General features: G+C 25.1%; 51 protein-coding genes and 4 pseudogenes (1 of these 55 running past the window's edge). 35 read left to right on the top strand and 20 right to left on the bottom strand.

Going from position 1 to position 57,671, the window contains the following annotated elements; genetic code table 11:
• The 3 genes in view from IGS63_RS00275 to IGS63_RS00265 are tightly spaced (at most 13 nt apart) and all read right to left on the bottom strand, a layout consistent with a single transcriptional unit that may run on beyond the window.
• A protein-coding gene (locus tag IGS63_RS00275; protein WP_190615061.1) for a diguanylate cyclase domain-containing protein crosses the window boundary here: on the bottom strand, positions 1 to 62 show its 5' portion. The gene continues 520 nt to the left of window position 1, outside the view; the window shows 62 of its 582 coding nt (coding positions 1-62); the start codon lies at positions 60 to 62; its stop codon lies off the left edge, out of view.
• A 13-nt stretch (positions 63 to 75) separates the two neighbouring features.
• Positions 76 to 861, bottom strand: a complete 786-nt coding sequence (locus tag IGS63_RS00270) for a hypothetical protein (protein WP_190615060.1) — start codon at positions 859 to 861, stop codon at positions 76 to 78.
• On the bottom strand, positions 818 to 1,645 hold the full coding sequence (locus IGS63_RS00265; protein WP_190615059.1) for an HAD family hydrolase: 828 nt from the start codon (positions 1,643 to 1,645) through the stop codon (positions 818 to 820). The genes IGS63_RS00270 and IGS63_RS00265 overlap by 44 nt, the downstream gene beginning before the upstream one ends.
• 190 nt (positions 1,646 to 1,835) lie before the next feature.
• Here IGS63_RS00265 and IGS63_RS00260 point away from each other — a divergent pair, with 190 nt between their 5' ends.
• From IGS63_RS00260 to IGS63_RS00155, 23 genes and pseudogenes are all read left to right on the top strand, one after another.
• Positions 1,836 to 2,597 carry a TatD family hydrolase gene (locus IGS63_RS00260; protein WP_190615058.1) on the top strand — a complete coding sequence of 254 codons (762 nt, stop codon included), beginning with the start codon at positions 1,836 to 1,838 and terminating at the stop codon, positions 2,595 to 2,597.
• A 165-nt stretch (positions 2,598 to 2,762) separates the two neighbouring features.
• A complete protein-coding gene (gene iorA, locus IGS63_RS00255; protein ID WP_190615057.1) occupies positions 2,763 to 4,535 on the top strand; it encodes an indolepyruvate ferredoxin oxidoreductase subunit alpha in 1,773 nt (590 codons plus the stop codon).
• A gap of 1 nt (position 4,536) precedes the next feature.
• Positions 4,537 to 5,106 (top strand): indolepyruvate oxidoreductase subunit beta, encoded by a 570-nt coding sequence (locus tag IGS63_RS00250; protein WP_190615056.1) that lies wholly within the window; start codon positions 4,537 to 4,539, stop codon positions 5,104 to 5,106.
• Between the two features lie 116 nt (positions 5,107 to 5,222).
• A complete protein-coding gene (locus IGS63_RS00245) occupies positions 5,223 to 6,758 on the top strand; it encodes an ATP-binding protein (protein WP_190615055.1) in 1,536 nt (511 codons plus the stop codon).
• A 485-nt stretch (positions 6,759 to 7,243) separates the two neighbouring features.
• Positions 7,244 to 7,414 (top strand): hypothetical protein, encoded by a 171-nt coding sequence (locus tag IGS63_RS00240; protein WP_190615054.1) that lies wholly within the window; start codon positions 7,244 to 7,246, stop codon positions 7,412 to 7,414.
• A gap of 47 nt (positions 7,415 to 7,461) precedes the next feature.
• Positions 7,462 to 7,812, top strand: a pseudogene (locus tag IGS63_RS11705) (hypothetical protein); the annotation flags it as partial.
• Positions 7,807 to 8,847: an apolipoprotein N-acyltransferase gene (locus IGS63_RS00235; protein WP_232521378.1), complete on the top strand. Its 1,041-nt coding sequence runs from the start codon at positions 7,807 to 7,809 to the stop codon at positions 8,845 to 8,847. The pseudogene IGS63_RS11705 and the gene IGS63_RS00235, both read left to right, overlap by 6 nt.
• Positions 8,844 to 9,593 (top strand): hypothetical protein, encoded by a 750-nt coding sequence (locus IGS63_RS00230; protein WP_190615052.1) that lies wholly within the window; start codon positions 8,844 to 8,846, stop codon positions 9,591 to 9,593. Before IGS63_RS00235 ends, IGS63_RS00230 begins: the two co-directional genes overlap by 4 nt.
• Positions 9,594 to 9,769: 176 nt before the next feature.
• Positions 9,770 to 10,879 (top strand): hypothetical protein, encoded by a 1,110-nt coding sequence (locus IGS63_RS00225; RefSeq protein ID WP_190615051.1) that lies wholly within the window; start codon positions 9,770 to 9,772, stop codon positions 10,877 to 10,879.
• An 18-nt stretch (positions 10,880 to 10,897) separates the two neighbouring features.
• Positions 10,898 to 12,106, top strand: a complete 1,209-nt coding sequence (locus IGS63_RS00220; protein ID WP_190615050.1) for a hypothetical protein — start codon at positions 10,898 to 10,900, stop codon at positions 12,104 to 12,106.
• A 155-nt stretch (positions 12,107 to 12,261) separates the two neighbouring features.
• Positions 12,262 to 13,794 (top strand): ATP-binding protein, encoded by a 1,533-nt coding sequence (locus tag IGS63_RS00215; RefSeq protein WP_190615049.1) that lies wholly within the window; start codon positions 12,262 to 12,264, stop codon positions 13,792 to 13,794.
• Between the two features lie 491 nt (positions 13,795 to 14,285).
• The gene (locus IGS63_RS00210) at positions 14,286 to 14,870 is read left to right on the top strand and encodes a cysteine peptidase family C39 domain-containing protein (protein ID WP_190615048.1); all 585 of its coding nucleotides are present in this window, start codon (positions 14,286 to 14,288) and stop codon (positions 14,868 to 14,870) included.
• Entirely contained in the window at positions 14,867 to 16,327 is a 1,461-nt protein-coding gene (locus tag IGS63_RS00205; RefSeq protein ID WP_190615047.1) for an apolipoprotein N-acyltransferase, read from the top strand. Before IGS63_RS00210 ends, IGS63_RS00205 begins: the two co-directional genes overlap by 4 nt.
• Positions 16,324 to 16,932 (top strand): hypothetical protein, encoded by a 609-nt coding sequence (locus IGS63_RS00200; RefSeq protein WP_190615046.1) that lies wholly within the window; start codon positions 16,324 to 16,326, stop codon positions 16,930 to 16,932. Before IGS63_RS00205 ends, IGS63_RS00200 begins: the two co-directional genes overlap by 4 nt.
• A 10-nt stretch (positions 16,933 to 16,942) precedes the next feature.
• The gene (locus IGS63_RS00195) at positions 16,943 to 17,926 is read left to right on the top strand and encodes a hypothetical protein (RefSeq protein ID WP_190615045.1); all 984 of its coding nucleotides are present in this window, start codon (positions 16,943 to 16,945) and stop codon (positions 17,924 to 17,926) included.
• A gap of 68 nt (positions 17,927 to 17,994) precedes the next feature.
• Positions 17,995 to 19,137, top strand: a complete 1,143-nt coding sequence (locus IGS63_RS00190) for a hypothetical protein (protein WP_190615044.1) — start codon at positions 17,995 to 17,997, stop codon at positions 19,135 to 19,137.
• A 276-nt stretch (positions 19,138 to 19,413) separates the two neighbouring features.
• Complete coding sequence (locus tag IGS63_RS00185) at positions 19,414 to 20,451, top strand: hypothetical protein (protein ID WP_190615043.1); 1,038 nt, start codon at positions 19,414 to 19,416, stop codon at positions 20,449 to 20,451.
• Positions 20,452 to 20,474: 23 nt separating this feature from the next.
• On the top strand, positions 20,475 to 21,677 hold the full coding sequence (locus tag IGS63_RS00180; protein ID WP_190615042.1) for a hypothetical protein: 1,203 nt from the start codon (positions 20,475 to 20,477) through the stop codon (positions 21,675 to 21,677).
• Positions 21,678 to 21,836: 159 nt separating this feature from the next.
• Positions 21,837 to 23,372 carry an ATP-binding protein gene (locus IGS63_RS00175; RefSeq protein ID WP_190615041.1) on the top strand — a complete coding sequence of 512 codons (1,536 nt, stop codon included), beginning with the start codon at positions 21,837 to 21,839 and terminating at the stop codon, positions 23,370 to 23,372.
• 601 nt (positions 23,373 to 23,973) lie between these two features.
• Positions 23,974 to 25,239, top strand: coding sequence for a radical SAM/SPASM domain-containing protein (locus IGS63_RS00170; RefSeq protein WP_190615040.1), 1,266 nt, complete (start codon positions 23,974 to 23,976; stop codon positions 25,237 to 25,239).
• A gap of 135 nt (positions 25,240 to 25,374) precedes the next feature.
• Entirely contained in the window at positions 25,375 to 26,664 is a 1,290-nt protein-coding gene (locus IGS63_RS00165) for an IS110 family RNA-guided transposase (RefSeq protein WP_190615039.1), read from the top strand.
• A 408-nt stretch (positions 26,665 to 27,072) separates the two neighbouring features.
• On the top strand, positions 27,073 to 28,305 hold the full coding sequence (locus IGS63_RS00160) for an MFS transporter (RefSeq protein ID WP_190615038.1): 1,233 nt from the start codon (positions 27,073 to 27,075) through the stop codon (positions 28,303 to 28,305).
• A gap of 16 nt (positions 28,306 to 28,321) precedes the next feature.
• Positions 28,322 to 28,666 carry a helix-turn-helix domain-containing protein gene (locus IGS63_RS00155; protein ID WP_190615037.1) on the top strand — a complete coding sequence of 115 codons (345 nt, stop codon included), beginning with the start codon at positions 28,322 to 28,324 and terminating at the stop codon, positions 28,664 to 28,666.
• Between the two features lie 446 nt (positions 28,667 to 29,112).
• Here the strand turns inward: IGS63_RS00155 and IGS63_RS00150 are convergent.
• Both IGS63_RS00150 and IGS63_RS00145 read right to left on the bottom strand, forming a co-directional pair.
• A pseudogene (locus tag IGS63_RS00150) lies at positions 29,113 to 30,362 on the bottom strand (IS256 family transposase).
• Positions 30,363 to 30,628: 266 nt separating this feature from the next.
• The gene (locus tag IGS63_RS00145; RefSeq protein WP_190615036.1) at positions 30,629 to 31,855 is read right to left on the bottom strand and encodes an IS256 family transposase; all 1,227 of its coding nucleotides are present in this window, start codon (positions 31,853 to 31,855) and stop codon (positions 30,629 to 30,631) included.
• 69 nt (positions 31,856 to 31,924) lie between these two features.
• Here IGS63_RS00145 and IGS63_RS00140 point away from each other — a divergent pair.
• Positions 31,925 to 32,701: pseudogene (locus IGS63_RS00140) on the top strand (IS256 family transposase); the annotation flags it as partial.
• 37 nt (positions 32,702 to 32,738) lie between these two features.
• Here the strand turns inward: IGS63_RS00140 and IGS63_RS11810 are convergent.
• Positions 32,739 to 33,357 (bottom strand): annotated as a pseudogene (locus IGS63_RS11810) (transposase); the annotation flags it as partial.
• A gap of 221 nt (positions 33,358 to 33,578) precedes the next feature.
• Between IGS63_RS11810 and IGS63_RS00125 the strand changes: the two are divergent.
• The 5 genes from IGS63_RS00125 to IGS63_RS11700 all read left to right on the top strand — a co-directional run bounded on the left by IGS63_RS00125 (position 33,579) and on the right by IGS63_RS11700 (position 37,514).
• Positions 33,579 to 34,040: a CPBP family glutamic-type intramembrane protease gene (locus tag IGS63_RS00125; RefSeq protein WP_190615033.1), complete on the top strand. Its 462-nt coding sequence runs from the start codon at positions 33,579 to 33,581 to the stop codon at positions 34,038 to 34,040.
• Between the two features lie 73 nt (positions 34,041 to 34,113).
• Positions 34,114 to 34,323, top strand: a complete 210-nt coding sequence (locus IGS63_RS00120; RefSeq protein WP_190615032.1) for a hypothetical protein — start codon at positions 34,114 to 34,116, stop codon at positions 34,321 to 34,323.
• 233 nt (positions 34,324 to 34,556) lie between these two features.
• Entirely contained in the window at positions 34,557 to 35,696 is a 1,140-nt protein-coding gene (locus IGS63_RS00115; RefSeq protein WP_190615031.1) for an acyl-CoA dehydrogenase, read from the top strand.
• 11 nt (positions 35,697 to 35,707) lie between these two features.
• Positions 35,708 to 36,493 (top strand): electron transfer flavoprotein subunit beta/FixA family protein, encoded by a 786-nt coding sequence (locus tag IGS63_RS00110; protein ID WP_190615030.1) that lies wholly within the window; start codon positions 35,708 to 35,710, stop codon positions 36,491 to 36,493.
• A gap of 13 nt (positions 36,494 to 36,506) precedes the next feature.
• A complete protein-coding gene (locus IGS63_RS11700; protein ID WP_190615029.1) occupies positions 36,507 to 37,514 on the top strand; it encodes an electron transfer flavoprotein subunit alpha/FixB family protein in 1,008 nt (335 codons plus the stop codon).
• A gap of 31 nt (positions 37,515 to 37,545) precedes the next feature.
• Here the strand turns inward: IGS63_RS11700 and IGS63_RS00100 are convergent, their stop codons facing one another.
• The 8 genes from IGS63_RS00100 to IGS63_RS00065 all read right to left on the bottom strand — a co-directional run bounded on the left by IGS63_RS00100 (position 37,546) and on the right by IGS63_RS00065 (position 44,505).
• The gene (locus IGS63_RS00100; protein WP_190615028.1) at positions 37,546 to 38,763 is read right to left on the bottom strand and encodes a hypothetical protein; all 1,218 of its coding nucleotides are present in this window, start codon (positions 38,761 to 38,763) and stop codon (positions 37,546 to 37,548) included.
• Positions 38,764 to 38,892: 129 nt separating this feature from the next.
• A complete protein-coding gene (locus IGS63_RS00095; RefSeq protein WP_232521245.1) occupies positions 38,893 to 40,056 on the bottom strand; it encodes a CD0519/CD1768 family membrane protein in 1,164 nt (387 codons plus the stop codon).
• 116 nt (positions 40,057 to 40,172) lie between these two features.
• Positions 40,173 to 40,973, bottom strand: coding sequence for an ATP-binding cassette domain-containing protein (locus IGS63_RS00090; RefSeq protein ID WP_190615027.1), 801 nt, complete (start codon positions 40,971 to 40,973; stop codon positions 40,173 to 40,175).
• Complete coding sequence (locus IGS63_RS00085; RefSeq protein WP_190615026.1) at positions 40,957 to 41,715, bottom strand: energy-coupling factor ABC transporter ATP-binding protein; 759 nt, start codon at positions 41,713 to 41,715, stop codon at positions 40,957 to 40,959. The genes IGS63_RS00090 and IGS63_RS00085 overlap by 17 nt, the downstream gene beginning before the upstream one ends.
• A gap of 1 nt (position 41,716) precedes the next feature.
• On the bottom strand, positions 41,717 to 42,463 hold the full coding sequence (locus IGS63_RS00080; RefSeq protein WP_190615025.1) for a class I SAM-dependent methyltransferase: 747 nt from the start codon (positions 42,461 to 42,463) through the stop codon (positions 41,717 to 41,719).
• Between the two features lie 2 nt (positions 42,464 to 42,465).
• On the bottom strand, positions 42,466 to 43,113 hold the full coding sequence (locus IGS63_RS00075) for a hypothetical protein (RefSeq protein ID WP_190615024.1): 648 nt from the start codon (positions 43,111 to 43,113) through the stop codon (positions 42,466 to 42,468).
• A 155-nt stretch (positions 43,114 to 43,268) separates the two neighbouring features.
• A complete protein-coding gene (locus IGS63_RS00070; protein ID WP_190615023.1) occupies positions 43,269 to 44,081 on the bottom strand; it encodes an Mrp/NBP35 family ATP-binding protein in 813 nt (270 codons plus the stop codon).
• Between the two features lies 1 nt (position 44,082).
• Entirely contained in the window at positions 44,083 to 44,505 is a 423-nt protein-coding gene (locus IGS63_RS00065) for an OsmC family protein (protein ID WP_190615022.1), read from the bottom strand.
• 231 nt (positions 44,506 to 44,736) lie between these two features.
• On the opposite strand from IGS63_RS00065, the gene surE reads away from it, so the two are divergent.
• From surE to IGS63_RS00045, 4 genes are all read left to right on the top strand, one after another.
• The gene (gene surE / locus IGS63_RS00060; RefSeq protein ID WP_190615021.1) at positions 44,737 to 45,507 is read left to right on the top strand and encodes a 5'/3'-nucleotidase SurE; all 771 of its coding nucleotides are present in this window, start codon (positions 44,737 to 44,739) and stop codon (positions 45,505 to 45,507) included.
• Positions 45,497 to 46,030 (top strand): peptide deformylase, encoded by a 534-nt coding sequence (def, locus tag IGS63_RS00055; RefSeq protein WP_190615020.1) that lies wholly within the window; start codon positions 45,497 to 45,499, stop codon positions 46,028 to 46,030. Before surE ends, def begins: the two co-directional genes overlap by 11 nt.
• Positions 46,027 to 46,959: a methionyl-tRNA formyltransferase gene (gene fmt / locus IGS63_RS00050; RefSeq protein ID WP_190615019.1), complete on the top strand. Its 933-nt coding sequence runs from the start codon at positions 46,027 to 46,029 to the stop codon at positions 46,957 to 46,959. The genes def and fmt overlap by 4 nt, the downstream gene beginning before the upstream one ends.
• A 146-nt stretch (positions 46,960 to 47,105) precedes the next feature.
• Positions 47,106 to 47,477, top strand: a complete 372-nt coding sequence (locus IGS63_RS00045; protein WP_190615018.1) for a hypothetical protein — start codon at positions 47,106 to 47,108, stop codon at positions 47,475 to 47,477.
• Positions 47,478 to 47,493: 16 nt separating this feature from the next.
• Here the strand turns inward: IGS63_RS00045 and IGS63_RS00040 are convergent, their stop codons facing one another.
• The 3 genes from IGS63_RS00040 to IGS63_RS00030 are packed head-to-tail and all read right to left on the bottom strand — an operon-like array spanning position 47,494 to position 51,407.
• On the bottom strand, positions 47,494 to 49,656 hold the full coding sequence (locus IGS63_RS00040; RefSeq protein ID WP_190615017.1) for an efflux RND transporter permease subunit: 2,163 nt from the start codon (positions 49,654 to 49,656) through the stop codon (positions 47,494 to 47,496).
• The gene (locus IGS63_RS00035; protein ID WP_190615016.1) at positions 49,653 to 50,249 is read right to left on the bottom strand and encodes a TetR/AcrR family transcriptional regulator; all 597 of its coding nucleotides are present in this window, start codon (positions 50,247 to 50,249) and stop codon (positions 49,653 to 49,655) included. The genes IGS63_RS00040 and IGS63_RS00035 overlap by 4 nt, the downstream gene beginning before the upstream one ends.
• A gap of 39 nt (positions 50,250 to 50,288) precedes the next feature.
• The gene (locus IGS63_RS00030; RefSeq protein WP_190615015.1) at positions 50,289 to 51,407 is read right to left on the bottom strand and encodes an alpha/beta hydrolase family protein; all 1,119 of its coding nucleotides are present in this window, start codon (positions 51,405 to 51,407) and stop codon (positions 50,289 to 50,291) included.
• A gap of 125 nt (positions 51,408 to 51,532) precedes the next feature.
• On the opposite strand from IGS63_RS00030, the gene IGS63_RS00025 reads away from it, so the two are divergent.
• Positions 51,533 to 52,096, top strand: coding sequence for an MBL fold metallo-hydrolase (locus tag IGS63_RS00025; RefSeq protein WP_190615014.1), 564 nt, complete (start codon positions 51,533 to 51,535; stop codon positions 52,094 to 52,096).
• 1 nt (position 52,097) lies between these two features.
• Positions 52,098 to 53,414 (top strand): 23S rRNA (uracil(1939)-C(5))-methyltransferase RlmD, encoded by a 1,317-nt coding sequence (rlmD, locus tag IGS63_RS00020; RefSeq protein WP_190615013.1) that lies wholly within the window; start codon positions 52,098 to 52,100, stop codon positions 53,412 to 53,414.
• Between the two features lie 15 nt (positions 53,415 to 53,429).
• On the opposite strand, the gene IGS63_RS00015 is transcribed toward rlmD, so the two are convergent.
• The 3 genes from IGS63_RS00015 to dnaA all read right to left on the bottom strand — a co-directional run bounded on the left by IGS63_RS00015 (position 53,430) and on the right by dnaA (position 57,221).
• The gene (locus IGS63_RS00015; protein WP_190615012.1) at positions 53,430 to 54,614 is read right to left on the bottom strand and encodes a glycine C-acetyltransferase; all 1,185 of its coding nucleotides are present in this window, start codon (positions 54,612 to 54,614) and stop codon (positions 53,430 to 53,432) included.
• Positions 54,615 to 54,639: 25 nt separating this feature from the next.
• Positions 54,640 to 55,677 (bottom strand): L-threonine 3-dehydrogenase, encoded by a 1,038-nt coding sequence (gene tdh, locus IGS63_RS00010; RefSeq protein ID WP_190615011.1) that lies wholly within the window; start codon positions 55,675 to 55,677, stop codon positions 54,640 to 54,642.
• A gap of 179 nt (positions 55,678 to 55,856) precedes the next feature.
• Positions 55,857 to 57,221: a chromosomal replication initiator protein DnaA gene (gene dnaA / locus IGS63_RS00005; RefSeq protein WP_190615010.1), complete on the bottom strand. Its 1,365-nt coding sequence runs from the start codon at positions 57,219 to 57,221 to the stop codon at positions 55,857 to 55,859.
• Positions 57,222 to 57,671 lie beyond the last annotated feature (450 nt).

Raw genomic sequence — 57,671 nt, 5'->3', positions numbered from 1 at the left:
CCAATAATTTCTTCTTCTAATTTTTTTATTTTTTCTTCTAATTCCTCTATTTTTTTTTCCACTAAAATTCCCCCTTTACCATGTTATTTTTCCAGTTGCAAGTTTTTTTCCGTCTAAAACTTCTTTAGCTAAACTTTCTACCGAATGAGAAAAATAAGTAATCATTTTAGTTTCTGTAAAATTTATTTTTCTATACAATAACTTTGAATTATCTTTTCTCCAACCAGATAATATGATACTGTTTTCATATATAGATTTTATTGAATCTTTTAAAAAAGAAGTTTCTGTTTTCCATGGTAATCTTAAAATTCTATCTTTTTTTAAATATACATTATTATTTTTTAAGTACATATCAAGATTATTTATTTCTTCAGAGTAAGTATATATGGCACCAGCTCTATTTTTTAAAGAATTTTTTACTTTTGTATCATCATCAGAAGTTATTTTTAAAACTGGAACAATTCCAGCTGTTTCAAAACCTCTAATCATTCTATATAAAACTTCAGAAATGAGATAAGGAGATTTTCCTATGTAATTTAAATAATCAGTTGTTTCTTTGTTTAATGTTTTTAAGTTTCCAAAAATAACAAAATCAAAGTTTTTATTTTTTAATTCTGTTCCTATATCTAAAAATAAATTTTCTATTAATTCAAAATTATTAACGGATCCTATTGCAAGATAACATAATTCGGGATCTATTTGATTTAAAGACAGTATGTATCCGTTTAATTCATTTTTATTTATATTAGCTTTAAGATCTGTATAGATATGACCAATTATTTTATTCTCGCTTAAAATAGGGTATGATGAAAATTCATTAATTACTATAAGTAAAACTATTAGAAGAAAGAATTTTTTCAATTGCAAAAGAAACACCATCCTCATCATTTGAAGGAATAACATATTTTGCATGTTTTTTTACTTCATTAGACGCATTATTTAAAACAAAACTATTTTTAGTAAGATTAAGCATAGAAATATCATTTTGTGAATCTCCAAAGATATACGTATTATCAAAGCTTAAATTATAGTATTCAAATACTTTTTTTAATGCTGCCCCTTTTGAAGTGTTTTTATGAACTAAATCAAGATATGTTTTAAAAGATTGTATTATATTTAAGTCTTTTTCAAAGTTTTTCTTCAATTTTTTTTGAAGTTCTAAAATTATATTTTCTTTTCCTATTGCTAATAATTTTATTACATTGTTTCTTTTGTTTATTTCGTCTATTAAATCTTTAACAACAACATACTTAATAGAGGCATGTTTTGAGTATGATTTAATCTCATTGTTATCTTCTTCAACAATTAAAACATCATTTATATAAGCTTGTCTATGAATATTTTCATTTCTTAAAAATTTAATACATTTACAAGCTATTTTATTTTCTATTGTACTTTCATATAAGATATTTTTATTTTTGTCTAAAACATAAGCTCCATTATATGCAATTAGTGGAGAGTAACCCTTTAAAAAAGGTAGATATTTTTCTATAATATACATCATAGAACTGTACATTCTTCCAGTTGCTATAATTATAGAAGTTCCTTGTTCTTTTAGTTTTTTTAAAGAATTTATAGTATTTTGAGTTATTTCTATATTAGAATTTAATAATGTTCCATCTAAATCAAAAACAAAAGATTTCATACTTCACTCTCCTATTATTATTTTATCATAAAAAAACTAAAATAATTCATTAACAAAAGATTTTATCAAAAAAACTTGTTTTTAATATTAAAAAATTGTCAAAATATTAATATTGATTAAAAATCTTAATGATTTATGTGAATATGGTATAATACTAGTAAATATAAAAAGATATTATTGGAGGTGTACTTTGAAGCTTATAGATACACATTGTCATTTAACCTTAGAACATTTTGATAATGAAAGAGAAGAATTAATAAAAGAATTGTCTGAAAAGTTTGAGTTTTTATTTGAAGTAGGTATAGATTTAAAATCTTCAAAAAAAACTATTGAATTATCTAAAAAAGTAAAAAATATTTATTGTTCTGTTGGAATACATCCAACAGAAACTGAAAACTTAAAACATGATGATTATGATGAAATTGAAAAATTAATAGAAAATAAAAAAGTTATAGCAATTGGAGAAATAGGATTAGACTTTCATTGGGATACTGATAAAAAAGATCAATATATAGGATTTGAAAAACAATTATATATTGCAAATAAAAATAATATACCAATAATAATGCATATTAGAGATGCTTACACTGAAGCAATTGATTTTTTAAAAACACATAATATACCAGAAATGGGAGGCGTAGTTCATTGCTATTCTTCTGATAGAAAAAATGCAAAAAAATTTTTAGATATGGGATTATATTTAGGTTTTGATGGTCCAATAACTTATCCAAAAAATCAAGAATTGAGAGAAGTATTAAAATACACTCCAATAGATAAAATTTTACCAGAAACTGATTCACCATTTTTACCACCGGTTCCATATAGAGGAAAGAGAAATAATCCGTTATATATACAGTATGTTTATGAAAAAATTTCAGAAATTAAACAAATAGATATTGAACCATTAAAAGAAATATTATTCTTAAATGCAAAAAAATTATTTAAAGTATGAAAAAAAATTCACTGAATTTTTTTTCATTTAAAAATTAGTTATATTATTTAATTTTTAGCAATTATATCTATTTAAACAAAAAAATATCTGCTTTAAGCAGATGTTTTTTTAATGTTAAATAAGCTATAATAAAATTGAATATTAAAAAAGAAAGGAGATAAGAAAATGAAAAAGCTTTTAACTGGTAATGAAGCTGTTGCTCGAGGAGCATATGAAGCAGGAGTACATGTTGCTGCAGCATATCCAGGTACTCCAAGTACGGAAATACTTGAAAATATTGCAAAATATAAAGAAATATATTCAGAATGGACACCTAATGAAAAAGTTGCTGTAGAAGTAGCAGTTGGTGCTTCAATGGCTGGAGCAAGAAGTTTATCTGCTATGAAACACGTTGGAATGAACGTTGCTGCTGATCCAATGTTTACTTATGCTTACTTAGGTGTAAATGGAGGATGTGTAATAGTAACTGCAGATGATCCGGGAATGCATTCTTCTCAAAATGAACAAGATAATAGGTATTATGCAAGACATGCCAAGATGCCTTTAATAGAACCATCAGATAGTCAGGAAGCAAAAGATTTTACAATGGAAGCATATGAAATAAGTGAAAAATATGATGTGCCAGTTTTGTTTAGACTTACAACAAGAGTTTGTCATAGTAAAAGCTTAGTTGAACTTGGAGAAAGAAAAAATGTTGAAATAAAACCATATTCAAGAAATATTCCAAAATTTGTTGCAACCCCAGCAAGAGCAAGAGTTCATCATATAGAACTTGAAGAAAAATTAAAGAAATTAGAAGAATATGCTAACAATACATTTTTAAATAAAGAAGAATGGAATACAGAAGAAATTGGTATAATTACTTCAGGTATTTCTTATCAATATGCAAAAGAAGTATTTGGAGATAAGGCATCTTATTTGAAATTGGGATTTACATATCCTTTACCTAAAAAAATGATAAAAGAATTTTCAAGTAAGGTAAAAAAATTATATGTAATTGAAGAAAATGAACCGTTTTTAGAAACAGAAATAAAAGCCATGGGAATTAATGTAATTGGTAAAGAAAAAATTCCTATTACACTTGAATTAAATCCAGATATAATAAGAGAAGCATTACTTGGTGAAAAATCAAAAATAGTAGAACAAAATAAAGAAAAAGTAGTTTCAAGACCACCAACACTTTGTTCTGGATGTCCTCATAGAGGTTTATTTTATGAATTAGGTAAAAAGAAAGATGTTGTAATAACAGGAGATATAGGATGTTATACACTTGGATCTGCAGAACCTTTAAATGCTATGGATTCAGTTGTTTGTATGGGAGCTGGAGTTTCAGCAGCTCACGGTTTTATAAAAGCTTTTGAACAAGCAGGAACCAAGAAAAAAGTATTTGGTGTAGTTGGAGATTCAACGTTCTTCCATTCTGGAATAACTGGATTAATAGATATAGTATACAACAAGAGTAATGCAACAATAATAATTTTAGACAATAGAATAACTGCTATGACAGGTCATCAAGAAAACCCAGGTACTGGATATACTTTAATGGGAGAAAAAGCAGAAATAATAGATATAGAAGCTATTTGTAAAGCAGTTGGAATAAAACATATAAGAACGATAAATCCAAACAACTTAAAGGAAGTAAAAGATTCTATAAATGAAGCAATGGAATTAACAGAACCATCTGTAATAATAACAAAATGGCCATGTGCTCTAAAAAAATTCACAGAAATAGATATGCAACAGTTTGAACTAAAACCACAAAAGTATTATGTTGATTCTGATAAATGTAAAAAATGTAAGATGTGTTTAAATATAGGCTGTCCTTCAATATCATTTGATGAAAAAATAGGATCTATAATAGATCAAGATACATGTGTAGGATGTTCTGTTTGTGCTCAAGTTTGTCCATTTGATGCAATAAAAAAGGTGGGTGAATAATATGACAAAAAATATACTTTTAGTTGGAGTAGGTGGACAAGGAATAATTTTAACTTCAAAAATTTTATCAACAGCACTTATAAATGATGGTTATGACGTTAAAATGTCTGAAGTTCATGGGATGGCTCAAAGAGGTGGATCAGTTACAACTCAAGTTAGATATGGCGAAAAAGTTTATTCACCAATAATAGGGAAAGGTGAAGCGGATATATTAATTTCATTTGAAAAAATGGAAGCAATGAGATGGATAGAGTATTTAAAACCAGAAGGAAAGTTAGTAGTTAATGATTATGCAATAGGTTCAGCACCTATTTTAGCTGGAACTGCAAAGTATCCAAAAAATATTATAGAAGAATTAAAAGAAAAAGTAGACACTTTGGTTTTAAATGCACATGAAGTTGCCTTAGAACTTGGAAATGTAAAGGTTCAAAATATAGTGATGCTTGGAGCACTTGTAAAAGAAATGAATTTAAGTAATATTGATTGGGAAAATGCTATAAAAAATCTTGTGAAACCTAAATTTGTAGAAATAAATATAAAAGCTTTTAATAAAGGATTAAAATTAAGATAAAAAAACCTCCTGATAATATCAGGAGGTTTTTTTATCTTATAATAGCTTTTTATTTTTAAATAACTTAAAAAGTAGTATAAAAAATTATGGTATAATAAAAATTAGAGGTGATAAAGATGAAAAAGCTACCAATAGGAGTACAAGACTATAAAAAAATAAAAGAAGGAAATTATACATATATAGATAAAACAAAGTATATATTAGAATTAATAAGTTCAGAAGCACCAATCTTTTTATCACGTCCAAGAAGATTTGGAAAAAGTTTAACGATATCAACACTTTACTATCTTTTTAAAGGAGAAAAAGACTTATTTAAAGGAACGTATATATACGATAAATGGGAGTTCAAAGAGTATCCAGTGATAAGAATAAGTTTATTGGATGTCTCAACAGAAAATGAACAAAGTTTTAAGTATGGCTTATTAGAAATAATAAAAACAGAAGCGGAAAGATATGGAATAACAATAGAAAATACAAACTATAAATATGCATTTAATGAACTAATAATAAAACTATCCCAAAAAGAAAGAGTAGTAATATTAGTAGATGAATATGAAAAACCAATATTAGACAATATAAACAACAAAGAAAAAGCAGAAAAGTATAGAGAAATATTGAGAGACTTTTATGTGAGTATAAAATCAAAAGATGAATACATAAAGTTTGTATTCATGACAGGAATAACAAAGTTTACAAAAACAGGAGTGTTTTCAGCATTGAACAACTTAAATGATATATCATTAGATAAAACATACGCACAGATGTTGGGATACACACAAGAAGAATTAGAAAAAAACTTTAAAGAACACATAAAAGAAACAGCAAGTGAGATGAAAATGGAAGAAAAAGAGTTATTAAAAAACTTAAAGATGTACTACAATGGATTTTCATTTGATGGAGAGAATTCTGTATACAATCCATTTTCAATACTACAATTTTTCAAAAAAAGAAAGTTTCAAAACTATTGGTTTGAAAGTGGATCACCATCATTCTTGTATGAATACATAAAAGGAAAAAAGATAAGATATGAAGACTTAGTGAAGTATCCAGTAAGCGAGTTAGACTTTTCAACCCGAGAAATAGAAGAAGCAAATGCAAGCATATTCTTTACACAAGCAGGATACTTAACCTTTAAAGGAAAAGAACAGTATGGAATGGAATATGAATATTTATTAGACTATCCAAACATAGAAGTAAAGAACAGTTTTTCAAAGATGATATTAGAAGCAAACTATGAACTTGAAAGAGGAAAAATAAAAGAAATAAATAAAACGATATGGAAAGCAATAAAAGAAAAAGACATAGAAGGAATAATAAAAGAAATAAAAAGAATAATAAGTGCAATACCATACAACTTGCACAAAAAAGAAGAAAGTTACTATCATTCATTGATATACACAATACTAGCATCAGCAGGACTGAACGTAACAGCAGAAGAATTAACGAACTTAGGAAGAAGCGATATAGTAATAGAGGAAGACATCATATACATAATGGAAATAAAGATAGATAAAAGTGCAGAAAAAGCCTTAACCCAAATAAAAGAAATGAAGTACTATGAAAAATACAAAGGGAAAGAAATTTATATAGTAGGAATAAACATAAACTCAGAAAAGAGAAACATAGACGAATACAAAATAGAAAAGATATAATCCCAGCGGGTGCTGGGATATTTTTTTATAAAAACTCATAAAAAGCGTGAAAGTAACGATGGAAAATAGTGAAAAAATAAAACATTCGCCATTCAAATTTTTGAAGTTGATATTGTGTTAATAATGAAATGTTAAATTAAAATATTTATAAAAAATAAATATTTAATAAAGTTTCACAAACTTTTATAATAAAAATGATTAATAATAACATTATAAAAAATATAAAATTTAAATTCACAAATATTAATATTTAATATAAAATTAATAAAATAAAAAAATAAAATAAATGATATAAATTAATCAAAAAAACATTATATTTAGGTAAAAATGTTTATTTGTTTAGTAAAAATAGTTGATTTTTTTTTTTTTGATATAATGTTTATGACATAAATAAAAAAATAATTTGTTTTAATTTATTTAATGAACTATCATTTAATTATTATTTAATATTTTTTTATAAATATAAAACATATGAGGAGAGAGTTATGAAGAATAAATTATATTATAAGATTAAAAAAATTTTTTTGAGTTTAACTTTATTGTTTGCTTTTGTTGTGTTTGCAAATATAATGACTGTGTTGTATGTGTCAAAGATAAATAATAAAAATTTAAAATCAGAAATTCTTAATTATTATATAGAAAAAGCGGATTATTAGTATTCTTAAGTTACCCACCATTTGATTTTGGATTTTTAGGATACTTTGCGTTAATTCCATATTTTTATGTAGTGAAGAAAAATGAAAAAAGTTTAAGGTATGGATTTTTTGAAGGAACATTAATTGGAACAATTATTTTTTTATCAATATTACATATTCAAAGTGAAAGTATTTTAATTAATATTTTAATCTTTCTTTTATTAGTTAATATAATGGGAATTACTTTTATGATTTATACAATTATTGTAAAGATGATTTATAATAGTTTAAAAGTAAAAATACAAAAAATATGTATGATTTCTTTAGGATGGATGGTCATAGAATTTATTACCAATAAAATGTTAGTAGGATTTACATTTTATGTAGGAATAACTCAACACAACAATGACTTAATGTTGTATTTATCTAAATATATAGGATTGTATGGAATATCTTTTGTTGTTGTTTTAATAAATGTAATAATATTAGAAAGTATTTTGAAATTAAAGGAAAATAAAAAACTCAAAAAAAATGATATTAAATACATAATCTTTATATTGGGATTTTTTCTTGCATATTTTGTATTTAATAGTTCGAATGATATAAAAAATATAAATGGAATAAACATAAAAAAGAAAGAAACATTAAAAGTAAGACTAATACAAGGAAACATTACAGCAAAAGAATACAAAAAAGCAGAAGAAAAAAATAAAATGAAAAACATTTTTGAAAAATATATGAATCTAAGTATAAAAGAGAATTCATCAGAATTAATAGTATGGCCAGAAACAGCAGTGCATAGATGGATAATGAGAATACCAGAATACAAAAATAAAATAATAAACATAGCAAAAACAAATAAAATTAATATATTATTTGGAACACCAGACCTTGAACCAAACGATGAAGAATACAACAGTGCATTTTTAATTTCAAAAACAGGAAAAATATTAGGAAAGTACAATAAAAACTATACAGTACCATTTTATGAAAGCTATTTTAAAAAAGGAAAGGAAATAAGACCATTTGAAATAAACAATATAAAAATAGGAGTAGAAATATGTTTTGAAGCATTTTTTCAAAATGTTTCAACTGAATTAAAACAAAAAGGAGCAGGAATAATATTTTTATTATCAAACAATGGACTTTTTGGATATTCAAATATACCATACATAACATCAGCATTCATGCAGTTTAGAGCAGCAGAAAATAACGTATATGTAGCACAATTAATGAATACTGGAATAACCCAAATAATAAACAACAATGGAAAAGTTTTAAAAAAGACAAAACTATTTGAAACAAAAATAATTAATTATGAAATACCAGTAATATACAAACAAACAATTTATTCTAAGTATGGAGAAACAACCTATTATATTATAACTATATTATTTTTAGTGATTATAATAGCTATGCTATTAAAAATACAAATGAGGAGGAGAAAAAAGTGAAAAAAACAAAAAGAGGAATATCATGGTTAATATTATTTACCTTTATATTGACCATGATGCCAATGAACGCCTTTGCAACAATTAAAAAAGATGTATCAGTAAAAAGTATGTCGGATTCACAAATGTCTGCCGTTGTTGGAACCGGTGGTGGCGGTGGCGGTTCTAAGCCAAATTACATCATAGAAAAATCAGCGATAAAATGGCAAAAAAATTATACTACATACCAGCTTGAAACAATTAAAAAGGTTGCTGATGCGGAGGTTATTTCAACAGGACCTGAGAAGGCAACTTTATCCATTTATCATACAACTTCTTATGCTTTCACGAGTGGTATAACTGGAAATTTATCAATGGATTTTACTTATGGAAAGCTTGGCTTAGGAGTTAATGCTGCAATGCAAAAAACAAAAACAGTAAGATGTGGTGAAACTTTCACTATACCACCGTATTCTACAGGAACAGCCTATTATAAATCACGATATAATTGTGAAGATGGTAATGTTTCTGTTTGGTTTTTACACCAAAAATTAGATGAATCTGGAACAAAAGTTATTGATTCTTGGCATACTATTGAATCAGCAGGAAGTTATAAGAAACGTGAATTAGATGGTATAATAGATAGTGTAGTAGTTACTATATTATATACAAAAGCTCCTTTTTTAAGTATACACCCAGAATTTTCAGTTTCCTATTATCCACATAAAATAAATGTTAACTCCTTTAGTACAGCTTGGACAAGATTTTAAAATTAAATAATTAAATAATATTTTGTATTTATCTTTATTTAAATATAATTTGGTATAAAAATTCATTTAATTTATAATATATTTTTTAAAGATAAATACATTTTTTAAATTTAATTTATTTGTGGTTAAATTAATTTAATAAAAAATATAAAAATTCAATAGAAGGAGTTGATAAAGTGAAAAATAAACAAATATTCTTGATAATTTTAGTAGTTTTAATAACAGGAATTTTATTTTCTGAAAAATTAAAATTAAACTTAGTGAATGAATATCATTCTGACAATTATAGAACAAATTATTTTGATGTTAGTGATAGTGGAACTATAACTTTTTATTGTTATTATAATTATATTGAAAAATATAAAGGAAATAAAAAAATAGTCACTTCAAGTAAAAGAGGATTAGTGACCATAGATATTTTCAATGATATTACAACGTTTATTAAAGAAGATTTACAACCATATTTTTATGTTCCAATGTATTTTAGTGGAATAAATTATGATAAAAAGGAAAATATATACATTGCTACAAGCAATGGTTTATCTAAATTTTCATTAAATTTAGGTGTTGATTCTTTCACATTATATTATAAAACAGTTGATCCAAGTTTGGCTACAGCCTATAAATTAAAAACATTTTATGATTTATATAATAATCTTTATAGTAAAGAGCCAAAATCTAAATGGGAAAATTTTGATTTATCTAAAAATAGAATTTCTGATATGGAGCCTTTAATAGAAAAAATATATTTTTTTCAAAATGATTCATTAAAAGATGTTTATGGATTAGCTGATTCTAAAATAAATAAAATTACGTATTATGAAAAAAATAAGTTAGGATACGATACTTTAAAATTAGAAGAAATAAAAATATTAGAAGGAGAATATAAAGTAATCCAATTAAGAACAGATTATAAATATTTATATGCATTAATAGAAAAAAATAAAGCTTTTTATTTATATAAAATAAATAAATTTGGAAAAGCTGAATTAATTACAAATTTAACAGAAAAGTACAAAGAATATGAAATTTTAGATTTTGATATGTTAGATAAAAATAATTTTTATTTTTTAACGGGAAAAAAAGAATTACATGATTATGCTAAAATTTTTGTTAATTATATATTTAAATGGAATTCAAAGACCAATATTACAAAATCTTATAAATCACTTAAAAGTACTTCTTATGATAATGCTACAAAGGGTTTTAGAGTTAAAAAATTAAAAAATAATAATTATGTGTTTTTGAGTTATACTTCTGAAGTAGATGTATTCAAAGAGAATTAAAAAAGGAGAATGAGTTTAATGAATAAAACAAAAAAGATAATGATAGTATTATTTATTATTTTAATAAATGCTTTTCTATTTGGAGAAAATTTAAATTATGAAAAATTTGACAAAGCAATTAAGTCTATGTATCTAAAAGAATTTAAAAGAACGGAAGACATATTGAACAAGTATAAAATGTTTTTTCCAAATGTTTCGTATAATTTTGGAATAGATGGAGATTTTAGTAAACTTGATTTTACTACATCACAAATCAATTTGAATTGGAATATTTTTTCAAGTGGTAAGAATATAACAGAAATGAAGATAAATGAAGTTGTTAATAGAATAGAAGAATTATTAGATAAAAATAAGTATTTTAATAAATACATATCATTGAGATATGAGTTTTTTAATATGTATCAAATGCAAGAAAATTTAAAGATATTAAATAAGTATTATGATAAATTAATAAAGATAACACCACCACAAAATGAAATAGAAAAACTAAAATTAGAAAGAGAAAAAATAAGTACAAAAATTCAAAAAAATGATTTAAAAGAATCTTTTGATAATCAAAATTTGAATGGTTTCATATTTTTAATTTTAAATAAGATGCAGGATGTTACTTTTACATATCCAAAAGAATATTATGAAATGAAAAAATTAAATGAATTATTGAATAGTTACAAATTAAAAGACTTTAAAGAGAACTATGAGTACTTAATAGCAAAGAAAGAAAAAGAACAAAATAAATATAGTAAAATATTAACAAATAACAATGAAATAAACTTTAACTTAGGAGCAAATTATGATTTTAAAACAAATAATTATTCTCTATCATTTATGATGGATTATAATTATGATGTACCTTTTATAAACTTTTCAGGAAATGGTAATTATTCAAATGGACATTATAACATTTCCAGTACAATAAATCCAGTTATAAAAGAACAAAAAAAAGAAGAAAATGAAAAAACTTTAGGTGAAATTTTAGCTAAAGTACGAGATGATTACAATAAACTTCTCAACCAAATAGAAGCAACAGAAAATAATTTATACATAATAAATTTAGACATAAAAATATCTGAATTAGAATATGAAAAAAATAAAGAAAAAAAGACAGATTTAGAAAAAATTTTGAATGAAAGAAATATAGAAAGTACAAAATTGAATTATATTTTAAATGTTGTTAAATACAATTTATTGGTAAAAACACTGATAGATACTTACTATGAAAAAAAGTAATGAAATAATAAAAAAGATAGTAATATTAGTGTGTGAATATAGACAAATGAAATATGTATTCAAAAAATATCCCAGCGGGTGCTGGGATATTTTTTATATAAAAAAATCAATTTAAAAAAATACATATGGTATAATAAAAATTAGAGGTGATAAAAATGAAAAAGCTACCAATAGGAGTACAAGACTTTAAAGAATTAATAACAGATTATATATACATAGACAAAACAAAATATTTACATGAATTAATAACAAGTGGAAAATTTTATTTTTTATCTCGTCCGAGAAGATTTGGAAAAAGTTTAACGATATCAACACTGTACTATCTGTTTAAAGGAGAAAAAGATTTATTTAAAGGAACGTATATATACGATAAATGGGAGTTCAAAGAATATCCAGTAATAAGGATAAACCTTTTAGACGTAGCAACAGATAATGTGGAAAGAATGAAAGAAAGTCTAACAAAAATAATAAAGTTAGAAGGAAAAAGAAATGGAATAGAAATAACAGAAACAGACTACAAGTTTGCATTCAATGAAATGATAATAAAACTATCAAAAAAAGAAAGAGTAGTAATATTAGTAGATGAATATGAAAAACCAATATTAGACAATATAAACAACAAAGAAAAAGCAGAAAAGTATAGAGAAATATTGAGAGACTTTTATGTGAGTATAAAATCAAAAGACGAATACATAAAGTTTGTATTCATGACAGGAATAACAAAGTTTACAAAAACAGGAGTGTTTTCAGCATTGAACAACTTAAATGATATATCATTAGATAAAACATACGCACAGATGTTGGGATACACACAAGAAGAATTAGAAAAAAACTTTAAAGAACACATAAAAGAAACAGCAAGTGAGATGAAAATGGAAGAAAAAGAGTTATTAAAAAACTTAAAGATGTACTACAATGGATTTTCATTTGATGGAGAGAATTCTGTATACAATCCATTTTCAATACTACAATTTTTCAAAAAAAGAAAGTTTCAAAACTATTGGTTTGAAAGTGGATCACCATCATTCTTGTATGAATACATAAAAGGAAAAAAGATAAGATATGAAGACTTAGTGAAGTATCCAGTAAGCGAGTTAGACTTTTCAACCCGAGAAATAGAAGAAGCAAATGCAAGCATATTCTTTACACAAGCAGGATACTTAACCTTTAAAGGAAAAGAACAGTATGGAATGGAATATGAATATTTATTAGACTATCCAAACATAGAAGTAAAGAACAGTTTTTCAAAGATGATATTAGAAGCAAACTATGAACTTGAAAGAGGAAAAATAAAAGAAATAAATAAAACGATATGGAAAGCAATAAAAGAAAAAGACATAGAAGGAATAATAAAAGAAATAAAAAGAATAATAAGTGCAATACCATACAACTTGCACAAAAAAGAAGAAAGTTACTATCATTCATTGATATACACAATACTAGCATCAGCAGGACTGAACGTAACAGCAGAAGAATTAACGAACTTAGGAAGAAGCGATATAGTAATAGAGGAAGACATCATATACATAATGGAAATAAAGATAGATAAAAGTGCAGAAAAAGCCTTAACCCAAATAAAAGAAATGAAGTACTATGAAAAATACAAAGGGAAAGAAATTTATATAGTAGGAATAAACATAAACTCAGAAAAGAGAAACATAGACGAATACAAAATAGAAAAGATATAATCCCAGCGGGTGCTGGGATATTTTTTTATAAAAACTCATAAAAAGCGTGAAAGTAACGATGGAAAATAGTGAAAAAATAAAACATTCGCCATTCAAATTTTTGAAGTTGATATTGTGTTAATAATGAAATGTTAAATTAAAATATTTATAAAAAATAAATATTTAATAAAGTTTCACAAACTTTTATAATAAAAATGATTAATAATAACATTATAAAAAATATAAAATTTAAATTCACAAATATTAATATTTAATATAAAATTAATAAAATAAAAAAATAAAATAAATGATATAAATTAATCAAAAAAGCATTATATTTAGGTAAAAATGTTTATTTGTTTAGTAAAAATAGTTGATTTTTTTTTTTTTTTTTTTGATATAATGTTTATGACATAAATAAAAAAATAATTTGTTTTAATTTATTTAATGAACTATCATTTAATTATTATTTAATATTTTTTTATAAATATAAAACATATGAGGAGAGAGTTATGAAGAATAAATTATATTATAAGATTAAAAAATTTTTTTTGAGTTTAACTTTATTGTTTGCTTTTGTTGTGTTTGCAAATATAATGACTATGTTGTATGTGTCTAAAATAAATAATAAAAATTTAAAATCAGAAGTTCTTAATTATTATATAGAAAAAAATGTTAGTTATGATGATACAAGTGAATATTTACAAAAAACATATTATACCTGTGGACCAGCTGCATTGAACTATTTATTGTACTTATATGGAGTGAATACTACAGAAGAAAAATTAGCTACATTATCTAAAACAAATGAAAAAGGAACTACACTACTTAATTTAAAGTATGCAGCTGAAAGATGTGGTTTTAAAGCAAGAGGGCTCAAAGCTAACTTTGAATACTTAAAAGAAATAAGAAAACCAGTTATTACATATGTAAAAGGAAACCACTACGTTGTAGTTGAAGACATAACAAATAAATATGTTAGTTTATTTGATCCAGACCCAGAGTATGGTGAAATACGAATTCCAATAAAAATCTTTAAAGAAGCTTGGAACAATATAGTGTTAAAAATAAACACAAAACCTTTGGTGATGAGATGAATATAATATTATTAGCATTAAGCGGATTATTAGTATTCTTAAGTTACCCACCATTTGATTTTGGATTTTTAGGATACTTTGCGTTAATTCCATATTTTTATGTAGTGAAGAAAAATGAAAAAAGTTTAAGGTATGGATTTTTTGAAGGAACATTAATTGGAACAATTATTTTTTTATCAATATTACATATTCAAAGTGAAAGTATTTTAATTAATATTTTAATCTTTCTTTTATTAGTTAATATAATGGGAATTACTTTTATGATTTATACAATTATTGTAAAGATGATTTATAATAGTTTAAAAGTAAAAATACAAAAAATATGTATGATTTCTTTAGGATGGATGGTCATAGAATTTATTACCAATAAAATGTTAGTAGGATTTACATTTTATGCAGGAATAACTCAACACAACAATGACTTAATGTTGTATTTATCTAAATATATAGGATTGTATGGAATATCTTTTGTTGTTGTTTTAATAAATGTAATATTATTAGAAAGTATTTTGAAATTAAAGGAAAATAAAAAACTCAAAAAAAATGATATTAAATACATAATCTTTATATTGGGATTTTTTCTTGCATATTTTGTATTTAATAGTTTGAATGATATAAAAAATATAAATGGAATAAATATAAAAAAGAAAGAAACATTAAAAGTAAGACTAATACAAGGAAACATTACAGCAAAAGAATACAAAAAAGCAGAAGAAAAAAATAAAATGAAAAACATTTTTGAAAAATATATGAATCTAAGTATAAAAAACAATTCATCAGAATTAATAGTATGGCCAGAAACAGCAGTGCATAGATGGATAATGAGAATACCAGAATACAAAAATAAAATAATAAACATAGCAAAAACAAATAAAATTAATATATTATTTGGAACACCAGACCTTGAACCAAACGATGAAGAATACAACAGTGCATTTTTAATTTCAAAAACAGGAAAAATATTAGGAAAGTACAATAAAAACTATACAGTACCATTTTATGAAAACTATTTTAAAAAAGGAAAGGAAATAAACCCATTTGAAATAAACAATATAAAAATAGGAGTAGAAATATGTTTTGAAGCATTTTTTCAAAATGTTTCAACTGAATTAAAACAAAAAGGTGCAGGAATAATATTTTTATTATCAAACAATGGACTTTTTGGATATTCAAATATACCATACATAACATCAGCATTCATGCAGTTTAGAGCAGCAGAAAATAACGTATATGTAGCACAATTAATGAATACTGGAATAACCCAAATAATAAACAACAATGGAAAAGTTTTAAAAAAGACAAAACTATTTGAAACAAAAATAATTAATTATGAAATACCAGTAATATACAAACAATTTATTCTAAGTATGGAGAAACAACATATTATAACTATATTATTTTTAGTGATCATAATAGCTATGCTATTAAAAATACAAATGAGGAGGAGAAAAAAGTGAAAAAAACAAAAAGAGGAATATCATGGTTAATATTATTCACCTTTATATTGACCATGATGCCAATGAACGCCTTTGCAACAAAGAATGTATCAGTAAATAGCATGTCAGATTCACAAATGTCTGCCGTTGTTGGGGGGGTGAGTCCAAAAAAACCTTCTAAACCAAAACCAAAAATAGAAACAAGGTATTTTCATGGAGTTACTGCTGGAAGTGCAAAAATAATTTATAAAGGACCAGAAAAAATTGTTTCTGCAGCAGTAGATAATATGGATTATAAAAATTTTTTGGATTATTCATTTGAAGTCAATGAATCTACTACCAATGAATTTACAGTTTCAGGAGAAGCTGAGTTCCTTGATTTTTGGAAGGCCAGTGGAGGATATACTCACCATAAAACTAAAAGTTATATTGGAAGTTTTGTAGCAAAAATCCCACCACGTCATCAAGGATTTATTGTTAAATATAAAGAAAAAATTGAATGGAGCGCCTATTCTAAAAAGATAATTTACAAAGATGGAGTGCCTGATAGTGAAGATAATCGAAAGGGAACTAAAATAAATATTTTAGATGTATATAGAGCTAAATATATAAAGATTAGTTATTAGAGGAGATAAAATGAAAAAACTTTTATTTGGATTAATAATATTTTATAACATTGTCATTTTTTCACAGAATTTGGTTTTAGTAAATAAATTTTATATAGATTCATCAAAAGTTGATTTGAATAAATATGCAGGAGTTATTGATGGAAATATTTATTCAATAGAAAAAATTAATCCATTGATAATAAAATCTTATAATATTTATAATGGACTTACAAAAGAATTTTTAAAATATTCTAAAAAAGTAGATATTTCAATAATAAAATATGACTACTTAAAAAAACCTTACTATACAGAAATTTTTAAAATAATTGATGATAAAATTTATATAATAAGTATTGGTGAAAAATTATATAGTTTAGACACAAAAACACATGAAATAAAAGAGTTTGAATTAGAAAATAAAGAGCAAATTCTTGATTATTACGTATCTTTAGATACAACTAAAGATAAAAAAGATATATTTTTTATTAGTCCTAATAAAAATTTAGATATGATCCTATCACATTATAATACTAATTCAGGTTTTATAAAAAATATTTCAACTGGTTTTGGTGTAAAAAAAATTTTAGTTATAAAAAATAATGTATTTGTAATAAATTATGATGAGTTTTTGAAACGCCTAAGTATATCAAAATTTGATATGGATTTAAATAAAAGAACTTTCATCAATAAGAAATATGATACTGGAAATTGTTTTGAATTACCTATAAAAATTAAACAAAAAAAATTATATAGCAATTATATTGATGATGAAGTAAAAGTTATAAAATCAAAAGAATATATAGTAGTTATGAATGAAGAAAATTTCTATATTATAAGTACAAAAGTAGATGAGAATGGTTTTTCAAAAGTATTAAAGATAATTCCGATAGAAAAAATTATTGATAAAAAATTAAGTGATTTAAACAATTTAATATTAAGTTCTGATAATGAATATATATATTTATTTAACAAAGAAAGTTATATTCTTTATACAATTAAATTAAAACTATAAAATAGGGAGTTATCCCTATTTTGTAGTTTGAAAAACAAAATATAAATACAGAATTATTGGAGGGTTTTATGAAAAAATCAATTATTATTTTTTTAGTCCTTTTGTCTATTAGTATGTTTTCTAATACAGTTTCTTTTTTTAAAGAATATTTTCTGAATTATTTTCAAAGTAATGATAAATTTTCAACAACTTTTGCAAAAAAAAAGACAAAAAATTATGAAAATTTAAATTTTTCTACATATTTTGATTATCCATATGATGGCACATATTCAATAAATTTAAATTCTGGTATAAAAATTAATCTTTTCGATTATCAACAGTATTTAAAAAAAGAAATTTTTAATTACGAAAAAAATATATCTTTAGCTAATATTGAAGCAAGAAAAATGAATTATATTTTTAATTATTTTTTAGATTATCTTGAATATTTAAAAACAAAAAATATAAACGAAGAATTAAAAAGAGTATTAAACTTTATAAATAAGAATAATCTCTTAAACAAGAATAAAATATTTTATGTTAGATTAAAAAACGAAATACTTGAAAATGAATATTATTGCAAAAAAATAAAAAGAGAAAAATATAACAATATTAAGAATTTATTTGGTTATCATATTTTAAAAGATAGTTTTATAAAAAATAGTTCAAATCTTAATTACATAAAAAAAAATATCATTAATAATCCAGATTATTCTTATAATAAAAATAATGAAGAAATAATTAAACTTAAAAATAATAAAGAAGATTTTTCTGTATATTTTGATTTGAATTATAATTATAATAATTCCTGGGATTCTGAGAACACATTTAATAAAAATTTTTCATGCTCTTTGAATTTTGAAAAATCTTTTGAAATATTTGGAATATCCTTAAAAAATCATATTTCTATTTATCCAAATAAAATCTCAGCAAATATTTTTTTTATAGATTATGCAAATAAATTTTTATTAAACTCAAATAAGTTGAATAATGTTTTAAATGAAAAAATAAAAGATTATTATTCATATTTTCAAAGACTAAATATTTTACTCACAAAATTAAAAAATTATAATGAAGTAATTAATATCCAAGAATTAAATACTATTAAAAATTTTTCTGAATATATAAAATTAATTAATGAATATTATAGTACATATTCTGAAATTTATAGGATATATTTAGGAATTTTAATGCTTGGAAATTCAGATTTTATTTTAGATAATTTAAAATAAATAAAAGAAAATAATAGATACTGGTAAATCATTCACTTATATGGATTTTGGATATGGTGGACTTGATTGTATGTTAGAAAGTGTGTATAGAGCAAAATACTTTTTAAAAGGTCCTTACCACGAAAAGAGTTATAGTATTTCTGTTGAGAAACCAACGAGAACAAATAAATATGTTAAAATTTATTATAAGAAAGGATGGTAAATAATGAAGGTGCTTTATAATAAAGCGCCTTTATGTTGAATCATATTAATATAAAAAAAGAGGTGAGAAATTAGATGAAAAAAATTTTAGTATTTTTTATTATTTCAATAATTACTATAATTACACAAGGAGAATTTGTTAAATATGAATCCATATCTCTTAATAATAAAATAGATAAAGAATACAAATTTAATTTAAGAATAAATAAAAAAAAGGTTATTAAAAGAAAAGATGTAGATTTTATTTCATGTAAATTTGATGTAAATAGCAAAGGTGAAATTTATTTAGGGCTGTATAGTGAACCAAGTATTTTAAAGTTCTTACCTGAAAAAAAAGAGTATATAAAGATAGAAAATGAAATAATACCTGATTATTATAGTGGTGGTGTTACTGTTGTATATTTAAGGGTTCTACCAAATGATAAGGTTATAGTTAAATCTTTAGATGGTATAGCAATATTAAATAATGATAAGTTAGAAAAGTTTTATGAATTTCCTGGAACCTCAGTAGATGATTGGGCATATGATATTGTCAAAAAGAAAAAAAGGTCTGAAATTTATTTTAATCCACCTATAACAAATGATCTTCATACAGATGTTGTGTATATTGAAAAAACAAAAGATGGATTGATAGAATTTAATCAAAAGACGGTTTATTATTATAAAATAATTGGAAATAATTTTTATGGAGATTATAAAACTATTTATGAAAAAAAAGAAAAATGTAAATATTCATCGGATATAATTTTAAAAAGTAATTCAAATAAATTATATAAAGTTATTTGGGACAACAAAGAAAGACTTTTGAAAATATTAGATGTAGAGAAAGGAACTATTAAAATATTGGATAATTATAAGTATACAGCTACATATGATATTGATATGATAGATGATAATTTTTATATATTATATGAAAATTATGATAGTGAGGATTCAAATCGTAAGGATTTGAAAATATTAAAAATGGATAAGAATTTTAACATAATTTATGATTTTAGTGTAATGAAACAAAAATATTTTTATATTCCTGAGCTTAAAGTAAAAAAGATTAATGGAAAAATATTTATATACATAAAAACTAAAGAAAGCATAAAAATTCTTTATGAAAATTAGAAATTTAAAAAGGGAGAACTTTAATGAGTAAAATACGAATAATAATAGTCTTGTTTATTTTTTTGAATAGTATTATATTTGGAGAAAATTTAAATTATGAAAAATTTGACAAAGCAATTAAGTCTATGTATCTAAAAGAAGTTAAAAAGACTGAAGACATATTGAACAAGTATAAAATGTTTTTTCAAAATGTTTCGTATAATTTTGGAATAGATGGAGATTTTAGTAAACTTGATTTTACTACATCACAAATCAATTTGAATTGGAATATTTTTTCAAGTGGTAAGAATATAGCAGAAATGAAGATAAATGAAGTTGTTAATAGAATAGAAGAATTATTAGATGAAAATAAGTATTTTAATAAATACATATCCTTGAGATATGAGTTTTTTAATAGGTATCAGATGCAAGAAAACTTAAAGTTATTAAATAAGTATTATGATGAATTATTAAAGATAACACTACCACAAAATGAAATAGAAAAACTAAAATTAGAAAGAGAAAAAATAAGTACACAAATTCAAAAAAATGATTTAAAAGAATCTTTTGATAATCAAAATTTGAATGGTTTCATATTTTTAATTTTAAATAAGATGCAGGATGTTACTTTTACATATCCAAAAGAATATTATGAAATGAAAAAATTAAATGAATTATTGAATAGTTACAAATTAAAAGACTTTAAAGAGAACTATGAGTACTTAATAGCAAAGAAAGAAAAAGAACAAAATAAATATAGTAAAATATTAACAAATAACAATGAAATAAACTTTAACTTAGGAGCAAATTATGATTTTAAAACAAATAATTATTCTCTATCATTTATGATGGATTATAATTATGATGTACCTTTTATAAACTTTTCAGGAAATGGTAATTATTCAAATGGACATTATAACATTTCCAGTACAATAAATCCAGTTATAAAAGAACAAAAAAAAGAAGAAAATGAAAAAACTTTAGGTGAAATTTTAGCTAAAGTACGAGATGATTACAATAAACTTCTCAACCAAATAGAAGCAACAGAAAATAATTTATACATAATAAATTTAGACATAAAAATATCTGAATTAGAATATGAAAAAAATAAAGAAAAAAAGACAGATTTAGAAAAAATTTTGAATGAAAGAAATATAGAAAGTACAAAATTGAATTATATTTTAAATGTTGTTAAATACAATTTATTGGTAAAAACACTGATAGATACTTACTATGAAAAAAAGTAATGAAATAATAAAAAAGATAGTAATATTAGTGTGTGAATATAGACAAATGAAATATGTATTCAAAAAATATAATCCCAGCGAGTGCTGGGATATTTTTTATATAAAAAAAATCAATTTAAAAAAATACATATGGTATAATAAAAATTAGAGGTGATAAAAATGAAAAAGCTACCAATAGGAGTACAAGACTATAAAAAAATAAAAGAAGGAAATTATACATATATAGATAAAACAAAGTATATATTAGATTTAATAAGTTCAGAAGCACCAATCTTTTTATCACGCCCAAGAAGATTTGGTAAGAGTTTAACAGTATCAACACTGTACTATCTATTTAAAGGAAAGAAAGATTTATTTAAAGGAACATACATATATGATAAATGGGAGTTTAAAGAGTATCCAGTAATAAAAATAGATATGTCAGATAATACATTAACAACATATGAAGAATTTATAAAATCATTGTATAATAAAATAAACGAATTATATAAAGAAGAAAGTTTGAAACCAACAACAGATGATTTACCAACAATGTTTGGAAATTTAATAAAGAAATTAAGCCAAAAGTATGAAGAAAGAACGGTAATACTAGTAGATGAATATGAATCACCAATATTAGAACATATGAATAACAAAGAAGAAGCAGAAAAAGTAAGAAGATTTTTAAGAGAGTTCTATAAAAAAATAAAATCAAAAGATGAATACATAAAGTTTGTATTCATGACAGGAATAACAAAGTTCACAAAAACAGGAGTATTTTCTGCATTGAACAACTTAAATGATATATCGTTGAATAAAAAATATGCACAGATGTTGGGATACACACAAGAAGAGTTAGAAAGTAACTTTAAAGAGCATATAAAAGAAACAGCGGTTGAGATGAAGATGGAAGAAAAAGAGTTATTAAAAAACTTAAAGATGTACTACAATGGATTTTCATTTGATGGAGAAAGTTCTGTATACAATCCATTTTCAATATTAAGGTTTTTTAATGAAAGAAAGTTTCAAAACTATTGGTTTGAAAGTGGATCACCATCATTTTTGTACGAATACATAAAAGGGAAGAAGATAAGATATGAAGACTTAGTGAAGTATCCAGTGAGCGAACTCGATTTTTCAACCCGAGAAATAGAAGAAGCAAATGCAAGTATATTCTTTACACAAGCAGGATACTTGACCTTTAAAGGAATAAAAAGATTAGGATTGAGGGAAAAGTACATATTAGACTATCCAAATATAGAAGTAAAGAACAGCTTTTCAAAGATAATATTAGAAGCAAACTATGGAATAAGAGAAATAGAACAAATAGAAACCACAATATATGAAAGAATATATGAAAAAGACATAGAAGGAATAATAAAAGAAATAAAAAGAATAATAAGTGCAATACCATACAACTTGCATAAAAAAGAAGAAAGTTACTATCATTCATTGATATACACAATACTTGCATCAGCGGGACTGAACGTAACAGCAGAAGAATTAACGAACTTAGGAAGAAGCGATATAGTAATAGAGGAAGACACTATATACATAATGGAAATAAAGATAGACAAAAGTGCAGAAAAAGCCTTAAATCAAATAAAAGAAATGAAGTACTATGAAAAGTACAAAGGGAAAGAAATTTATATAATAGGAATAAACATAAACTCAGAAAAAAGAAACATAGACGAATACAAAATAGAAAAAATATAATCCCAGCATTGCTGGGATATTTTTTTATAAAAAAACTCATAACTTTTAAAAATACTATCCATAAAAAGTGTAAAAGTAACGATGGAAAATAGTGAAAAAATAAAACACCGAAATTTTTGATATTAATATTTCATTAATAATGAAAAGTTAAATTAAAATATTTATAAAAAATTAATATTTAATAAAGTTTCATAAATTTTTATCATGAAAATAATTAATAATAACATTATAAAAAATATAAAATTCAAATTCACAAATATTAATAGTTAATATAAATTTAATAACATAAAAAAATAAAATAAATGATATAAATTAATCAAAAAACATTATATTTAGGTAAAAATATTAATTAGTATACTAAAAATAGTTGATTTTTTTTTTTTTTTTTTGCTATAATATTTGTGTTAATTTACAAAAAACAAACACAAAGATATATTGATTACATATAAAGTTTTTTCTTGTAATATTAAAAATATAAGTAGAACAACTTAAAAATATTACTTTAAAAATATTGAAGATTATTTTCACAAAATATTTTTCATAATAAAGGTAAAAAAAACAAAAGCCGGCTTTGTTTTAAAAAAATAATAAAGGAGTAAGTATGAAAAAATATAAATTATCTATGTTTAATATTACAAAAGAAATTGAAAATGATTTATTAATATTTAATTCATTGAATAGAGGTATAGTTTTAATAGAAAATAGATTTATTAATGATTTTAATAATATAAAACTAACTGGAACTACAGATAATATTGAATTACTAAATGGATTAATTAAACAAGAGATGGTCATTGAAAATTCTATTAATGAAATTAATAGAATAAAGGCTCTCGATAAATTAGAAAGATATTCTACAGATAATTTATCTTTAGTAATAGCAACTACTTTTTCATGTAACTTTGATTGTTGGTATTGTTATGAAAAAGGATTAAATAATTCATTTATGACTGAAAATATTCAAAATTCTATTTCTGATTTTATATTATCTAAATCAAAAACATTGAATAAAATAAAAATTGATTGGTATGGTGGAGAACCATTATTAAATATAAAAGCTATTGAACAAATTTCTGAAAATATATTATCTAATATATCTAAAGATATAACCTTTGAAGCCTCCATTATTTCTAATGGGTATTTATTAAATAAAGAAGTAGCAAAAAAATTAGCTAAGTATCATGTTAAAAAAGCACAAATAACATTAGATGGAACTAAGAAAATTCATGATAAAAATAGACCGCATATAAATGGAAAAGGTAGTTTTGATAAAATAATTCAAAATATTAAAGAAATAAATGATATTATTAATGTTATTGTTAGAGTTAATTTAGATAAAAATAATGTTAATTATTTTGATAACCTTCTAGATTATTTAGAAGAAGAAGGTTTAAAAGATAAGATATTCATATATTTTAGTATTATTAAAGATCCAAACCCTATTAATGAACAATTGTGTTATAAAACAACAGAAGTTTCTGATTTAGAGATTAATTTGATGAGAAAGATTATGAAAAGAAAGTTTAAATTAGCAACATCTTTATTAGAAGGAAATGGATACTGTACTGGAATGAATAATAATTTTTATATTATAGATCCTGCTGGAGATTTATATAAATGTCCAATGCAAATAGGAAAAAAAGAAGATTCTATTGGTAATATAATAAAAGGTATTGATTTTGATAAAAATGCTAAATGGTTAGCGTATGATTATTTTTTAGATAGTAAATGTAAAGAATGTAACTTATTACCCCTTTGCCGAGGAGGATGCCCTTCTGAAAAAATGAAAAACAATTCTAATGATTGTTTTACTTTTAAATATAATATTAAAGAAAGACTTAATCTGTTTTTTGAAAGTTTAAGTTGATCTATTAACTAATATACTGAAAGGAGCATTCCTGTAAGTAAAAAAAATAGGAGTTGAAAAAAAAGGAACCTCCCCGTAAAATATAAAATGTAGAGACAAAACTACAAATATTTTACAAAAAGGGAGGAACCTCAAATGAATTATACACAAAATGAAAAAATAAAGCAAGTGGATGAAAAAACATTAGTAGTAGGAGTAGACATAGCAAAAGAAACGCATTATGCAAGGACATTTGACAATAGAGGGATAGAATACGGAAAAGTAATAAAGTTCAAATCAAATAGAGACGGATTTGAAGCGTTTAAAAAACAAATAAAAGAAATAGCCGAAATAACAGGAAGAGAGAAAATAATAATAGGGATAGAACCAACAGGACACTACTGGTATACCCTAGCGAATTATGTAAATAAAAGAGGAATGAAATTAGTACAAGTAAACCCATACCATGTAAAAAGAGCAAAGGAACTGGATGATAATACGCCAAGTAAAAGCGACCGAAAGGATCCAAAAACAATAGCAATGTTAGTGAAAGATGGAAGATATGCGATACCATATATGCCAGAAGGAATATATGCAGAGATAAGAAAAGCATATGATATAAGAGAAACAATAAACAAAAAACTATTAGTAGTAAAAAACAGGATACAAAGATGGGTGGCAATATATTTTCCAGAATATAAAACAGTATTTAAAGGAATATATGGAAAAGCATCAATAATAACGCTGGAAGAACTTAGTATACCGATAGAAATAATAAAATTAAGCGCTGAAGAAATAGTAGAAATATGGCAAAAAGAAATAAAAAGAGCGGTAGGGATAAAAAGAGCAAAAAGTTTAATAGAAGCAGCAAAAGAAACAACTGGATTAACCAATGGACTTGAAATGGCAAAGTATGAGATAAAAAAGCTAATACAAGAATATAAAATGTTAGAAGAAGAAAAAGCAGAGCTAGAAGAAAAACTAAAAAGAAAAGTATACAAAATATCTGGAGTAGAAAAAGCTTTAAGTATAAAAGGTATAGGAATAATAACAATATCTGGATTCATAGCAGAAGTAGGAGAAATAAAAAGATTTGACCATGCAAAACAAATAATAAAATTAGCAGGACTGAATCTAAGAGAAAATAGTTCAGGAAAACACAAAGGAGAAACAAAGATAAGCAAAAGAGGAAGAAAAAGGCTCAGAAGTCTTTTATTTAAAAGCATTCTACCATTAGTAGCACAGAACAAGGAATTTAAGTTATTGCATAGATATTATACAACGAGAAAAACAAATCCATTGAAAAAGAAACAATCATTAGTAGCGTTAATGGGAAAGTTAATAAGAATAATATACACATTAATGACGAAAAAAAAGGAGTACGATCCAGAGAAATTATTAAAGGATATAAAAGGACCTAAAAGACAAAGTTTCTTAGCAGCCTAAAAATAAAATAGGTAAAAATAAATTAGAAATTAAAAGTGAGTCAAGTCGGCATAAATTTATCCATAAGGGTACGACCCAGCAAAGGAGCAGAGCCGACAAACCACCTCAAGGATAGGCAGAACGAAGGAATTTTGGCCAAGAGCCAGCGAGATATGGGAGGGTACGCCACCTGAGATTTAAGTGGTTACTGAGCTTGTCGAAGTATGGTTCATATTTAGACCTAATATTAATATAATTGATGGTAAGTAATACCATATCTGGAGTTTATCAATTTAAAAATATTCTATAATTTGAATACTTAATGGCTCTTTTTTATTCTTTTTTGTATTTTTTTACTTTTTTTAATTTCTTTGGATTATTCTAAAAAATTGATTTAATCATATTTTATAGAGGGAGAGTCAATAAAAAATGAGCGACAAAAAAAACTTTTTACTTTATACAGTTGGAAGATTTATATCTCTTTTTGGAGATGGAATGCAATCTGCCATAGTTTCATTATTTATTTTATCTTTAACTGGTTCCGTAAAAAAGATGGGATTATTCTTTTTATACCTATCCGTAATAAATATTATTTTTCTTCCAATATCCGGAGTAATTAGTGATAAGTTTAATAGAAAAAAACTAATGGTTATTTTGGATATTTTAAATGGTTCTATATTTTTAATTCTTGGATTTTTAATTTCAAAAAATAATATAAATATATATACTTATACAGCTTTTGCAACATTATTAGGAATATTTGGGAATATATATAGTGTGTCAACATCTGCTATGCTTCCTAATATAGTAAGTAAAGATTATTTATTAAAAGCAACATCTTCAATGGTTACCTTATTCAGTATAAATGTAATTATTTCTCCAGCAATTGGAGGTTTTTTATATGCAACAATAGGGATTAAATACATATTTTTATTCAATGGAATATCCTTTATAGCTTCTGCTATAATAGAAATGTTTATAAAATATAAACACTTAAATGCACAAAAGAAATTAAAAATAAAAAATATTTTTAATGATTATTTTGAAGGATTAAAGTATGTGAATAATAATAAATCTATTAGATATTATGTGTTTTTAGTTACTACTTTTATTATATTATTAAGACCATTATTTACTATAGTTTATCCTATATTAATTAAAGATACTTTAAAAATGGATTTAAAATATTTTGGGTTGGTATCTTCTTTGTTAGCTGTTGGAACCTTAACAGGTAGTATTATAGTAAAAAAAATAAAAAACTCAAATTCAGTAAAAAACAGTATATTAATTCAAACTTTATCTTTTTTTGTATTAGCATTTTTAACATCATTTAATGTATCAAAGTATAATTTTATTATTTTTCCAATAGTTTGTATTGTTACTTCAATATTTGGTTTTGCTATTGTTTTAAGAAATATTCCAATAAATGTATTTATTCAAAAAAATACAGAAAATGAATTTTTAGGAAGAGTCTTTTCAGTAAGAAATTTATTACAAAAAATTTTAACTACAGGTAGTATTTTACTTTATTCAATAGTTTTTGATAAAATAAATATAAGTTATGGATTACTAATTTTCGGTACAATCAATCTCTTATTTTTCTTAATTTTTAATATATTAGGAAATGTAAAGAATATACAAATCCAAAGTGAAGAAGCTTAAAAAAGGGAGGAAAAAAATGAAATTATATACAGTTGATGAAGTAGCAAAAATTACAGGTGTATCGAGTTATATGGTTTTAAAATGGGTTTCAGAAGATAAATTAAAAACAGTTTTTAAAGATAATGAAACTTTTATAAGTGAAGAAAGTTTAAATGAATTTCAAAAAAATACTAATATTAAACTTTTAAAACCATCAGAATCTATGAAAATATTTTCCATGAATAAACCTAATAATAAATCTGAAAATAAACAAAATACAAAAAATAAAAAAGGTGTATTAGAATTATTAGAAGAGTATAGAAAAGAAAATAATGTTATGAGTCCAGAAGAAATTGAAAGTTTATTTAATTCTAAAAAATAAATAAAAATAGGATAGTGGGTTTAACAAAAAAATGAAGAAAAATTACTGAAATTAATAAAATGAGGCGAAAGCTTCATTTTATTTTGATATGTGTATTTTGCAAGTGAAGAATAAGCCAAATTACAATTGAAAAATGGGCCAAAAAAATAAAACGCTGAATAAAACCACGTTTCAGGAAAAATTGGTAGCATAAAAAATTTTGTGTAAACGGCTCTTCTTGGAAGGTAAAAATAAATAAAATTAGTTATTATTTTTAAAGTATTTCCATAAGAATTATCGACTATAAAGAAATATGCTTTAAGAGTAAATTTTAGAAGTTTTTAGTATAATTTTTTGTAATAAATAGCCTTTTGCAACTTTTTATTGCAAGGTATAGCATTATAATATTTAATATTCATTTTTGTGTGTTATAGGTATTTTTTGTTATGTTACAAAGTATATTTATGTTAGGAATTATAGATATATTTTGTAATTCTTTCATTAAAAAAGATGGATAATTCGTTTAGGACATTGCTCCAATTTCTATAACGAGCTGTCCATCTTTTTGTTGCATTTATTGTTGCTAAATAAAGCATTTTCAATAATGCATCGTCATTTGGAAATGATGTTTTATTTTTTGTTGCTTTTCTATATTGTCTATTTAATGATTCTATTACATTTGTTGTGTACATTATTTTTCTTACATCATCGCCATAATCAAAATAAGGGGATATTGTTTCCCAATGTTTTTCCCAACTTTCTAATGCTAATTTGTATTTTGTCCATTTGTTTTCTTTCAAATCTTGTAAGTTTGAATAAGCAATATCTTTATTTGGTGCTTTATATACTTTTTTTAAATCATTAACAAGTTCTTTTCTATCTTTGTAACTAACATATTTTAATGTATTTCTTATTTGATGTATTATACATCTTTGTACTATAGTATCTGGGAAAGCAGTTTTTATTGCTTGTGGGAAACCTGTTAATCCATCTACAGAAGCTATTAATATATCTTTTATTCCTCTATTTTTTAAATCATTTAATACTCTTAACCAAAATTTTGATGATTCTATTTCACCTATATATATACCAAGTACTTCTTTAAATCCATCTATATTTACACCAAGTACAACATATGCAGTCTTTTTTATTATTTCACCATCATCTTTTACTTTAAACACTATTCCATCCATAAACATAAAAGTATATATTTCTTCTAAAGGTCTGCTTTGCCATTCTCTGATTTCAGGTAATATTTTATTAGTTATTTTACTTATCATTTCCGCTGATAATTCTACACCATATATGTCCTCTACGTTCTTTACTATATCTTTTGTGCTTAATCCTAAACCGTACATACCTATTATTCTACCTTCAATATCTGAGATATCTTTTTTATACTTTGGTACTATGGCTCATATTCACCTTTTCTATCTCTAGGTATTTTTAATTCCATTTCTCCAACACTTGTTCTTACTCTTTTTGAACTGTACCCATTTCTAGAATTATCTGTTTTCTTGTTTTCTTTATCATATTTCCCATAACCTAATTCATCTTCTAATTCTGCTTCTAACATCCCTTGTATTAACGGTCCCACTAATTCTTTTATCTTTTCATATACATCTTTTATTGTGTTTACCTCTGGATCCCTTGCTATTAATCTTGCTAATTTTTCAATGTTGCTTTCTTCTTTTTCTTCTTTTTTTCTTCTTGCCATTTTAAAAACCTCCTTCCTGGTTTTATTTTACCATCCCAAGAAGAAGGTTTTTCATTTTTTTATTTACACAAATTTTTTTATGGTCTCTAAGAATTATCGACTATAAAGAAATATGCTTTAAGAGTAAATTTTAGAAGTTTTTAGTATAATTTTTTGTAATAAATAGCCTTTTGCAACTTTTTATTGCAAGGTATAGCATTATAATATTTAATATTCATTTTTGTGTGTTATAGGTATTTTTTGTTAAGTTACAAAGTATATTTATGTTAGGAATTATAGATATATTTTGTAATTCTTTCATTAAAAAAGATGGATAATTCGTTTAGGACATTGCTCCAGTTTCTATAACGTGCTGTCCATTTTTTTGTCACGTTTTTGGTAGTAAGGTATAAACTTTTAAGGACAGCATCGTCATTAGGGAATATTGATTTGGTCTTGGTAGCCTTCCTGAATTGCCTGTTAAGTGACTCTATGATGTTCGTGGTGTACATAATCTTCCTTACCCCGTCTGAGAACTGAAAGAAGGTGGATAATAGGTGCCAATTTTTCTCCCAGCTCCTCAATGAAGCGTAATACTTGTCTCCCCATTTGTTTATTACATTGGTTAGATTATCATAGCCTGTCTTTTCATCCAGTGCTGTATAGATTGTCTTTAAATCCTTTGCGAACTCTTTCCTATCCTTGTGAGGAACATATTTCAGGGTGTTTCTAATCTGGTGGATTATGCACCTTTGTATCATAGTTTGCGGGAAGGTTGCATTTATAGCCTGCTCAAATCCAGAAAGACCCTCTATTGAAGCTACAAGTATGTCCTTAACTCCTCTGTTTTTGAGGTTGTTAAGTACTCCCATCCAAAACTTGGCACTTTCTACTTCACCAACATATATCCCGAGCACATCTTTAATTCCGTCTATGTCAACACCTATTATTACATAAGCAGCCTTCTTTCCTATCCTTCCGTCTTCTCTAACGTTGAAGTATATTGCATCCAAGAAAACGAAGGTGTATATTTCGTGTAATGGCCTTTCCTGCCAGTCTTTTATTACTGGCATAAGCTTATTTGTTATCTTGCTCACCAGTTCAGCTGATACTTCAAATCCGTACAAATCCATTATCTGATCAGATATATCCCTGGTGGTCATTCCTCTTGCGTACAAACTTATTATTTTTTCCTCTATCTCTGAAATATCATTCGAATACTTTGGAACTATTTTGGGTTCATATTCTCCCTTCCTGTCTCGAGGTACCTTTAACTCTATCATACCGCTACTACTCTTTAAATTCTTCTTCTTGTAGCCATTTCTTGAATTTTCTGTATTTTTCTTTTCTCTGTCATACTTGCCATAGCCCAGCTCGTCTTCGAGTTCTGCTTCCAGTACTTCTTGGATCAGATTTCCTGTCAGTGATTTTGTTAACTCCTTTATATCCTTTATTGTTCGGATTTCTCCTTTTCTTACCATTTTCTTTATTATTTCCTGTAGTACATTTCCCATTTTTCGTACCTCCTCTGGTTTTATTTTACCACCAGATCTGTATCTTTTTTTCCTTATACACTTAATATTTTACACTCTCGGCAAAATAGACCTTTAAAAAAACTTTATACTTTTGTTTTTGTTGATTGTATGTATGTTACTATTAGAAAAGATTATGAAGTTAAAAATTATGCTTTATATACTGCTTTAGCTTATGATGCTAATGGCATTAAAGATATTTTAGGTATTTGGCTTAATGAATCTGAAAGTAAACACAAATGGATGCAAATTTTTGATGAATTAAAGGCTAGAGGTGTTGAAGATATTTTCTTTATTTCTATGGATGGCGTTTCTGGTCTCGAAGATGGCGCCAAATCTATTTTTCCTAATGTTATTGTTCAAAGATGTATTGTTCATCTTATTCGTAATTCTTTAAAGTATATTCCATCTAAATTCTATAAATCTTTTACCTCTAGTATTAAAAAATTTTATACTGCTCCTAATCTTAAAACTGCTCAATCAGAATTTGAACTTTTTAAAGTTGCTTGGTCTCAATATCCTGGAGCTGTTTCTGTTTGGGAGAGAAATTTCCACTTTGTTGAACAATTATTTGATTTTGGCAGTGCTGTTAGAAAAATTATGTATACTACTAATCCTATTGAGTCTGTTAACTCTTCTTTTAGAAAAGTTGTAAAAAAAGGTGCATTCCCTAATGAAAAGGCTCTCTTTAAATTGATTTTTTTACGTATTAATGAACTTTATTCTAAATGGAATTCTAGACCTGTTCCTAACTGGGCTCTTGTTAGAAATCAACTTGATATTGATCCCAGATTTCAGTCTCGTTTTCGTAACTTTTCTGATTTTTAATTTACTGTTTACACATTTTACTTGACATTCCCCACCTATATATACCAAGTACTTCTTTAAATCCATCTATATTTACACCAAGTACTACATATGCAGTCTTTTTTATTATTTCTCCATCATCTTTTACTTTAAACACTATTCCATCCATAAACATAAAAGTGTATATTTCTTGGCCTGCTTTGTCATTTTCTAATTTCATGTAATATTTTATTAGTTATTTTACTTATCATTTCTGTTGATAATTCTACACCATATATGTCCTCTACGTTCATATCTTTTGTACTTAATCCTAAACCGTACATACCTATTATTTTCAATATCTGAGATATCTTTTTTATACTTTGGTACTATGGCTCATATTCACCTTTTCTATCTCTAGGTATTTTTAATTCCATTTCTCCAACACTTGTTCTTACTCTTTTTGAACTGTACCCATTTCTAGAATTATCTGTTTTCTTGTTTTCTTTATCATATTTCCCATAACCTAATTCATCTTCTAATTCTGCTTCTAACATCCCTTGTATTAACGGTCCCACTAATTCTTTTATCTTTTCATATACATCTTTTATTGTGTTTACCTCTGGATCCCTTGCTATTAATCTTGCTAATTTTTCAATGTTGCTTTCTTCTTTTTCTTCTTTTTTTCTTCTTGCCATTTTAAAAACCTCCTTCCTGGTTTTATTTTACCATCCCAAGAAGAAGGTTTTATTTTTTTATTTACACAAATTTTTTTATGGTCTCACCAAAATCATTTTATTTGCTTTATTTAATTTTTGATATTGTATACATAGTTTTTAATTATAATAGTTTAAAAGAATATTTTAATTTTTCATCTTTTAAACTTTTTAATAAAGGGAATAAATTAATTAGAGTTTGTATGTATATTTTCCTTTCATTAATAACTATTACATTGATAGTTTATTTAAAAAAATTTCAAAATGAAAACTCTTTATTAAATTATTTCAAAGGCAGTTTCGTTATTTTATTAATATTACTTTCAGTGTCAGAAGAATTAACCTTTAGAATCGTTATTCCTAAAAGTTTAAGCAAAGTATATAATAAAGATTTTTTTGTTTACACAGCTCAAGCACTTATAGACACAATTTATGGTTTTTTTTATTCACAAAAACTTTTTTATCCTTATTTATCAGATAAAGATTTAAATGATCCAATCATACTCTTAGATTTTATTATTAGTTATTTAATTTCAATATTTATGTATTACAGTTTAAAAAGAACAAAAAATATTTATTTTGTAATTTTCTTACAGTTTTTAAACATAATTTTACTTCAATTGCTAACTATTTTAGCCATTAATTTTTTAGCTATTAATTCGTAGAGATTATGAAAATAATATTGTTAATACATAGAGACTTAAATTATCAATGTTAATCCGTTTTTTTGTTAATCTTGTGGTAATTATTAGCGAATTTATATCAGATGATACATCAATTGAAGATGTAACTATTTTTAAGAGTGATATAATTTTTATACTTTTAATTGGTACTCCAATAAACATTTATATTTTAAGGTCAATAATAAAATTTTTAAAGAACAATTCTTTATCAAAAGTAAGAAATGTACCACTTGAAATGAAAAAATTTGATTATGAATTAAATTAATAAAAAGTATAAAGTTATGTTATTATTAAATAATAAGTTCTTAAAAAGATATGAAAAATTTTTCATATCTTTTTTATTTTTTAGATATAAAATATTTTATGTTAGATATGAAAAAAATTTCACGATATCATTTTACAATCTTTATTTTGTTTTAACAAAAAATTGATATAGTTTTTTTGCACGCAATTTATAATATTAAAGTTAAAAAAATCACAAATAGGAGGTAATTTTAATTGAACTTTGAATTAACAAAACAACAAAAAATGATAAGGCAAATGGTTAGAGAATTAACAGAAAAAGATATAAAATCTAGAGCTGCAGAAATAGATGAAACTGGAAGATTTCCAACAGAAAGTTATGAACTTTTAAAAAAGTATGGATTACTTGGAATGACAATTTCAAAAAAATATAATGGGGCAGGTGCAGATGAACTTAGTTATGCAATAACGGTTGAAGAATTATCTAGATATTGTGCAACTACTGGAGTTATTTGTTCTGCACATAACTCTCTTGCTTGTTGGCCTATATATAAATTTGGAACAGAAGAACAAAAAGAAAAATATCTAAAGCCTCTTGCTTGTGGAGAAAAATTAGGAGCTTTTGCTTTAACTGAACCAAATGCTGGAACGGATGCAGGGGCACAACAAACAAAAGCAATTGATGATGGTGATTATTGGATTTTAAATGGTTCAAAAATTTTTATAACTAATGGTGGACAAGCAGATACTTATATTGTATTTGCAATGACAGATCCTTCAAAAGGAACTAGAGGTATATCTGCATTTATTGTTGATAGAAGCACAATTGGTTTTGAAATAGGGAAAATAGAACATAAAATGGGAATAAGAGGTTCTGCAACGGCTGAATTAATATTTAGAGATGCTAAGATACCTAAAAATAATCTTCTCGGGTCATTAAATAAAGGGTTTAAAATTGCAATGCAAACTCTTGATGGTGGACGTATTGGGATTGCGGCACAAGCTCTTGGTATAGCTCAAGGAGCATTTGATGAAACAGTTAAGTATATAAAGCAAAGAGAACAATTTGGAAGACCTATAGCTAAGTTTCAAGGTGTTCAATTTAATATAGCAGAAATGAAGACGAAGATAGAGGCAGCAAGAATTTTAGTTTATAAAGCTGCAAATAATAAAGAAAAAGGTAAATCTTATTCAGTAGAAGCTGCAATGGCAAAGTTGTTTGCTGCGGAAGTTGCTATGGAAGTTACAACAAAAGCCGTTCAATTACATGGTGGATATGGTTATACAAAAGATTATTGTGTTGAAAGAATGATGAGAGATGCTAAGATAACTGAAATTTATGAAGGTACTTCTGAAGTTCAAAAAATGGTAATTTCAGCAAATGTTTTAAAATAAGGAGGATGAGTATGAATATACTAGTTTGTATAAAGCAAGTACCAGATACTACAGAATTAAAAATAGATCCAGTTAAAGGAACTTTAATAAGAACTGGTGTTCCAAGTATAATGAATTATGATGATAAAGCTGCTCTTGAAGAAGCTTTAAAGTTAAAAGATAAATTTAATGCAAAGGTTACTGTTTTATCAATGGGTCCAATACAAGCAAAAGAGGTTATTGAAGAAGCAATAGCAATGGGAGCAGATGAAGGATTTCTTTTGAGCGATAGAAAATTTGGTGGTGCTGATACATGGGCAACATCAACAACTTTAACAGCAGCAATTAAAAAATTAGGTTATTTTGATATTATATTTGCTGGAAGGCAGGCAATAGATGGGGATACAGCTCAAGTTGGTCCTCAAATAGCAGAAAAATTAAATATTCCACAAATAACTTATGTAAAGAATATTGAATATATGGATAATGAATTTATAGTTGAAAGAGAATTAGAAGATGGTTATGAAGTAATAAAAGTAAGTTCACCAGTTTTATTAACAACTATAAAACAAATAAATAAACCAAGGTACATGCATATTGGAAGAGTAGTTGATGTTTGTGCAAAAGACAATATAAAGGTTTTAACTTTTGAGGATATAGATATAGATGAAAGATATATTGGATTAAAAGGTTCACCAACGCAAGTAAAAAAGTCATTTACGCCTGAACCAAAAGGTGAGGGTAAGATGGTGAGTGGAACAATTGAAGAAATGGTAAAAGATGTTGTAAATGAATTAAAAGAAAAACACTTTATTTAAGGAGGAACAATTTATGCCTTTAATTAATGAAATAACTATAAAAGAATATAAAGATGTGTGGGTATTTGCAGAACAAAGAGATAACAAATTAATGCCTGTTGTTTATGAACTTCTTGGTGAAGGGAAAAAAATTTCAGAAAAAATGAATTCTAATCTTTGTGCTGTTTTAGTTGGAGATAATGTAGAGTTTTTATGTGATGAATTAATAAAATATGGTGCGAAAAAGGTTTATTTAATTGAAGATGTTTTATTAAAAAATTATACAACAGATGGTTATTCGAGAGTAATATCTAATTTAATAAATGAAAAAAAGCCAGAAGTTTTTTTAATAGGAGCAACACATATTGGAAGAGACTTAGCTCCAAGAATTTCTGCAAAGATTGATACAGGTTTAACTGCTGATTGTACTATTTTAGAAGTTGATGAGGATAAGAAATTACTTCAAACAAGACCAGCATTTGGTGGAAATATAATGGCTACAATAATTTGTCCTAAGCATAGACCTCAAATGGCAACAGTTAGACCAGGTGTTATGAAAAAAGCTGAAATAAATAATGAAAATAATGGTGAAATAATAAAAATAAATGCAAATATTTGTTGTAAGGATATAAGAACAGAAGTTTTAAAAGTAATAAAACAAAAGTCAACAACTCTTGATATAACAGAGGCTGAAATAGTTGTTGCGGGTGGTAGAGGACTTGGAAAACCAGAAGGTTTTAAATTAATTGAAAAATTAGCTGAAAAATTAAATGGAGTAGTTGGTGCTTCAAGAGCTGTTGTTGATTCTGAATGGATTGATTCAAGTCATCAAGTAGGTCAAACTGGAAAAACAGTTAGACCAAAAATTTATATTGCTTGTGGAATTTCTGGAGCGATACAGCATATTGCTGGAATGAAAGATTCTGAATGTATTATTGCAATAAATAAAGATAAGTATGCACCTATATTTAAAGTTGCAGATTATGGTATAGTTGGGGATTTATATGAAGTTATTCCAGAATTAATAAAAGAATTAAATTGAAGCAGCCAATGGCTGCTTCAATTTTTGTTTTTTAAAATTTAAATTCAATACCACCTTTTATTCTTAATCCATTTATTAAACTTAATCCCATTTCTTCCATTGAATAAATATTAAAAATATATCCACTATTCAAGTATAGATTAATATTATTTGTAATTCCAAGTCCCATATTTACTTCTGGAACTATGTCAAATGACATTGATGAAGCATCAGAAGACAACATTCCTTGAAATTCAAAAGAAACATCTGGTGTAATTTCAACTGGTCCAGCATAAATCATATAACCTAAAGCAAAATTCATGTTTGAATAAAAAATATTTTTACTAATAATATTGAAATCTAATCCGAATTTACTATAAAATCCTTCATAATTATCTAATGCAAAATCAATTCCGCCACCATGATAATTTGTATTTAAGTTTGTATAATGAATATTAAATCTCATTCTTTCTGGACTCATACTTGGATTTTCTACAACAGTTATCCCTTTTTCAGATATTTTAAATTTTGTTGGGAGTTCAACAGGTTTTAAAAAAGCTTTGTTGTCTAATATGTCTTTAACTATTAATTTTCCATCTTTTATTTTATAAGAATCACCATAAACATCGTAACTTTTTTCAAATTGAAAAACCATATTTTTATAAACTCCATGATTTCTTCCAAGATCAACTAATAAATAACCATTTGGAGCTTGATTTAATATATTTCCTCTTAATATAAATAGAGTGTTTAATTTTGAGATTATACTTGAAGAAGCATCATTTATAGCTTCATATTTAGCATCTCTTAAAGCTTCTTGAGAAGTTTTATATTTTGTAATATTTTGTTGTCCAGTTCCTTTATACAACTTATTTTCTAATACTTGTCCAGTTTGAATGTCTATTAATTTATACTTTGCTGTAATTTCATATTCCCACCATTTACTTGTTTTATCATAACTTTCTTGTTGTTGATAAAAGGTATCTAAAACTTCAATGTAAATAAGGGCATCAGCTTTTAATTGTTTTAAGTCTCCTTTTCCTTCAACAACACCTTGGAGTTGTAATTGAATTTCTTTAAAAATCATATCATCTCTTGTAATTAATCTGTATTTACCCATATTTATTATTTTTTCATCAACAGCGGATTCTAAAAGAGCAGTTGAATCGGAGTAACCTTTAGTATAAACTATAAGTGTTTTTCTCATATCTTTAGAAAAATAAATTAAAGATAGTATTAAAACTAAGAAAATAATAAAATATTTTTTCATTTTTTCCCCTCCTCTTATGTTTTTTGTTATTAAAATTATATCATAAAAAAAGCAAGAAGTTTTTCTTCTTGCTTTTTTGAGTTAAAATTTATATAAAACGTACAAAAAATAAAATATTTTGACATATTTTTATAAAAATAAGACGTACATATAATGAGTTATTATACCAGCACAAAGTCCAGCTATTGTATGAGAAAGTATTGCTTTGCTTGCTAATTTTCTTGCACCAAGTGTATCCATCATTGCTATATGAGTTGATAGATATCCACTCCAAGTCATACCAAGTGCAGTAAATACAGCTACATCATTTCCAGTTAGAATACCTTCTTTTATGAATGAAGGTATTAAAGCCATTGCTGCGCCTGTTGATCCAAGTGAAGTTAATGGAAAGGCTATTAATTTAGCTGAATGAAATCCAAATAAAAATTCTAAAACTCCTGAAATTTTACCAAAAACCCAAGGTAAAACAGGTACGCCTTCATAAGCTAAGCCTTGATATCCAATATTTGGATCAGAAGGTCCATAAGTTACTATCATTACAAATGTTGAAATGATTAAAACTCCAGGTATTATTGAAAGACCTAAGTCTACGCCTGTTTTCCCACCTTCAAGTAAGGCATCTAAAAATCTTGAACCAGCATTTCCTTCTCTAACTTTTCTCCAGCTAACTGTTGTATTTTCAAATTCTCCTTCTTCACCATAAAACTTTTTAGTAAACATAGAAAAGATTCTAACGCTTATAACACTTCCAACAATTGCTCCAATATTTCCAATAAGTACAGGTAAAACAAGATTTTCACCAAGAGCAGACGATTGAGCTATCATAAATGTTGTTACAATTAATCCCATTCCAAATGCTGTTCCCATGTTACACAAGAGAGGAACTTGCCATCTTTCAAAGTATTTTATAAATTCTTTATCTTTTGATAAGGATAAGATAGCGGGATTATCTGAAAGATAAGTAGTTAAAATACCAAGTGAAGCTGCACCAGGCAATTTATACAAAGGTTTCATAAGTGGCTTTAATATTTTATTCAATAAGTATACTACACCAAACTCTGAAAAAAGTGCACCGAGAGCCCCTGTAAGGACTGCAACAGCCATTATAAAAAATACAGTATTTAAAAGTAAATCATGAGCCGTTGCCATAAGGGTTTTAAATAAATTACTTCCCCCCATTACATTACCAAGTGGAATAAAGATTGCAAGAAATATTGTTAAGAATATGAATGGTTCTAAATCAAAATGAATATTTCTTTTTTTTACACTGTTTGATTTTATTTTAGTGCTCACAGAACTCCCTCCATAATTTAGTTTTTAGTTTCTAAATTAATATATATTAAAAGATAAAAAAAAACAAGAGCTAATCGCCTTATAAAAAGTAAAACAGAGGCTTTTAACTCTTATTATTATAACATTGCTATTTTATCCTTTAATTTGTCATTTTTTAATAAAGCTTTTTTATATAGCTCTAATTTTTCATCAAAAATTATTCCTGCTTCAGAAAGAAAGTTTTGATCTAACTTTATAAAATCATCAAACTTTCCTTTAAAAATTAAGTTTGAGTTTTTCATGATTGCAACTAATGGTTTTAATTCTAAGAATTCACTTATCCAATGTGTTGATAAAATTATAGTCTTTCCCATATTGTTTAATTTTTTTACTGTATTAAAAACAGATTTTCTTGTTGAATAATCTAGTCCAACTGTTGGTTCATCAAAGATGATGTATTTTGGATTATATGATAAAACAGATATTATTGCTACTTTTCTCATTTCTCCACCAGATAAACTAAAAGGACTTCTATTTAAGTAATCATAAGGTAATCCAACTATATCCATATAAAATTTTATTTCTTCTTTTTTCAAATCAACATCAAAATTTTTAGGTGCATAAAGAATTTCTTCAGCTATTGTTGGTAAAAAAAATTGAGATTCTGGATATTGAAATATTATTCCAACTTTTTTTCTAAGTTCTTTCATATTAGTATTTTTATTATTTGTTTGAAGGGTATCTACAGTAACTTTTCCATTTGGAATTATTAACCCATTTAAAGTATTTAAAAGTGTACTCTTTCCAGAACCAGTATGTCCAATAAATAACCATAGCTCTCCTTCATTTATTTTTAAATTAACTTCATTTAAGGCTTTTTTTTCAAAGGGTGTGTTTATTCCATAACTAAAGCTAACGTTCTCAAGTTCTATCGGCAAGTTTATTCACCAACTCTTCATAATTCATATGTAATATTTTTTTTGTTCTTATTTCTATTGGTTCTTCTATATTTAATTTATTTGTTTTATAAAAGTTATTTTTATTTCCATCAAAGATTATTTTTCCATTTTTCAGAGCTATGATTCTTTCTACATCCCTTAAATCTTGTGAATGATGAGAGGCTATAACAACTGTTTTTTTCAGTTCTACAAGTTTTTTTATTACAGTGTAAACTTCAAGCCTACCAACTGGGTCAAGCATAGTAGTTGGTTCATCCATGAATATTACTTCTGGATCCATTGCAAGAATAGAAGCTATTGCAAGTCTTTGTTTTTGTCCACCTGAAAGAGTGTTAGGGTCTCTTTTTTCAAATCCAGACATTCCAACAATACTCAAAGCCCATTGTATTTTTTTTATCATTTCTTTTCTTGGTACACCCATATTTTCCATTCCAAAAGCTACATCTTCTTCTATTGTAACTCCAACTATTTGATTTTCGGGATTTTGAAAGATGTATCCAATTTTTATTCTGTTTTTTTCATTTAGTTCTTCATTTTCAAAAAAAACTTTTCCATTATAATCAAATAGTATTCCGGAAAGTATCTTCATTAAAGTTGATTTTCCACTGCCATTATCTCCAACTATTCCTGTAAATTGACCTTTTTTTATACCAAGAGAAACATTATTTATAACTTTTCTTTTTCCGTAATTGTAATTTATATTTTCACATTTTAAAATCATTTTAATCTTCCTTTACTGATTTATATACTCTAGCACCACCAGATTTTACAACATCAGTAACATTTCCAAATATATTTTTCATATATTCTTTTATTCTTTTTCCACCTTTATTATGAAATGCAACGAGTTGCATTGTTCCTTCGGTATTTAAATGTTTGAATCCATCTTCAATTAATTTCATCCATACATGTTTACCGGCAACTATTGGGGGATTAGATATTATCATATCAAATTTTTCATCTTTCCAAGGTTCAAATAAATATCCTGATCTTACTTCAACATTTGCATTATTGTCTTTTGCATTTATTTTTGTGAATTGAACTGCTCTATTATTTATATCACTCATAAAGACTTCTATGTTTGGATTTTCTTTTTTTAAAACAATTCCTATTACTCCATATCCACAACCTATATCTAAAAGTTTTTTTCCAGTTATTTCTACATTTTCTATTAACAATGCAGAGGCCCTATCAATTCTCTTTTTCCCGTAAACACCAGAAGGAGCTTTTAATTTGTAAATATGAGAATTATGTAATACAAAAGTTAATTCTTTTATAGTCAATTCAGATGTAGGATTTTCTGTATAGTAATGTTCAAAAATTTTTTCTTTTTCTTCTTCTATTGGTTTTGAATTTTTTTCCCTTTCATTTAATATTTTTATTACTTCATCGACTTTTAAGTTGTATAATTCATCTGAACTAAATAAATCAACAACTTCTTCTCTTTCTTCTTCTCTATTTTTTTTCATTTTTACCTCCAAATTTCTACTTTTAAATCAAATGAATAAGCATCATTTAATTTATAAAATACAAGTCCACCAGGAATTATAGAATAATTTCCCATAAAATTCATATAAAAACTAATATCTAGGTTTTCATTTTTAAAAAAATTATATCCAAAATAAGCAGAAAATCCTCTCATTTGAGCTAAATCTTCGGGAAAAGCTTTAAAATAATAATTTAATCCATTTTCATCTAATACAACATTCAACATTTTAAATGTAAAGTTACTACCAATTATAATTTTTTCAAACTTAAAGTTCAATAGTATACTTGCACCAGCATATCCAGCATAAGTTGGTGAAGCAGTTTCAGTAAAAGAGTTCCACATACCAATGCCAATATTGAATGGTTCATAATTTAAATTAATACCAGCCTGAATATCATTATTTTTTAATGGATTGTTTAAATTTAAATTTATACTAAAAAAAGGTTCTATTCTTTTTAGAACTTCCTTTTTATAAGAAAATGAAATTGATTCAGTTGATAATTTTATATAATTATTTTCATCTTCAAAACCTGCTCCAATACTTTTTGGAGGATTTATATCAGCAAAAACTCCTGAAAAACTAAATATACTAATAATTATAATCAATAAAATAAATATTTTCTTTTTCATTTTTACCCCCTAATTTATATAAAGTATTTATATCTATTAATTATACCATAATAAAAAATAATTTATTATAACATAATGTTATGGGTTTGAAAAGTAAAAATATTCAATATAAATAAACAAAAAAAGATGATTTAAAATCATCTTTTTTTGTTTATTTATATTTCTGATTTGGCTATTATTTTTTTAGCAAGTTGAGTAAATGGTGCAACCATTTCAGGAGTTCCAAAGTATGCTGCAGGTTTTCCATTATCCATATTTTCTCTAAGTGAAGCATTTAATGGTATTTCTTGTAATACTTCTAAGTTATATTTTTCAGCAAGCTTTTTTGCTCCACCTTTTCCAAAAATATAATGCTTTTTCTTACATTCATCACATACAAAGTAAGACATATTTTCAACAAGACCTAATGTTTCGTGTTTCATCATTTTTACAAAGTTAATTGCTTTTTCAACATCGTCTTGAGAAACGTCAGAAGGAGTTGTAACTATGACTGCACCTTGAATATTTTTGAAATTTTGGAATATTGTTAATGATTCATCTCCTGTACCTGGAGGACAATCAACTACTAAATAATCTAATTCTCCCCATGAAATATCACTAACAAATTGCATTATTGCGCCTGTTTTTAATGGACCTCTCCATACAACAGGATTACTTTGATCTTTTAAAAAGTGTGACATGGAAATAAATTTTATCCCATTTACTTCTGGAGGCATAACTTCTTCTCCAACTTGATAAGGATATTCTTCACGTCCTCCAAGCATTCTTGCAACATCAGGACCGTGTAAATCAACATCTAATAATCCTACTTTTCTACCTTCAAGAGCAAGAGAAACAGCTAAGTTTACTGCAACTGTTGATTTTCCAACTCCACCTTTACCACTCATTACTACTATTGTTTTTTTTACGTTCTTTAATCTGTCATTTGCTTTTTCTATAACAAGATTAATGTTATTAACACCAGCCATACTACGCCTCCTTGATTATTATCTCATGTGTTACTTCTGCGCTTTCTTTGAAAATAGCAGAAGCTGAACAATATTTATTTTGAGATAAATTCACTGCTTTTTCTAATTTATCCATTGGTAAGTCTTTACCAGTAAATTCATATATTATCTTTATGTTTGTATATATTTTTGGATGTGTTTCCTTTCTATCATATTGTAATCTTATTTGAAAGTCATCTAATTCAACATGCATTTTTTCAAGTATCATTACAACATCTATTCCTGTACAACCAGCTAGACCAGCTAAAAGATGATTCATTGGAGTTGCTGCAGTTTGTTCATAACCATTTCCAACTTTTGAATCTGTATGTATTTCAAATCCATTCTTTGTTTTAGTAAAAAAATGATACTTATCTTGTCTTTTAAAAATTAATTCTTCAGCCATTTTATCCCTCCAATTTATATAAGCCTTATTATATCATATTATATCACTTTTTTATATACATTAGTTAATTCTTATGTTCTAAAAGTAAAAAATGAGTAACATAATTTCTAATGATGTTTTTAAAGTTTTTTAATATTAATTAACAAATAATATTTTATAAAATTCTAAAAGTAAAAAATATTTAAAAACAATATAAAAGAAAGATGTTAAAATATGATTGGAGGTGCTTAAATGAATATTTTAATATCAAATGATGATGGAATTATGGCTCCAGGAATTTCCATTTTAAAAAGTTTTTTAGAAAAAGATCATAATGTTTTTGTAGTTGCGCCCGATGTTGAAAGAAGTGCAACAGGACACGCTATAACTGTTAGAAATCCTTTATGGGCAAAAGATGTTATGGTAAATAACAAATTATTTGGTAAGGCTGTTAATGGAACTCCAGCAGATTGTGTTAAACTTGGTTTAGAAGCTATACATAAAGACATAAATATAGATTTAGTAATAAGTGGAATAAATAGAGGTCCAAATCTTGGAACTGATGTTTTATATTCTGGTACTGTATCGGCTGCAATAGAAGGTGCAATGAATGGATACCCTTCAATAGCTGTATCGAGTGCAGATTTTACTAATCCAAATTATGAAACAGCAGCAAAAATAATATTGGATATAATAGAAAAATTTGATTTTAAAACTGTACCAGAATTTACTACTTTAAATATAAATGTACCAAGTATATCTTATGATGAAATAAAAGGAATTAAAATAACAAGACAAAGTAAAAGACGTTATGATGATTACTTTGAAGCAAGAAAGGATCCATTTGGCAATACATATTATTGGATGCTTGGTAATGTAGTTGAAGATGATAATAACAATAATTCAGATTACTTAGCAGTAAATGAAAACTATGTTTCAATAACACCATTAACAGTTTTTTTAACAAAAAAGGATTATATGAAAGAATTAAAAGATATATTGGAGGTAAAGTATGAATCTTGAAATAAGAATAATAGGTGATCCAATTTTAAGAAAAAAAGCTAAAGAAGTTGTTATTTTTGATGAAAATTTTAAAACTATAATAACAGATTTTTTTGAAAAAATGTATAAATGGGATGGTGTTGGACTTGCAGCACCACAAGCTGGAATATCTTTGAGATTTTTTGTTATGGATGATGGTGAAGAAAATGGAAAAAAAGCTGTTATTAATCCAGAAATACTTGGGTTTTTAGGAGAAGATATTGATTTTGAAGAAGGTTGTTTGAGTATACCAAATGTTTATGCTCATGTAATTAGAAAAGAAGGAATAAAGGTTCGTTATCAAGATGTGGAAGGGAATGTAGTTGAAGAAGAATTACATGGATATACAGCAAGAGTATTTCAACATGAAACAGATCATTTAAATGGAATTTTATTTACAGATAGATTGTCTGTAGTACAAAAAGCAAAGTTAAAAAAAGAGTTATTGAGATTGGGAAAAGAAGGAAAAAAGAAAGCAAAAGAATTAGGAGAAGTAAAGTTATGAAAGATTTAAGAATAGTTTTTATGGGAACTCCAGATTTTGCCACTATAGTATTAAAAAGCTTAATAGAAAATAATTATAATATAATTGGAGTTTTTTCTCAACCAGATAAACCAAAAGGAAGAGGAAAAAAGTTACTTCCAACTCCGGTAAAAAAATTAGCTATTGAAAATAATATTCCAGTATTTCAACCTAAATCTGTTAATGTTGGTAATGGTTTTAAAAGTTTAGAAGAACTAAATCCAGATATAGTAATAACAGTAGCTTATGGAAAAATATTAAAAAAACAAGTTATAGATCTTCCAAAAATGGGTTGTTGGAATATACATGCTTCAATTCTTCCAAAGTATAGAGGTGCTGCTCCAATTCAAAGGGCGATTGAAAATGGAGAATCTGAAACAGGTATAAGTATATTTAAAATTGTTGAAGCTTTAGATGCAGGTCCAGTTGCAATGATTGAAAAAATAAGTATAGAAAATTCTGATAATCTTGAAACAGTGCATGATAAACTTGCGGAGTTATCAAGTAAGATGATAGTGGAATTTTTAAGTAATTTAAATAATATAAACTTACAAGAACAAGATGATTCAAAAGCTACTTATGCTTCGAAAATTACAAATAATGATTTAATATTAGATTTTCATAAAGAAAGCAGAATTATTTTTAATAAAATAAGAGCCTATGATCCTATTCCTGGAGTTAAAGCAACTATTAATAACCAAATAGTTAAATTATTTTCTGCTGAAATTTTAAACAAAGAAAGTAAAGAAAAACCAGGAACAATATTGAGTTTTGATAAAACGGGAATAATTGTAAAAACAATTGATAGTGCAATAAAAATAGGGAAAATAAAATTTCCAGGTAAAAAAACAATAAGTACTTTCGATGCAATAAATGGAAGAAAATTAAAAATTGGAGATTTTTTTGAATAAAATAAGAATTAACTTATGTTAATTCTTATTTTATTTCATGAGTAAAAAATCACAATCTTATTTTCACATACACGAAAATAAAAAGAAATATTATTTGTATATAATATAAGTGAATTAAATAACTTTTTGTAAAAAGGGGGAATTTTATGAAAAAAGTAGAATTTATCAACAAAATTTGTGAAAGTTTAGACAAAGAATGTTTTAATGAATTTTATTTTGTTGTAGTAAATGGAAAAGAAGATATAGGAAATAATGAAAGTTTAATATGTCCAAATAAAATTTTTTGTTATGATGATAGGATAATTATATCTTCTTATAATTATGAAAAAAACGAAAATATAGAAATAAAAAAATTTATGGAAAAATTAGATAATTTTGAAGATATGGAATTATATGTTATGGATAGTAAAAATAGAATTTTTTCCATAGAAGATAATATAGAAATTTCTTCTGATCAATATGCATCTTTAATATTAGTTCCAGTTGAAAATTATATGGAAATTGCAAATATAAAGTAATTAAAGTGAGCTTAGCTCACTTTAATTTTTTTACTAAGGTTGGAAGTAAGGTTAAACTTAAAACAGAACTTACAACCATTGTTGTCCACATTAAAATAACTAAGTATGTATGAATTTGTAATGGTGAAAAAATCATAGATGAAAAACCAAAAGCAAGTCCAAATGCATTTGCTAATATTGGTGTAGATACATAATTAAAAGCTTCATCAGCTGGATTTTCAGCATTTAATTGTTTAAAATGTCTATAAAGTCCAGAGTAATGTATAGCATAATCTATACCAACACCTATAGTCAAACTTGACATTATACTCGTTATTATACTTAAATCAATACCAGTGTATCCCATTATTCCAAATAAACTCAACAATGTAACTGATATTGGTATTATTGAAAATAAAGCTATAAAGAAATTTTTCTGAGTTATTAAAATCATTATAAATACAAGTACGGTTGCTAATATTAAAGAACTAAGCTGATCAGGGATTATTCTTCTATTCATTTCATCCATTATTAAAGGAATTCCTGATAGTGTGTAAGTTGTTTTTTCATCATTTTTGTTTATTAAAGTTTCTATATTTTTCAAAGTTTTGCTTTTTAAATTTTTTGGAAAAAGTATTATTTTTCCTGTTTTTTGTGAAGGTAGTATAAAATTTTTTAAAGATTTATTTTGAGATGATGCTAAACTATATAATATTTTTGCAGTAAATGAATTTTGAGGGTATTCTTTTTTTCCATATATAAAATTATTCATTACTGATAAAATGTCATAATAGGATACAGCTTTTAAAATATTTCCACTTTCTTTTAGTTCTTTTTCAAGTAATAATATTTCATTTGAAAAATTTGTACTTAATATATCTTCATTAGTTTTATAAGTTAAAAAGATAGGTAATGAACCACCAGTTACTTCAGAAATTTTATCTATACCTTTTCTAACCTCAGTGCTTTTTTTATACATAGTTAGCATATTAAAGTTAGTTTGTAACTTTAATATTCCTGGTATTGAAATTATAATTAAAATTAAAGTTATTATTATGGAGTTTTTTCCTTGTAATTTTTTTAGAAAGGTAGTTACTTTTGATACTTTAGGTTCTGGTATAGTAATTTTTTTATTTTTAAATATAATTAATGGTAAAAATATCCAAGTTGCAATTCCAGCTAAGAAAACTCCAATGCTAGATGCCATACCAAGTTGTTTTATTGCATCAGATTGAATAACTAACATTGATAAAAAACCAATCATTGTTGTAAGAGTTGTCATTATCATTGGTACTCCAACAGCTTTTAATGTTTTAGAGATTGATAACTCTTTATTTTTTGAATTTCTATAATATTCTATATAATGTGACATAAAATGAAGTCCATCAGCACTTCCTAATACTATTACGAAAATTGGTACTAGAACAGTCATTACTGATATTTCACCAATGAACCAACCAAGAAATCCAAGGGTTAATAATGCACCAATTCCAGCTGGAAAAACTGAAAATATAGTAGCTTTTAAAGATCTAATTCTAGCCTTAAAAGTAGCAAAAATTATTATAATAGATAATGGAGGTATTATTAAAAGAATTTTTAAAAGATAATCAAAAACTTTTGTTTGTAAGTAAGTATCTCCTGAAACATAATATTTGACTTTTTCAATATCTAACATTTTTTCAATATTTTTTAATGCATTCAATGGTTTTGAACTTTCATTTACCATGACTGTAAATGAAGCATAATTTTTTGAATCTTTTTGTACTAAACTTTTCATTATATCCATATTATCAATATATTTTAGTATTAAATTTAAATCTTTTTTATTTACTTTACTAACATCTTTTAAGGTTAAACCAACTGGTATTTTTTCTGGTGTGGGACCAATAACCATTGATACTCCAGTTATTTTTTCCATTTTATTTTGTATATCTCTAAGTTTTTTAATTCCTTCAATAGTTCTTAAGTTTTTATCATACTCTAATAAAAACATCATTTGTTCAGATGTACCAAAAGTTTTATTCATTTCATCATATCTTTTTTTATAGGATGAATGTTTAGGCATAAATAAAGTAAAATCAGTGTTTATTTTAATTTTAAAAATACCCCAAATTGATAGTATTATTAATAATAACATAAAAATAAAAACTAATTTTTGATGTTTTTTAATAAAGTTTGTATACTTTTCAAAAAAATTCATATTTTCACCCCGTTTAAAAATATTTCTATTACAGTATCTATTTCTTTTTCAAAATTTTCACTTTTTAAATATAATTTTTGAAATAAAAGCATTAAAATCATTCCTATAAAAGATCTTACAGCTACATAAGAATCTATATTTTTAAATTCTCCTCGTTTTAACCCTATTCCATAAACTTCATTTGCATTACTTTTAAATTCATTAAAAATAGATTTTATAACTTTTTCTTTTAAAATTTCATCATATTGAATTTCATTAAAAATTATTTTTAAATACTTTGAATATTTGTTAAAAAAAGATAATCTTTCCATTATTATTTCTTTTAAAATAATTTTTATATCTTTTTTTGAAAAATTTTTTATAGTTTCTTTTAAATCTGAAACCGCAAATTCTTTTATAAAAACATCAATAGATTCAGATACTACTGCATGTAAAATATCTTTTTTCTTTTCAAAATATTTAAATATAGTTCCTTCAGAAACTCCAGCTTTTTTTGCTATTTCAAGTGTTCTTGTTGAAGCAAATCCTTTTTCTGAAAATAATTCTATTGATGCTTTTAATATTTTTTGTTTTGTTAATTCTGATTTTTTCATATTTCACCTCTCTTTGAGAATACTCATATTATACTATATTTAAGATTCCAACCAATCAATCATATAATCAATAGCTATTTCATGATTCCCAACTTGACAATGCTGTTCACCACCTTCAGCCTTTGTAAAAATTTTTCCTGTAAGATTTTTTGCATATTTTAACTTTTTCATTAAAATATGATAGTGATTCAATGGAATATAATGATCTTCTTCTCCTGCAAGTAATAAAACATCACATTTTATTTTTTTTGATATATTTTTGAGAGTATGTTTTTTTAAATTTTTATAAAAATCATAAGGAGAGTTTGTTCCAGTTATATACATTCCATGAGCTATTGCCCAATTTAAAATTAATTCTTTTTTCATTGCTTTGTTTAAAATAAAATTTAGTATATTTTTTTGTTTTGTAAAAAATAGGAATTTTATTAAATATCTAAAAATTTTTGGAAATGGATGTATCATACAGTCAAAACCATCATATAAAATATCATATGCTATTACTTTTTTTATTCTTTTTTCAAATGCTGCAGCTCTCAATGAAAAATATCCACCCCAAGATATTCCAATAACAAAAACATCATTTAAATTGAAATAATTCAATACAGCGCTCAAAGAATTTTCCCAATTATATTCAAAATATATCCCGTTTTTTAGCGTTAATCCTTGACCAGGACCTTCAAAAAGATAAACTGTATAACCTTTTTCTGATATTTCTTTTATTGAAAGATAAAATTCTTCTATAAAAGAATCATATCCACCAAAAGCTATTATTTTTCCTTTTTCAATTTTAGAATTAAAAACAAGTGTTTTCATTTGTGAATTTTTATAGGGTACAAAAAATTTTTTCACATTCTTATCATTGTCTATGACTTTATTAAAATTATGTATGGATAAATTATACATTTTTTCCTTATTCACATCTTTTTCAATTAAAAAAAATTCAGCAAGTCTGTAATAAAATGCTGCATGTAAGTATCTTTTTTCATGTTCTGCAATTTTGCCTAATTTATTCCATACTTTAAACCAAGATTTCATATCTTTTATTTCTTTTGCAGCTTCATACACTTCTTTTTCATTGCAAGCTTTTTCTCCATAAGTTAGTATTCTATTAATTTGAAAATCAAATTGCTTTATATTTGTAAAGTTTTTAAAAGCCATAAATACCTCCAAAATAATATTTTATCAAAAATAAGTAATTACTCACTTTTATTATACTATATTATTTATTTTATGTCAATAACAACTTTAAAAATTTTATAGTATAATTAAATCGAGGTGGTACAATGATTGTAGAAAAAATAGTATCAGATACATTTCAAACTAACACGTATATAATAAACAAAAAAATTGTGATAGATCCAGCAAGTGATTTTACAAAGTTGATAAAAGAACCTGTTGATATTCTTTTAACTCATGGGCACTTTGATCATATTCTTGGATTAAAATTTTTAAAACTTGAATATGTATATATTCATCCAAATGATTGTGAATTGTTAAAAGATTATAAAAAGAACTTATCTTCACTTATAAATAAAAAAATAGAATTTGATATTGAATGTAAAGATATTACTAAATTTTTTGAAGTTATTCATACACCTGGTCACACAATGGGTTCTTGTGCAATAAAAATAGAAAATTATTTATTTACAGGGGATACATTGTTTACTGATTCTATTGGAAGGACAGACTTTCCTGGTTCTTCTGAAAAACACATGTTTGAATCATTAAAAATTTTAAAAGATTATTTAAAAAATATACCAGAAGATACTATAATTGCACCCGGACATGGTCCAATGACAAGTGTTGAAAAGATTTTAATAAATAATCCATATTTAAGGAGTATATAGTATGAGTTTAAAAATTGAAAAGTTAGTTTATGGTGGTTATGGATTTTCTAAAGATAATGAAAAAATTTACTTAATTGATGACGGATATCCAGAAGAAGTAGTTGAAGTTGATGAAATAAAAAGAAAGAAAAAAACAATTTTTGCAAAGGTTAATAGTATAAAAGAGAGATCACCATATAGAATTAATTCAAAGTGTGAACATTTTCAAAAATGTGGTGGATGTCAGTGGTTAGATTATGATTATAAACATCAATTAACTTCAAAAACAAATATTGTTGAGGAACAGTTAAAACGTATAGGAAAGTTAGATATAAAGGTTAATGATATTATTGCTTCTGATTTTGTTTATAATTATAGAGCAAAGATGGAATTTGGATTTTCTTATAATAATGAAGTTATTTTAGGGTTGAAAAAGAAAAGTTCTAATGAAATTGTAGATTTAAAGAGTTGTCCAATTTCTCCAAAAGAATTTGATGAATTAAGAAATAAAGTAAAAATAATTGTAAATAAATTAAATATTCAAGTTTATAATTCTAAAAATAAAAAGGGGATTTTGCGTTCTTTAGTTTTAAGAAAAAATAATATAAATAATAAAATAATGATGATTTTAGTTACTTCAAAAGAAAATTTTAATAAAAAAGAAGAGTTAAAAAATGAGCTTTTAAAATTGAATATAAGTAGTCTTATACATCTTGTAAATCCAAATAATAAAGTTATTTTAAGTGGTAAGTACAATGTTTGGTATGGTAATGAGTTTTTAGAAGAAAAATTTAATGGTATAAAGTATAAAGTTTTACCAACTTCTTTTTTTCAAAATAATTATAATGTAACTCAAAAAATGTTAGATTATGTTAATGAATATTTGAATACACAAAATACTAATAATAAAAGTCTTTTAGACTTGTACTGTGGAGTAGGATTGTTTGGATTGTATTTTTCAAAAAAATTTAAAAATATAAAAGGAATTGAAGTTTCTAAAACTTCAATAAATTCAGCAAAAGAAAATGCTAAATTAAATAATATAAAAAATATTGATTTTGATGCTCTTGATGCTATTAAATTTTTAAAAAATAGTAAAAGTTATGATTATTTAATAATAGATCCTCCACGTGCAGGTATAGGAATAGAAGGTGTTGAATTGATTTCAAGAAAAATAAGAGAAGGAGTTGTATATATATCCTGTGATCCTTCTACTTTTGCAAGAGATTTGAGTGAATTTGAAAAACTTGGTTTTAAAATAAAATCAGTACAACCTTTTGATATGTTTCCTAATACTTATCATATTGAAAATATATCTATACTTGAAAAAATAAAATAAAACCGCTAAGCGGTTTTATTTTATTATATTTAATTCTTTTCCAATTTTTTCAAATTTTTCTATTGCAAAATCTAAATCTTCTTTTGTGTGGGAAGCACTAATCATAACTCTAATTCTTGCTTTTCCTTTTGGAACTGTTGGGAATCCTATTGAAGTTGCAAAAATTCCTTCTTCAAATAATTTTTTAGAAAATTCTTTAGCAACCTTTGCTTCATAAAGCATTACAGGAGTTATAGGTGTTTCGCTTTGTCCTATATCAAAACCTAATTCTTTCATTTTACCTTTAAAGTAATTTCCATTATCCCATAATTTTTCTACAGGTTCTCCAGAATCTTTAAGTAATTTTACAGCAGCTATACCAGCACCAGCTTCTGCTGGAGATAATGAACTTGAGAATAAGAAAGGTCTTGCCTTTTGTTTTAAATAGTCAATTAAAACTTTTTTACCTGCAATAAATCCACCAACTAAACCAAATGCTTTAGATAGTGTACCAACTTCTATATCTACTCTTCCATGTAAACCATAATGATCAACTATACCTCTTCCGTTTTTACCAAGAACACCTTCACCGTGAGCATCATCAACCATTAAAAGTGCTCCATGTTTTTCACATACTTCAACGAGTTCAGGTAATGGTGCTAAATCACCGTCCATACTGAATACTCCATCTGTAATAACGAGCATTGTATTTGCTCCATTTTCTTTAGCTTCTTTTAATTTTAATTCAAGGTCCTTAGCGTCTTTGTGTTTCCAAACGTATTTGGTTGCTTTTGATAGCCTTACACCATCTATTATACTTGCATGGTTTAATTCATCTGAAAGTATTGCATCACCTTTTTTTACTATTGCAGGAATAACAGCTTGATTGGCATTAAATCCAGATTGAACAACCAAAGTTGCTTCTACGCCTTTAAATTCAGCTAATTCTTTTTCAAGTTCATTGTGGATAGTTAATGTACCTGCTATTGATCTAACTGCACCAGGACCTACTCCCCATTTTTCAACAGCTTTTATAGCTTCTTTTTTTAGTTCTTCTCTATTACAAAAATTCAAATAATTATTTGAACACATATTTAATACTTTTTTACCTTCGATATTTAACCAGGCTCCTTGTGCTGTTTCTAATGTTTTTACTGTTACAAGTAAACCTTTTTCTTTTAATTCTTCCATTTCATTTTTTAAATTTTCATAAAAGTTCATGCTATCCCTCCTTATTTCAATAGAATTATTTTGCTACATTCAATACTATTTTACCACTTTTTCCTTCGTTCATTAATTGAAGTGCTTTTTCAAATTCAGATAAATCAAATTCGTGAGTAACTATTTTATCTAACTTTAATCTATTGTATTTTAACCATTGACTTGCTATATGCCATGTTTCAAACATTTTTCTTCCGGTAACAGCTTTTATAGTTAAGTTTTTAAAAACTGCAGTATTCATTTCAAAAGATATAGTATTTCCTTTATAAACTGCAAGTACAGCAACTTCACCAGCATTTCTAACAGCGTTTATTCCATCGTTTAACGCTTTAACATTACCAGACATTTCAAGTAATACATCAGCACCATGACCATCTGTAAATTTATTTACTTCTTCAATTAAATCTTGCTTCATTGGATTGATTACTAAATCAGCACCAAGTTCTTTTGCCATATTTATTCTATACTCTGATACTTCACTAACTATTACAGCAGCTGCTCCTGAAACTTGAGCAACATTTATAGCCATAGCTCCTATTGGTCCAGCTCCTGTTATTAAAACATATTTTCCTCTTAAATCAAAAGATGTTGCTGTGAAAATTGCATTTCCAAGAGGTTCCATTACAGAAACATATTTTAAAGGAATTTTTTTATCTACTTTCCATACAACAACTTCTGGAACTACAGCATATTCAGCCCATACACCATCTCTATCTACACCAAGAATTTGCATATCTTTACATACATGCATGTTTCCTGTTTTGCATTGATAACATACACCACAAGGAATATGTGTTTCACAAGTAACTATATCTCCAACTTTTACTCCTTTAACTTCTTTACCTATTTCAACAACTTCACCAACACATTCATGACCATTTATTTGAGGTGGTTTTATTCTATTTTGAGACCATTCATCCCATTTCCATATATGTAGATCAGTACCACAAACAGATACTTTTAGTATTTTTAATTTAACATCTTTAGAGTTAACAATTTTAGGTTCTTTTACATCTTCAAGTACAAAGCTTTTTCCTGGTTCTTTCTTTACAACTGCTCTCATTGTATCACTCCTTAGTTTTTCAAAAAATTTTTACATCATATATAGTTTAAATCATAATGAAAAAAATTTCAATGTTATAAATTTCATATTTTAAATATAAAATAAAGATAAATAGCTTTATTTATATATAATTAATTCCTATTAGAAATAACAAAAAAGGCGGAAAAACCGCCTTTAAGTTATATTACATTCATATCTGTTTTTTCTTGTTCCATTTTATTTTTTATATTGTCTAATTTTGATTTTATAAGTTTGTTTCCTAAAACTAAAGATTGATCAATTTTCTTTATAGATTGACTTATAGTTGAATGATTTCTTTTAAGCATTTTTGAAATGTCTTTTACATTCATTTTCCCATAAATTTTAAGCATATAAGCAAGTATTTGACGTGCTTCTGATATTTTCTTTTTTCTAGATGAAGAGTAAAGTTCTTTTCTTTCAATATCATATTCCTGTAAAACACTGTTTACAAGAGTATTTATTTTTATTGTTTCAAAAGCTTCTTTTGAATTATATTTTCTTTTTTCATCATTCATTCTTATTATAGAGTCTACAATTTTTCTTGCAGTTTCCATATTTGCAGGTTTTCCAGTTATTTTAGTATGGAGCATTAGGTTCATAATTGCCCCTCTCATACGTCTTAAATTTCTATCCACATGTTCTGCAAGGTAATGAGCAACATCATCGCTTAATTGAAGAGATATCATATGTGCCATTTTTTTTGCAATTAAGTATCTTGTTCCTGCATCAGGTTCTTCTATATTGACAACTAACCCCATTTCAAAACGACTTATTAATCTTGGATGAAATGTAGCTAATTCTTCAGGGGTTCTATCAGAACAAATTACAACTTGCTTTCCAGAATTAAAAAGCGAATTAAATGTATGAAATAATTCAGTTTGTACAGAGTTTTTTCCTATTAAAAATTGAACATCATCAATTAAAAAAACATCAACAGATTTTCTAAATTTTTCTCTAAAATTATCCATATCTTTAGATCTTATAGCTTTCATCATTTCATTCATAAAGTCTTCAGCTGTTAAGTATTTGACTCTTAAATCTGGAGAATGTTCCAACATATGATTTGCAATTGCGTGCAAAAGATGGGTTTTTCCAAGACCTACGTCACCATATATAAATAATGGATTAAACTTACCAGGACTTTGAGCAACTTCTTGAGCAGAATAATAAGCCATTCTATTTGAATGTCCAACAACAAATGATTCAAATACAAATTCAGTATTAAATTCAGATAATTTCAAAGGTCTTGTTTTTATCATAGGACCTTTATTGATTTTTTTGGAATTATCTATCTTTATATCTGTAAAAGAAACCGATACATCTCTTTTTAAAATATCTGAAAGGGTATCTTTAATAACCTTTCCAAATTTTTTCTCAACAGCTTCTTTTAAAAAAATATTTCCTAATCCTATAATAACTTCATTTTTTTTAATATCAAGTATTTTACTTGTAGAAAGCCAGCTCTTCCAAGTTTCTCTTGATAATTTTAATCTTAATTGTTCAAGTAATTCATCATTATTCATCCCATTCACCTCTCGCAATATATAGCTTATCATAATATGAGAGCTTAATCAAGAAAACTTTCTATTAACTCTATTAAATTTACTTTATAAAACTATTTCAGAATATTTTGAATATAATGCTTTATTAAAAACGCTTTTAATTATTTTTTTATAATTTAATTTGTAAATATTATATTTTTTTATTTTTAGTATTTGAAATAATATTATATTTGAAAATATTATCGTTGATTATTATACATATAAAATTCATATTTTTTTTAAAACATACTTATAAATTAAAAAAAATATGAAAAAAATAAAATGATTATTATAAGATTTTTATAAAAAATTTTTTATATAAGATGATTTTTATTATGTTAAAATTATAAAACTACTATATATGGAAGTAAAAAATATTACAAAAAAAAGAACATAAAAAAAACACCATTTAATAGTGTTTTTTTTATGTAA

Source organism: Tepiditoga spiralis (assembly GCF_014701195.1).
Taxonomy (GTDB): Bacteria; Thermotogota; Thermotogae; order Petrotogales; family Petrotogaceae; genus Tepiditoga; species Tepiditoga spiralis.
Note: the sequence above shows the minus strand (reverse complement) of the source record. Positions and strands in the feature narration are given on the sequence as shown.

Coding starts and splice junctions, on each gene's coding strand:
- IGS63_RS00245 (WP_190615055.1), top strand. CDS start 5,223: ATGAAAAAGCTACCAATAGGAGTACAAGACTATAAAAAAATAAAAGAA.
- IGS63_RS00220 (WP_190615050.1), top strand. CDS start 10,898: ATGAATAAAACAAAAAAGATAATGATAGTATTATTTATTATTTTAATA.
- IGS63_RS00175 (WP_190615041.1), top strand. CDS start 21,837: ATGAAAAAGCTACCAATAGGAGTACAAGACTATAAAAAAATAAAAGAA.
- IGS63_RS00165 (WP_190615039.1), top strand. CDS start 25,375: ATGAATTATACACAAAATGAAAAAATAAAGCAAGTGGATGAAAAAACA.
- def (WP_190615020.1), top strand. CDS start 45,497: ATGAATCTTGAAATAAGAATAATAGGTGATCCAATTTTAAGAAAAAAA.
- fmt (WP_190615019.1), top strand. CDS start 46,027: ATGAAAGATTTAAGAATAGTTTTTATGGGAACTCCAGATTTTGCCACT.
- IGS63_RS00145 (WP_190615036.1), bottom strand. CDS start 31,855: ATGGGAAATGTACTACAGGAAATAATAAAGAAAATGGTAAGAAAAGGA.
- IGS63_RS00015 (WP_190615012.1), bottom strand. CDS start 54,614: ATGAACTTTTATGAAAATTTAAAAAATGAAATGGAAGAATTAAAAGAA.
- IGS63_RS00040 (WP_190615017.1), bottom strand. CDS start 49,656: ATGAATTTTTTTGAAAAGTATACAAACTTTATTAAAAAACATCAAAAA.
- IGS63_RS00110 (WP_190615030.1), top strand. CDS start 35,708: ATGAATATACTAGTTTGTATAAAGCAAGTACCAGATACTACAGAATTA.
- tdh (WP_190615011.1), bottom strand. CDS start 55,677: ATGAGAGCAGTTGTAAAGAAAGAACCAGGAAAAAGCTTTGTACTTGAA.
- IGS63_RS00170 (WP_190615040.1), top strand. CDS start 23,974: ATGAAAAAATATAAATTATCTATGTTTAATATTACAAAAGAAATTGAA.
- IGS63_RS00155 (WP_190615037.1), top strand. CDS start 28,322: ATGAAATTATATACAGTTGATGAAGTAGCAAAAATTACAGGTGTATCG.
- IGS63_RS00085 (WP_190615026.1), bottom strand. CDS start 41,715: ATGATTTTAAAATGTGAAAATATAAATTACAATTACGGAAAAAGAAAA.
- IGS63_RS00125 (WP_190615033.1), top strand. CDS start 33,579: ATGTATATTTTCCTTTCATTAATAACTATTACATTGATAGTTTATTTA.
- IGS63_RS00250 (WP_190615056.1), top strand. CDS start 4,537: ATGACAAAAAATATACTTTTAGTTGGAGTAGGTGGACAAGGAATAATT.
- IGS63_RS00205 (WP_190615047.1), top strand. CDS start 14,867: ATGAATATAATATTATTAGCATTAAGCGGATTATTAGTATTCTTAAGT.
- IGS63_RS11700 (WP_190615029.1), top strand. CDS start 36,507: ATGCCTTTAATTAATGAAATAACTATAAAAGAATATAAAGATGTGTGG.
- IGS63_RS00030 (WP_190615015.1), bottom strand. CDS start 51,407: ATGGCTTTTAAAAACTTTACAAATATAAAGCAATTTGATTTTCAAATT.
- IGS63_RS00190 (WP_190615044.1), top strand. CDS start 17,995: ATGAAAAAATCAATTATTATTTTTTTAGTCCTTTTGTCTATTAGTATG.
- IGS63_RS00215 (WP_190615049.1), top strand. CDS start 12,262: ATGAAAAAGCTACCAATAGGAGTACAAGACTTTAAAGAATTAATAACA.
- IGS63_RS00045 (WP_190615018.1), top strand. CDS start 47,106: ATGAAAAAAGTAGAATTTATCAACAAAATTTGTGAAAGTTTAGACAAA.
- IGS63_RS00025 (WP_190615014.1), top strand. CDS start 51,533: ATGATTGTAGAAAAAATAGTATCAGATACATTTCAAACTAACACGTAT.
- IGS63_RS00065 (WP_190615022.1), bottom strand. CDS start 44,505: ATGGCTGAAGAATTAATTTTTAAAAGACAAGATAAGTATCATTTTTTT.
- IGS63_RS00235 (WP_232521378.1), top strand. CDS start 7,807: ATGTTGTATTTATCTAAATATATAGGATTGTATGGAATATCTTTTGTT.
- IGS63_RS00100 (WP_190615028.1), bottom strand. CDS start 38,763: ATGAAAAAATATTTTATTATTTTCTTAGTTTTAATACTATCTTTAATT.
- IGS63_RS00195 (WP_190615045.1), top strand. CDS start 16,943: ATGAAAAAACTTTTATTTGGATTAATAATATTTTATAACATTGTCATT.
- IGS63_RS00180 (WP_190615042.1), top strand. CDS start 20,475: ATGAGTAAAATACGAATAATAATAGTCTTGTTTATTTTTTTGAATAGT.
- surE (WP_190615021.1), top strand. CDS start 44,737: ATGAATATTTTAATATCAAATGATGATGGAATTATGGCTCCAGGAATT.
- IGS63_RS00075 (WP_190615024.1), bottom strand. CDS start 43,113: ATGAAAAAGAAAATATTTATTTTATTGATTATAATTATTAGTATATTT.
- IGS63_RS00080 (WP_190615025.1), bottom strand. CDS start 42,463: ATGAAAAAAAATAGAGAAGAAGAAAGAGAAGAAGTTGTTGATTTATTT.
- IGS63_RS00210 (WP_190615048.1), top strand. CDS start 14,286: ATGAAGAATAAATTATATTATAAGATTAAAAAATTTTTTTTGAGTTTA.
- dnaA (WP_190615010.1), bottom strand. CDS start 57,221: ATGAATAATGATGAATTACTTGAACAATTAAGATTAAAATTATCAAGA.
- IGS63_RS00265 (WP_190615059.1), bottom strand. CDS start 1,645: ATGAAATCTTTTGTTTTTGATTTAGATGGAACATTATTAAATTCTAAT.
- IGS63_RS00035 (WP_190615016.1), bottom strand. CDS start 50,249: ATGAAAAAATCAGAATTAACAAAACAAAAAATATTAAAAGCATCAATA.
- IGS63_RS00070 (WP_190615023.1), bottom strand. CDS start 44,081: ATGGCTGGTGTTAATAACATTAATCTTGTTATAGAAAAAGCAAATGAC.
- rlmD (WP_190615013.1), top strand. CDS start 52,098: ATGAGTTTAAAAATTGAAAAGTTAGTTTATGGTGGTTATGGATTTTCT.
- iorA (WP_190615057.1), top strand. CDS start 2,763: ATGAAAAAGCTTTTAACTGGTAATGAAGCTGTTGCTCGAGGAGCATAT.
- IGS63_RS00240 (WP_190615054.1), top strand. CDS start 7,244: ATGAAGAATAAATTATATTATAAGATTAAAAAAATTTTTTTGAGTTTA.
- IGS63_RS00160 (WP_190615038.1), top strand. CDS start 27,073: ATGAGCGACAAAAAAAACTTTTTACTTTATACAGTTGGAAGATTTATA.
- IGS63_RS00185 (WP_190615043.1), top strand. CDS start 19,414: ATGAAAAAAATTTTAGTATTTTTTATTATTTCAATAATTACTATAATT.